The sequence below is a fragment of the Modestobacter sp. DSM 44400 genome (genome assembly GCF_900107175.1).
Taxonomy (GTDB): domain Bacteria; phylum Actinomycetota; class Actinomycetes; order Mycobacteriales; family Geodermatophilaceae; genus Modestobacter.
On sequence record NZ_FNOZ01000019.1, the window covers coordinates 1 to 55,069 of the forward strand.

Below are 55,069 nucleotides of genomic sequence, written 5' to 3' on the forward strand. Positions count from 1 at the left end.
CTGCTGGAGGCGCACCACAGTGGCGACACCGGCGCGTTCCGGCTGCTGGCGGACAAGGCGTACTCCCATCCCAGTACGCGGGCGCACCTGCGGGCGAAGAAGATCGCTCACACGATTCCCGAACGCAGCGACCAGATCGCACGCCGCAAGGCCAAGGGCTCGGCCGGTGGGCGACCACCGGCCTGCGATGCCGAGCTCTACAAGGACCGCAACACCGTCGAACGCGGGTTCGGCCGGCTCAAGCAGTGGCGCGCTATCGCCACCCGCTACGACAAATACGCCACCACCTACCTCGGCGGTGTCCTCCTCGGCTGCATGATCATCCATCACCGCGTCCGCAGTTAGCAGACACGCTCTAGTCGGAGGTATGCCAGTGGGGGAGTGCCAGGACGGCGTCCATGCGGCGGAGCTCGTCGCGGTGCAAGGCGCTGAGCCGGCTCAGGAGCTGCTCACCTGCAGCCGTCAGCAGAACCCGCACGGCGCGGGCGTCAATGGGGTCCGGAACCCGCTGGACCAGCCCTTCGGCCTCTGCCCGGTTGACCAGCTCCCCGACGCTGTGGTGGCGCAACTGCAGCCGATCGGCCAGTTCCCGGATCACCGCCCAGTCGCGCCCGGGAAAGCCCTTGAGCGCCAGCATGAGCTGGTACTGCTGAGGGGTGACGCCGCGGCCGCGCACCGTCTCCTCGCTGAATCGCAGGTACCGCCGGATGCCGAAGCGGAACCGGGCCAGGGCCTCGAAGTCCTCTTTGCTGAGAGGCGGCGAGTCGGCTGTCGACTCCGCGAGCACAGCGGGAGCAGCCAGGGACTGCGCGTCCTGTTGGCTGGCCACGCCGGCACTGTATCGTGTTACGATATTTTCTGTTGGAGGCTCCCCGCACGAGCCCGGAGCCAGGCCACCGTGGGGAGGCCGATCGTGCTCAGTGATCACGAACGACGGGTGCTGGACGAATTCGAGCGTCAGTTCGCCGCCCAGGCCCAGGAGTCCGGTGGACCGGGTCCCGTCTCCCGGCCGCCTCGACGCTGGAACAGCCATCAGCCCGCGGGCCGCGCCGTCGTCATGGTGGGCTGCCTTGCCGCCATCTTGCTCATCACCGGCGCGGCCAACGCCGCGCTCGCACTGATCGCCGCCGCTGCACTCGGATGGTCGTTGTGGCGCTTCTGGCCACAGTTGCACGATGACGGTGTGATCACCGTGTCGGAGAAGGTGCCCGACGGCCCCGCGCGCGCGGCGTCGAGGCCTCGGCCGGGCGGCGAGTGGCTGTCGCGGTACCTCAAGGGCATCTCCGAGGTGCAGTGATGGTGCTATACGTGCTGCTGGGGATCGTCGTCGTGGCGCTGTTCCTGCTGGGCTCCAGCGTCCGGGTCATCACGCAGTTCGAGCGCGGTGTCGTCTTCCGCTACGGCCGGGCGCTCCCGCAGCTCCGGGCTCCCGGGTTGACCGTGCTGCTGCCCGGGGCCGACCGGCTGCACAAGGTGAACATGCAGATCATCACCATGCCGGTGCCGGCCCAGGACGGCATCACCCGCGACAACGTCACCGTTCGGGTCGACGCCGTCGTCTACTACCGCGTCTTCGACCCGATGAAGGTGATCGTCGACGTGCAGAACTACGAGTCGGCCATCGGTCAAGTCGCTCAGGCGTCGCTGCGTTCGATCATCGGCAAGAGCGACCTCGACGACCTGTTGTCCAACCGGGAGCGGCTCAACCAGGGCCTGGAGCTGATGATCGACAGCCCCGCCGTCGACTGGGGCGTCCACATCGACCGGGTCGAGATCAAGGACGTCGCCCTGCCCGAGTCCATGAAGCGGTCGATGTCCCGGCAGGCCGAGGCCGAACGGGAACGGCGCTCCCGGGTCATCACTGCCGAGGGTGAGCTGCAGGCATCGGAAAAGCTGGCGCAGGCCGCCGCGGTGATGGCCGAGCATCCCGCCGCCCTTCAGCTCCGGCTGCTCCAGACCGTCGTGGAGGTCGCCTCGGAGAAGAACTCCACCCTGGTGCTGCCCTTTCCGGTCGAGCTGCTCCGGTTCCTCGAGCGGTCGACCCTCTCGGCACCAGTGCCATCCAGTGACCAGGCCGGCGGAACGGCGGCCAGTGCGGCCGCCGGCACGGTTCCGGACCGGGCACCCTCCCGAGTGTCGGGACCGGACGGCGTCTCGGCGTCATCGGCCTTGCCCGCGGCCGTCGTGGACGCCTCCAGCGATGCCCGGTCATGACCCGGAGCCAGGAGTGAGGACCCCGACCCGACGCCGTTCCTCGCCGACCGCTGCCCGACCGGAAGGTGGGCCCGGAACGAGCAGGCCATGGGGGTGATCAGGCTGGCGCGCGTCTACGACCCCCGCGGGGACGGCGATGAGCCCGCCTTCCTGGTGGAGCGGCTCTGGCCGCGCGGCATTCGACGCGATGCGCTGAACCTGACCGAGTGGCTCCCCGAGGTCGGCCCCAGTTCCGAGCTGCGGAAGTGGTTCGACCACCGGCCGGGGCGGTGGGCGGAGTTCCAGCGACGCTACGTCGCCGAACTCGACGAACACCCCGAGCGGTGGCGCCCGTTGAGCGAGGCCGCGGGCGCCGGGGACATCACGCTGCTGTACAGCTCCCGGGACGTCGAGCACAACAACGCAGTGGTGCTACGCGACTTCCTGATGCGTTCGGCGTGACGCAGGCGCAGTCCAGCCGTCGCCGGATCAGGCCCCGAGGAACGGCGGCGTGGCGCCCGATCAGGTGGGCCGCGCAGAGCGAGGGCGCGGACACAGCGCCCTGGGAACCCAGCACGGCCACGGCCACGGGGGTGAGGGCGCAGTCCCGTGGTGCCAGCTGTGCGCGTCCGGCGCGGGGCATGGAACCATGGCGTCGAGCCCGGCAGGCTCCCGGACGAGCGGTGCCGTACCCGGTGTGCGACAAGACGGCGCCTGGGGAGATCCGGATGTCGTGGCTCGTGCTGGTCCTGTCCGGCGTCCTCGAGGCGGTATGGGCCACGGCCCTGGACAAGTCCGAGGGGTTGAGTCGGCTGACTCCCTCGATCGTCTTCGTCGTCGGGCTCGCCCTGAGCATGGGCGGTCTCGCCTATGCGATGCGGGAGCTGCCCGTGGGGGCGTCCTATGCGGTCTGGGTGGGCATCGGCGCCGTCCTCACCGTCGCCTACGCGATGGCCACCGGCGCGGAGTCGATGTCCGCACTGAAGGTGCTGTTCCTCGCGGGGATCGTCGGTTGCGCCATCGGGCTGAAGGTCATCGGTTAGCTGGTCGGCTGTCACTGGTCATGCCGGTCACGTGCGCTGACCGCCCGCGCGAGGGGAGTGCCCACCGATCCGGCGGGTCAGCTCGGCGGCAGCCCTGATCAGGCGGAGCGCGAGCGGGTGGCGGTCGGCCGGGTCGAGGCCGTCGGACGGATAGGTCACGGCCACACCGGCGACCGGCAGCCCGGAGTGGTCGTAGACGGCCGTGGCCACGGACGCGAAGCCCGGCGTCACCTCGCCATCCTCGGTGGCATAGCCCGTCTGCCGGACCTGGGAGAGGATGCGCCGCAGCGCTGAGAGCGACGACGGCCCTCCGCCGTGCCGCTCCACGAAGGCGCCGGCGTCGGGAAAGAGGGCTCGGACGTGGGTGGCCGGCAGGTCGGCCAGCACCGCTCGGCCGCTCGCCGTGAGCTGCGCCGGTAGGCGCACCCCGACGTCGGTCACGAGCGAGGGTCGGCCGGGGGCACGCTCCTCGACGACGTAGAGGACCTCGCGGCCGTGCAGCACCGCCAGGTGTGCGGAGTGACCGACCGAATCGACGAGCCGGCCCAGCACGGGGCGGGCCAACCGGGCCAGCGGCTCCTGACGTAGGTAGGCCGTACCGAGCTCGAAGGCGCCGACCCCGAGACCGTACCGGCGCTCCTCGGGCAGGTGCACGACGAACCCGGCGGCCATCAGTTCGGTCAGCAGGTGGTACATCGTCGACCGCGGGAGGTCGAGGTCCCGTGCCAGCGCCGCCGCCGGCACGGGACCGGGTTGGCGTGCCATCGCCTGCAGGACCGCAAGTGCCTGTCGCGCTGCGGGAACTCCGCCACGGGTCTTTCGGCGGCCGTTATCCGCGCCACAGGCCATCGGGTCAGCCTAGGGTCCATGTCTGGCATACCGGACACCAGTGCTCCGAGACGTCTGTGCTCCCCGCCGTCCGCGGTGTGCGATGGGCACGTGAACGCAGATCAGATCCTCGTGGGCATCAGCCCGGTCCACCCGGACGACGTCGTGCGGGTCGCCCGCTCGGGCACCGGTGTCCGGCTTGCCGGCGATGCGCTGGCTGAGATCGCCCGGAGCCGGGAGGTCATCCACTCGCTGGCGAACGACGACCAACCGCACTACGGCGTGTCCACCGGCTTCGGCGCCCTGGCAACCAAGCACATCCCGGTACCGATGCGGGCGCAGCTCCAGCGGGGCCTGATCCGCTCGCATGCGGCCGGCAGCGGCCCCGAGGTGGAGCGCGAGGTCATCCGCGCGCTGATGCTGCTCCGGCTCTCCACCCTGGCCACCGGCCGTACCGGCGTGCGGGTCGCGACGGCGCAGGCCTACGCCGCGATGCTGGACGCCGGCCTGACCCCCGTCGTGCACGAGTACGGGTCGCTGGGGTGCTCGGGCGACCTCGCGCCGCTGGCCCACGTCGCCCTCGCGCTCATGGGCGAGGGCGAGGTGCGCGACGCCGGCGGGACGTTGCGGCCGGCTGCCGAGGCGCTGCGCGAGAAGGGGATCGAGCCGGTCGAGCTGGCCGAGAAGGAGGGGCTGGCGCTGGTCAACGGCACCGATGGCATGCTCGGGATGCTGGTGATCGCGCTGGCCGACCTCCGCCGGTTGCTGACCACGGCCGATGTGGCCGCCGCCATGAGCGTAGAGGCCCTGCTGGGCACCGACGCGGTGTTCGCCGAGGACCTCCAGGCGTTGCGCCCCCATCCGGGGCAGGCCGGCTCAGCCGCGAACCTGCGTATGCTGCTGGCCGGCAGCGGCGTCATGGCCAGCCACCGCGGCCCCGAGTGCACCCGCGTGCAGGACGCCTACTCGTTGCGCTGCGCACCGCAGGTGCACGGAGCTGCGCGGGACACCGTCGCCCACGCCGCCGCGGTCGCTGGTCGCGAGCTGGCCGCGGCCATCGACAACCCGGTGGTGACCGTCGACGGCCGGGTGGAGTCCAACGGCAACTTCCACGGCGCTCCGGTCGCCTACGTGCTGGACTTCCTGGCGATCGCCGCCGCCGACGTCGCCAGCATGAGCGAGCGGCGGACCGACCGGTTCCTCGACGTCTCCCGGAACCACGGCCTGACCCCGTTCCTGGCCCACGACCCCGGGGTGGACTCCGGCCACATGATCGCGCAGTACACCGCCGCCGGGATCGTCAGCGAGATGAAGCGCCTGGCGGTGCCGGCCAGCGTCGACTCCATCCCGTCCTCGGCCATGCAGGAGGACCACGTGTCCATGGGCTGGGCCGCAGCACGCAAGCTCCGCCGTGCGGTCGACGGCCTGACCCGGGTGCTGGCGATCGAGATCCTCACCGCCGCCCGGGCGCTGGACCTGCGTGCCCCGCTGCAGCCGGCGCCCGCCACCGCGGCCGTGCGGAACGCCGTCCGGGCGGCCGGCGTGGCCGGACCGGGCCCGGACCGCTACCTCGCCCCCGAGATCGAGGCCGTCGTCGACGCGGTCCGTACCGGCGCCGTCCTCACCGCCGCGCAGCACGCCGTTCCGGCGCCGCTGTCCTGACCCGACCACCTGTCGCGGCCTCCGACCGGCCGCGCCGGACAAGCCCACCCAGCCGAGGCAAGGAGAGACAGACATGGACGGAGCACGGCCGGTCCGCGCGAACCGCGGGACCACGCTGACGGCACGGAGCTGGCAGACCGAGGCCCCGCTGCGGATGCTGCAGAACAACCTCGACCCCGAGGTGGCCGAGCGGCCCGACGACTTCGTCGTCTACGGCGGCACCGGGCGGGCGGCCCGCGACTGGAACAGCTTCGACGCCATGGTGCGCACGCTGACCACGCTGGCGGACGACGAGACGATGCTCGTGCAGTCCGGGCGGCCGGTCGGGGTGATGCGCACCCACGAGTGGGCGCCCCGGGTGCTGATCGCCAACTCCAACCTGGTCGGGAACTGGGCGACCTGGCCGGAGTTCCGCCGGCTGGAGCAGCTGGGTCTGACCATGTACGGCCAGATGACCGCCGGGTCGTGGATCTACATCGGCACCCAGGGCATCCTGCAGGGCACCTACGAGACGTTCGCCGCGGTCGCCGCGAAGCGGTACGGGGGCACGCTGGCCGGCACGCTCACCCTCACCGGCGGCTGCGGCGGCATGGGCGGCGCTCAGCCGCTCGCCGTGACCCTCAACGGCGGCGTCTGCCTGGTGGTCGACGTCGACGGGAGCCGGCTGCGCCGCCGGGTCGGGCACCGCTACCTCGACGAGGTCGCTGACGACCTGGACGACGCGATCCGGCGGTGCCTGGCCGCCAAGCGGGATCGGCGGGCGCTGTCGGTGGGGCTGATCGGCAACGCCGCCACCGTCTTTCCGGAGCTGCTGCGCCGCGGCGTCGAGATCGACATCGTGACCGACCAGACCTCCGCGCACGACCCGCTGTCCTACCTGCCCGAAGACGTCGACCTGGGCGACTGGCACGACTACGCGGCGGCCAAGCCCGGGGAGTTCACCGACCGGGCCCGCGCCTCGATGGCCCGCCACGTGGAGGCCATGGTCGGTTTCCTGGACGCCGGCGCGGAGGTCTTCGACTACGGCAACTCCATCCGCGACGAGGCGCGTCAGGGTGGCTTCGAGCGGGCCTTCGCCTTTCCCGGCTTCGTGCCGGCCTACATCCGCCCGCTGTTCTGCGAGGGCAAGGGCCCGTTCCGGTGGGCCGCACTGTCCGGGGACCCCAAGGACATCGCGGCGACCGACCGCGCCGTCCTGGACCTGTTCCCCGACAACGACCACCTGCAGCGCTGGATCCGCGCCGCCCAGGACAAGGTCGCCTTCCAGGGCCTGCCGGCCCGGATCTGCTGGCTCGGGTACGGCGAGCGCGACGTCGCCGGGCTGCGCTTCAACGAAATGGTGGCCAGCGGGGAGATCAGCGCACCCATCGTGATCGGCCGCGACCACCTGGACGCCGGCTCGGTGGCCTCGCCGTACCGGGAGACCGAGGCGATGGCCGACGGCTCGGACGCGATCGCCGACTGGCCGCTGCTCAACGCCCTGGTCAACACGGCCTCCGGGGCCAGTTGGGTGTCGATCCACCACGGCGGGGGTGTGGGCATCGGACGGTCGACCCACGCCGGCCAGGTCAGCGTGGCCGACGGGACCGAACTGGCCGCGCAGAAGCTGGCGCGAGTGCTGACCAACGACCCCGGCATGGGCATCATCCGGCACGTCGATGCCGGCTACGAGCTCGCCGATCAGGTCGCGCGGGACCGCGTTCCGATGCACGAGGGAGGGGACGCCACGGCGTGAGCCGACCGCGGTCGGCCGCGACGCCCCCGGTCATCCCGACGGTTCCGCCGGCGTGGGGGAGCGGTCCTCGCCGGCAGCCACGCCGCCGCGCCACACCCGGGCGACGAGCGGGACCCCGGGTCGGTAGGACAGGTGCACGTGGGAGGGCGCGTCCAGCAGCACCACGTCGGCGCGGGCGCCCACCCCGAGGTGCCCGGCGTCGGAGCGCCGCAGTGCTCGCGCGCCGCCGAGGGTCGCCGCCCAGACCGCCTCGTCGGGGGTCATCCGCATCTCCCGGACCGCGACGGCGATGCAGAACGGCATGTTGGTCGTGAAGCTGGAACCCGGGTTGCAGTCGGCGGCCAGTGCCACGGTGACCCCGGCGTCCAGCAGGCGCCGCGCGTCGGGATAGGGCGCCCGGGTGGAGAACTCCGCCCCCGGCAGCAGGGTGGCGACCGTCCGGCTGGCCGCCAGCGCCTCGACGTCGCCGTCGGTGACGTGGGTGACGTGGTCGGCGGAGGCCGCGTCGAACTCCACGGCGATCTGCACGCCCGGGCCAGGCCCGAGCTGGTTGGCGTGGAGCCGGGGGACCAGCCCCCGGGCGACTCCGGCACGCAGGACGGCCCGGGTCTGGTCACCGTCGAAGGCGCCGCGTTCGCAGAAGACGTCGATCCACCTGGCCGTCGGCGCGCAGGCGTCCAGCATCGTGGAGCAGACCAGGTCGACGTAGTCGTCGGCGCGGTCGGCGTACTCGGGCGGAACGACGTGGGCGCCCAGGAAGGTGAGCTCGTCGGTGTGCGCCGCCGCGACCTCCAGGCTGCGCTGCTCGTCGGCGACGGTGAGGCCGTAGCCGGACTTGCACTCGATCGTCGTCGTGCCCGACCGCAGCGCCTCGGCCACGAGGACGGCGACCGTGCCACCGAGGTCCGTACGGGAGGCCGCCCGCGTCGCCGCGACCGTCGTCCGGATCCCGCCGGCCGTGTAGGGCTGCCCGGACATGCGCGCGGCGAACTCCGCCGTGCGGTCACCGGCGAAGGCCAGGTGGCCGTGGCTGTCGACGAAGCCGGGCAGGACGGCCCGGCCTCCGGCGTCCACCCGCTCGGTGGCGGCGCCCTCCGGGATGGATCTCCGTGGCCCGGCCCAGGCGACCACGCCGTCGGCGACGACCAGCGCGGCATCGGACAGGAGGCCCAGCGGCCCGTCTCCCAGCGACGGGTCGTTGGTGACCAGACTGCCGATGTTGTCGATCAGCAGGCCGGCCATGGCAGCACCGCCCTGATCGCCGAGGTCAGGTCCCCGGCGACATCGTCGACCAGCAGGTGGTGCCCTCGGGCAACGACCCGGCGGCCGCCCACCACGACGTCCTGGACGTCGGCCGCGCCCGCCGCGAACACCAGCGACTCCAGCAGCGTCGCCGGCTCGGCGCCGGCCAGGCGGACCGAACCCAGCCCGACGGTCACGAAGTCGGCCAGGGCGCCCACGGTCAGGCTCCCGGCCTCCGGCCAGCCCAGCGAGCGGTGGCCGTCGCTGGTCGCGGCCCGGAGCAGTTCGGCGGCTCCCCAGTGGCCGCGCCGCTCCGACGCCAGTCGCTCGTCGAGCTCCACGGCCCGGGTCTCCTCGAACAGGTCGATGACGGCGTTGCTGTCACTGCCCAGCGACAGCGGCGCACCGCCGTCGGCCAGCGTCCGGGCCGGCCCGATGCCGTCGGCCAGGTCCCGTTCGGTGGTCGGGCACATGCAGATGGTCGTCGCCGACTCGCCGAGCAGGCCGATGTCGCGGGACGTCAGGTGCGTCGCGTGCACCGCCGTGGACAGCGGCCCGAGCCCGCCGTGGTCGCCGATCAGCTGGGCGGGTGTGCAGCCGTGGGCGGCCAGGCAGGCCTCGTTCTCGGCGCGCTGCTCGGACAGGTGGAAGTGCAGCGGTGCCTGCCGCTCCTGTGCCCACTGCGTCACGGTCGTGAGCTGGTCGGCCTGCACCGCCCGTACCGAGTGGATGGCGGCGCCGATCCGCACATGGTCGTCGTCCGTCAGAGCCGAGACCCGGTCGGCCCACGCTGCGGCATCGCCGTCACCGAAGCGCAGCTGCGGGCCCTGCAGCTGCTCACCGATGCCGCCGGACAGGTAGCAGGCATCGAGCAGGGTGATCCGGATCCCCGCATCGCGGGCCGCGGCGAGCAGCGCCTCGCCGACGACATTGGCCCCGGCATGGGGCACGCCGCCGGGCCCGTGGTGCAGGTAGTGGAACTCCCCGACGCAGGTGATCCCGGCCAGCGCCATCTCGGCGTAGGTCGCGAGCGCCAATGCGTAGTAGGAGTCCGGCGTCAGGACGGCGGCCACGGTGTACATGTCCTCCCGCCAGGTCCAGAACGTCCCGCCGGACCGGTGCGTGCGCCCCCGCAACGCCCGGTGGAAGGCATGCGAATGGCTGTTCGCCATCCCCGGCAGGGTGAGCCCGGGCAGGTGCGTGGCGTCGGGCGGCCGCTCGACGCCGGTCCGGATGGCCGAGATCCGCTCGCCGGCGACCTCGATCAGCACATCGGCGTCGGCTTGGGCGCCCCCGAGCCAGGCGTGGTCGGTGAAGTACCGGATCATCGGCACGACAGATCCTCGAGCACCGCGGCCAGGGCGCGCACTCCCGCCACGCAGTCGACCGCAGAGGCGTACTCGGCGGGGCTGTGGCTGACGCCGGTCGGATTGCGCACGAACAACATCGCGGTCGGCACCCTGGCGGAGAGGATCCCGGCATCGTGTCCGGCGCCGGTGGGCAGTTCCGGGACACCGCCGAGGACCTCGTGGATGCGGTTCCGCAGTCGCGCGTCGAAGTCGACGACGGGGGAGTAGGACTCCCGGGTCACCTCGACCGTCGTGTCGGCGGAACTCGCGGCGCGTTGCGCTGTCGTAGTGATCGCGGCGACGAGGTCGGCCACGGTGGTCTCGTCGGGAGCGCGGCTGTCCAGCCACGCGTCGACCCTCGATGGGATGGCGTTGGTCCCGTTCGGCACCACGTGGACCTTGCCGACGGTCGCCACGGCGCCCGCCTGCTCGGCGAGTGCCCGGGCAGCCAGGACCGTCGAGGCGAACGGCAGCATGGGGTCCCGCCGGTCGACCAGCCGGGTGGCGCCGGCGTGGTTGGCCTCTCCCTCGAAGCGGAAGCGCCACCGGCCGTGCGGCCAGATGGCCGTGGCAACCCCGACCGCTGCGCCGAGGTGGACCAGTCGCTGCCCCTGCTCGACGTGCAGCTCGACGAAGTCGCCGATCCACGACAGCGCCTCGTCGTCCCGCCCCATCGTGGACGGGTCCGCACCGGCCCGCTGCATCGACTCGGCCAAAGTGTGGCCGTCGACGTCCCGCAGGCCCCGGGCGCGGTCCGGATCGAGCACCCCGGTGAGCAGCTGGCTGCCGATGCAGGCCACGCCGAAGCGGGCTCCTTCCTCGTCGCAGAAGTTGGTCACCGCTATCGGCCGGCCGGGCTCCACACCCCGGGCACGGAGCAGGTCCACGGCCAGGAACCCGGAGACCACCCCGAGAGGGCCGTCGTACACCCCGCCGTCGGGAACGCTGTCGAGATGGCTGCCGGTCACCAGGGCGCCGGTGGCCGGTGCCCCCCACCAGGCCCACTGGTTCCCGTTCCGGTCGCAGTGGTAGTCCATGCCCCGCTGCGACGCCTGTTCGGCGAACCAGGCCCGCAGCTCCAGGTCGACGGCCGTCCAGGCGAAACGCCGGTAACCGCCGGTCCGGCCGTTGCGGCCGATCCCGGCCAGGAACTCCCAGGTCCGCTGGAACTGGCCGTCCAAAGCGCCCTCGACCGAGGAGGGCGCGGCTGCCTGCCGCATCGACGGATGTCCAGGCGGGAAGAGCTGCTCTGTGTCCATGGGTCCATCGCACACCGTTCCTCTCCGCGGGCCCATACCTGCGAGGACACCGTCGTCTCGGATGTCAGACTGTGCGGCGCCGACGCGCCCGCCGAGGCGGCGGTGACGGTTGCTGACCCGACGCGCCCGGGACGCGCTGACCTGGCGTGCCCAGCTCGTCGGTGCCGGGCACTAACCTGGCCTGCGGTGGACGGCGAGGCGGAGGACCGGTGACGGCGACGGACGGTCGGGCAGGCGGGATGCCGCCCGGCGGACGGGCCGGCGCGGCGACGGCGGCGTCCCGCGACGACCTGGGCGACCGGGTGCTCACGCTGCCCAATGCGCTGTCGGTGCTGCGGCTGCTGGGCGTACCGGTGTTCCTCTGGCTGCTGCTGGGGCCGCACGCCGACGGCTGGGCGATCGTGGTGCTCGCCGTCGCCGGGTTCACCGACTGGGCCGACGGCAAGCTCGCCCGCGCCCTCGGCCAGTCCAGCCGGCTCGGCGCCCTGCTCGATCCAGCCGCCGACCGGCTGTACATCATTGCCACGCTGGTGGCCTTCGTGCTGCGCGACGTCGTCCCGCTGTGGGTGGTCGGGGTCCTCGTCGGCCGGGAGGTGGTGCTGGGGGGAACGCTGCTCGCGCTCCACCGGGCCGGCTGGCCGCCGCTGCAGGTGCACTACCTCGGCAAGGCCGCCACCTTCCTGTTGCTCTACGCCTTCCCGTTGTTGTTGCTGGCCGACGGCGAGAACCCGGTCGCCGCCGTCGCCCGGCCGATCGCCAACGCGCTCACCGTGTGGGGCGGCGTCCTCTACCTGCTGGCCGGCGTGCTCTACGTCGTCCAGGCGGTGGGGCTGATCCGGGGTGCCCGGTTCGCCGGCGGCGCCTCGTGAACGCACCGGCGACGGCGCCGGGCCGACCGCGCTCGCTGGGAGCCTCGCTGCTGGACCAGGTGCTCGCCGAGACGCTGGACCCGGCCTACGCCCAGGCCGCCGAGGCCCGGGCCGCCCGCGCCGCCGCCGACCCCGGGGCGGCGGCCCGCCGGTCCACCCGGCGGTTCCCCCGCGGCCAGGTGCTGGTGGCGCTGACTCTGGTGCTCGCCGGTTTCCTCAGCGCCGTCACCTACCGGGAGGCCGCGGCGGGCGCCCAGGGCCGGCAGCAGGTCCGCGAGGCGCTGATCGACGACATCAACCGGCAGTCCGCGGCCACCGACGAACTCGCCGACCAGTTGGAGGCGCTGACCGCCGACGTCACGCGCACCCGTGCCGAGGCGCTGACCGCCAGCGCGGTCGGCCAGCGCGCGCTGGGGCGCCTGCAGGTGGCCGAGCAGGGCGCCGGGCTGGTCGCGGTCTCCGGACCCGGCCTGGAGGTCACGGTCGGCAACGCGGCGCCGGACTCCGACTCCGACCCGGTGGGCGGCTCCCCGGCGGTCGCCGAGAGCGGCCTGGTGCAGGACAGCGACCTCCAGCTGGTGGTGAACGCGCTGTGGTCGGCCGGCGCCGAGGCGATCAGCATCAACGGCCAGCGGCTGGGTCCCACCACGACCATCCGGCAGGCCGGCGGCGCCGTCCTGGTCGACTTCCGGCCGGTCGCCAGCCCGTACCAGGTGCTGGCGGTGGGCGACCCCGACGACCTGGCCAACGGCTTCCTGAGCTCTCCGGAGGCGTCCTACGTGGTCGGGCTGCAGCAGGAGTACGGCCTGCAGTTCGACTTCGCCCGGGCCGACGACCTGTCGCTGCCCGCCGGGACCATCCCCGAGGTGCGCTGGGCCCAGCCACTGAACGGCCCGGCCGACCCGTCCTCCCCCCAGACCCCCACCGACGGAGACTGACGCGTGATCCCGATCATCGGCCTCGCCGTCGGCGTGCTGGCCGGTCTGCTGCTGGACCCCAGCGTTCCGCTGTGGCTGCAGCCCTACCTGCCCATCGCGGTGGTCGCGGCGCTGGACGCCGTTTTCGGTGGTGTGCGCGCCCGGTTCGACGGCATCTTCGACGCCAAGGTCTTCGTCGTGTCCTTCGTCTCCAACGTCGTCGTCGCCGCGCTCATCGTGTTCCTGGGCGACCAGCTCGGCGTCGGCGCGCAGCTGTCCACGGCGGTCGTGGTAGTGCTGGGCATCCGGATCTTCGCCAACGCTGCGGCCATCCGGCGGCACCTGTTCCGGGCATGACCGGGCGGGGACCTGACGCCGGGGGACCTGACGCCGGGGGACCTGACGTCGGGGGACCGGCGCCCGGGGAACCGGGACCGGCGGACCCGGCCGCGGTCGACCCGGTCGAGTCGGCTGACGTCCCCGCGGACGACGCACGGGAGGAGGGGGCGCGGAAGGAGAGGGCGCGGAAGGAGAGGGCGCCGGAGGAGAGCCCGCCGGTCGTCGCCGTCCGCCGCCACCGGGAGCCACTGGCCGCCGCGCTGATCGGCGTGCTCACCTTGTTGCTCGGTTTCGCCTTCGCCGTCCAGGTGCGCAGCACCGACGACGACCAGGCGCTGGCCGGCTCCCGGGAGGAGGACCTGATCCGCATCCTCGACGACCTCACCGGCCGTGAGGACCGGCTCCGGCTGCAGATCTCCGAACAGCGCAGCGCCCTCGCCCAGCTGAACGGCACGGGCGGCCAGTCGGCCGAGGCGCTGGACGAGGCGCGCCGGCGGGCGGAGACTCTCGGCATCCTCAACGGCACGCTGGCCGCCGAGGGCCCGGGCCTGGAGATGACCATCGGCGACCCGGCGGGGCGGGTGACCGCGGCGGTCGTGGTCAAGGTCCTGCAGGAGCTGCGCGCCGCCGGTGCGGAGACGATGCAGGTCGACGACGTCCGGGTGGGCGCCAGCACGGCGGTCACCGGCACACCCGGGGACCTGGAGCTCGACGGCCGGCCGGTGTCGGCCCCCTATGTCTTTCGGGTCATCGGCTCGCCGGAGACCATGGCCACCGCGATGAACATCCCGAACGGGGTCGCCCGTACGGTGCGGCTGCGCGACGGCACCATCGAAGTCGTCCAGTCCGACCACGTCGTCGTCGACGCGTTGCGGGTGCTCGAACGCCCTCAATACGCTGAGCCCACCGACGGCGACTGACCGTCCCACCCGCAGCACCCCTGATCCCCTGGAGACGCCGCATGGCCACGCCCGACGACCGTCGCTACACCGAGCAGCACGAGTGGGTACTGGTCCAGGGGTCCGACGGCGACGCGACGGTGGTGCGGATGGGCATCACCGACCACGCCCAGGACGCCCTGGGTGACATCGTGTTCGTGCAGCTCCCGGAGGTCGGCGAGGCGGTGACCGTCGGAAACCCCGTCGGCGAGGTCGAGTCGACCAAGTCCGTGTCGGACGTCTACAGCCCCGTCGCCGGGGTCGTCTCGGCGCGGAACGAGGCGCTTGAGGCCACCCCGGAGCTGGTGAACTCCGACCCCTACGGGGACGGCTGGCTGATCGAGGTCAGCGTGACCGGGAACGGCGGGGACCCCACCGCGGGACTGCTGGACGCCGCCGCGTACCAGGCCTTCGCCGACGGGTCGTGATCGACCACCGCCGCCGACGGCGCAGCCGGCGATCACTATGATCGCTTCCACGACCGAGGTCGCTCCGCTCCGTGCGGAGGGCCCCGGTGACACCCTGGACACCTGGTTGACCCTCGGGCCGACCGACTGGTTCCATGACCTCGGCCCGACCGCGACCCCGCGGTGGCCGACCCGCGACGGACCGCCCGGTCCGTTGTCCGCCGGCCGACCGCGGCCCGTACCACCGGCGCGCGGCGGTGCCGCCTGCCACCGGAGGAGACCGACGTGCACTGCACTCGATGTGGCCACCAGAACCCCGAGGGCAGTCGCTTCTGCGCGCAGTGCGGGGCGGCTCTGAGCCCGGAGCGCGTGGGCGAGTCGACCAGCGTGATCCCCAAGGTCGGTGGCGAGGACTCCAGCGAGCAGACCGAGATGGCCGAGTCCTCCGCCGACGCGCACGCCGGTGCCGTCGAGTCCCTTCCGGCGGGCTCGGCCCTGTTGGTGGTCAAGCGCGGGCCCAACGCCGGCAGCCGCTTCCTGCTCGACCAGGACGTCACCACCGCCGGCCGGCACCCCGACAGCGACATCTTCCTCGACGACGTGACCGTCAGCCGTCGGCACGTGGAGTTCCACCGCGAGGGCGGCGGCTTCACCGTGCACGACGTCGGGAGCCTCAACGGCACCTACGTCAACCGCGAGCCGGTCGACGTCGCCTCCCTCGCCGGCGGCGACGAGGTGCAGATCGGCAAGTTCCGGCTGGTCTACCTGACCGGTCCGCGGACCGGCGAGCCGGCCGCCGGGGCATGAGCCCGCTCTCGGCCTCGGTGCGGACCGGAATCGAGGGTTGAGGCAGGTGCCCCAGGCCAGCGGCAGCGCGGACCGGGACACCACCTCCGAGAATGCGCCACGCCTGACCATCGGCGAGGTGCTCGCCCGGCTGCGCGGGGAGTTCCCCGACGTCACGATCAGCAAGATCCGGTACCTCGAGGCCGAGGACCTGGTCCATCCGCAGCGGACGCCGTCGGGCTACCGGAAGTTCTCCGACGTCGACGTGTCCCGGCTGCGGTACGTGCTGGCCGCCCAGCGCGACCAGTACCTCCCGTTGCGGGTGATCAAGGAGCAGCTCGGGGCGCTGGACCGGGGTGAGACGCTGCCCGGGCTCCAGGCGGAGCACGCGCCACCGGGCGACGGTGTGGCCGTGGGCGGCGTCGTCGCCCTGCCCGACCTCGCTGACCTCCCGCCGACGGCGCCGCTGAATGCGGAGGAGTTCGCCGCCGCGGCCGGCCTGGACGACGTCCAGCTGGCCGACTGCGTGCAGTTCGGGCTGGTGGCACGGGACTCCGCGGGCCGGCACGAGATCAGTGACCTGCCGGTGGCCCGGGCGGTCGCCGGGCTCGCCCAACACGGCATCGAGCCCCGGCATCTGCGCGCCTACCGCACCGGCGCGGAACGCGAGGCTGCGCTGCTCGAGCAGTTGGTCGCTCCCGTGCTGCGGGCCCGTTCCGAGGAGGCGCGGGCCCGCGCCACCGAGCAGCTGGGCGAGCTCGCGGCCCTCTCGGTGCAGCTGCACACCGCACTGCTGGAGGCCCGGCTCCGCGACGTCCTGGGCTCCTGACGCTGGGCGTAACGTTGACTCAGGACGGGCGCGGGGAGACGGTCCGCCGTCCTCCCGCAGGGGGATCGCAGCGGAGGGAGCCAGCCGTGCAGGAGCTCAGAGTCGTGGGCGTCCGGGTCGAGCTGCCCGGCAACCAGCCCATCCTGCTGCTGAAGGAGGCCCAGGGGGAGCGCTACCTGCCGATCTGGATCGGTGCGGTGGAGGCCGCCGCCATCGCCTTCGAGCAACAGGGGGTCCGGCCGGCGCGGCCGATGACCCACGACCTGCTGCGCGAGGTGGTCACCGCCCTGGGGGCGAGCCTGCAGGCGGTGCACATCACCGAGATGCGCGACGGCATCTACATCGCCGAGCTGCTCTTCGGCAACGAGCGCACGGTCAGCGCGCGCCCGTCGGACGCCGTCGCCCTCGCCGTCCGCACCGGTGCCCCCATCTACGGCGCCGAGGCCCTGCTCGACGAGGTCGGGATCGAGATCCCCGACGAGCAGGAGGACGAGGTCGAGAAGTTTCGCGAGTTCCTGGACAACATCAGTCCGGAGGACTTCGGCGCGGGCTCCGGCTCCGCGGGGCGGCCTGACCCCGAGGGATGAGCCGGGCGGCGCTCGGCGCGCCTCGGTTGACCGGCCTCCCGACCCGGCCTACGGTCAGTCGAATCACCGCCGTGGAACTCATCTGTCCTGCGGCGCTGACCGTCGCCCGATCTCGGGCTCCGGTGTGGGACACGAGGAGGCGCGCCGACGTGAGGGAGCTTGCGAGCGAACGCAGGAGCACAGCAGCTCCGCGAACGCGGCCGACGAGCGCCAGCGAGGAGGTCTCGTGAGCGACGAGGACAACGGCGCGCAGGGTCAGCTGTTCCCCGACGCGGCAGTCGGCGTGCCCCGCTACGACGAGGTGGACACCGACCAGGTCGGGTACCGCGGGCCGACCGCATGTTCGGCCGCTGGTATCACCTATCGGCAGTTGGACTACTGGGCCCGTACCGGGTTGGTCGCACCTTCGGTGCGGACCGCCACCGGCTCGGGCACTCAGCGGCTCTACTCCTTCCGCGACATCCTGGTGCTCAAGGTCGTCAAGCGGCTGCTGGACACCGGCGTCTCGCTGCAGAACATCCGCAAGGCCGTGGACCACCTGCGCTCCCGCGGCGTCCGGGAGCTGGCCAACATCACCCTGCTCTCCGACGGCGCGACCGTCTACGAGTGCACCTCCGCCGAGGAGGTCGTCGACCTGCTGGCCGGTGGACAGGGCGTGTTCGGCATTGCCGTCTCCGGCGCGCTGCGGGAACTGGCCGGAGAACTGGCCGAGCTGCCGGCCGAGCGCCTGGACAGCAGTGGCAACGCAGTCGACGACGAACTGTCCGCGCGCCGCCGCCGGCGCGCGACTGCCTAGAGGAAGGACCCCTCTGCCCCCCACCGCTCGCAGGCTCGCAGCGGGACCCTGCAGAAGAACCAGACGTTCTTGGCGTGTCATCGGCCGCTGGTAGCGTCGACGCAATGGTCGACCGTTCGTCTGCGCCGGACGGGACGGCGATCCCGCCCCTGGCCGGATCGCTGCCGTCACTGTCCGCACTCTCGCCCGCCGGGTCGTTCGCCGCCCGGCACATCGGCCCCGGGCCCGACGACACGGCGGCCATGCTCGCCGCCGTCGGCCACGACTCGCTGGAGTCACTGGCCGACGCCTGTGTCCCGGAGAGCGTCCGGGACCGCACCCCGCTGGACCTGCCCGCGGCCCGCGACGAGGCCGCGGTGCTGCGCGACCTCCAGGAGCGCGCGTCGGCCAACGAGGTGTTCACCTCGATGATCGGCCTGGGCTACTCCGGCACGGTCACCCCGGCGGTCATCCAGCGGAACATCCTGGAGAACCCGGCCTGGTACACCGCCTACACGCCCTACCAGCCCGAAATCAGCCAGGGCCGGCTCGAGGCACTGATCAACTTCCAGACGATGGTCGCCGACCTCACCGGCCTGCCGGTGGCCGGCGCGTCCATGCTGGACGAGGCCACGGCCGCCGCCGAGGCGATGACCCTGGTGCGGCGGGCGGGGCGCGCCAAGCCCGACACGGTGTTCGTCGTCGACGCCGACACCCTCCCGCAGACCCTCGCCGTGCTGCAGACGCGTGCCGAGCCGCTCGGCATCGGGCTGCACGTCACCGACCTGTCCGCCGGCTGGCCGGCCGACCTCCCCGCGGCCGGCGCGTTCGGCGTGCTGCTGTCCTACCCGGGTGCCAGCGGCGCCGTCCGCGACCACCGGGCGCTGGTCACCGCCGCGCACGAGGCCGGTGCGGCCGTCGTGGTCGCCGCCGACCTGCTCGCCCTCACCCTGCTCGAGGCCCCCGGGGAGTGGGGTGCCGACGTCGCCTGCGGCACCACCCAGCGCTTCGGCGTCCCGATGGGATTCGGTGGCCCGCACGCCGGCTACCTGTCGGTCCGGGAGGGGCTGGCCCGGCAGCTACCCGGCCGCCTCGTCGGTGTCTCGGTCGACGCCGACGGCGACGTGGCCTACCGGCTGGCGCTGCAGACCCGCGAGCAGCACATCCGCCGGGAGAAGGCAACCAGCAACATCTGCACCGCCCAGGTACTGCTGGCTGTGATGGCCGGCGCCTACGCCGTCTACCACGGTCCCGAGGGGCTGGCAGCGATCGCCGCCCGGGTGCACCGCACCGCCGGCGCGCTGGCCGGCTGGCTGCGCGCCGGGGGAGTGGACGTGGTGCACGGGGAGTTCTTCGACACGGTGCTGGCCTCGGTACGCGGGCGGGCCGACGCGGTCGTCGCGGCCGCCGCCGACCGCCGGGTCAACCTGCGGCGGGTCGACGCCGACACCGTGGCGGTCGCCTGCGACGAGACCACGTCGATCGACACCCTGCGCCTGGTGGCCGAGGCGTTCGGCGTCCCGGCGGATGAGGCTGCGCTGGACGACGCCGGCGCCGACGCGCTGCCCGCCGGGCTGCGCCGGGCCACGCCGTTCCTCACCCACCCGGTCTTCTCCGCGCACCGGTCGGAGACCGCGATGCTGCGCTACCTGCGGAAGCTCTCGGACAAGGACCTCGCGCTCGACCGCACGATGATCCCGCTGGGCTCCTGCACCATGAAACTCAACGCCGCGGTGGAGATGGCCGCGATCACCTGGCCGGAGTTCGCCGACCTGCACCCCTTCGCGCCGGCCGGGCAGACCCGCGGCTACGCCCGGCTGATCGCCGAGCTGTGCGAGGGACTGGCCGAGATCACCGGCTACGCCGCGGTGAGCGTGCAGCCCAACGCCGGCTCCCAGGGTGAGTTCGCCGGGCTGCTGGCCATCCGGGGCTACCACCACTCCCGCGGCGACACCCAGCGCGACGTCTGCCTCATTCCGTCCTCGGCGCACGGCACCAACGCCGCCAGCGCCGTCATGGCCGGCATGCGGGTGGTCGTGGTGGCCTGCGACGAGGCCGGCAACGTCGACCTGGCCGACCTGCGGGCCAAGGTCGACCAGCACGCCGACCGGCTGGCCGCGATCATGATCACCTACCCCTCGACCCACGGGGTGTTCGAGACCGAGGTACGTGAGATCTGCGCGGCGGTGCACGACGCCGGCGGGCAGGTCTACGTCGACGGGGCGAACCTCAACGCGCTGGTCGGCCTGGCCCGGCCCGGGCGGTTCGGCTCCGACGTCAGCCATCTCAACCTGCACAAGACCTTCTGCATCCCGCACGGCGGCGGCGGCCCCGGCGTCGGGCCGATCGGCGTCCGGGAGCACCTCGTGCCGTTCCTGCCCGGCCACCCGCTGGTCGAGACCGGCGGTCAGGGTCCGGCGGTGTCCGCGGCGCCGTTCGGCTCGGCCGGCATCCTGCCGATCTCCTGGGCCTACCTGCGGCTGATGGGTCCCGACGGTCTGCTGAAGGCCACCGAGCACGCGATCCTGGCCGCGAACTACGTAGCCGCGCGACTGCGCGAGCACTACCCGGTCCTCTACGCCGGCGCCGACGGCCTGGTCGCGCACGAGTGCATCCTGGACATCCGGCCGCTGACCAAGGCCACCGGCGTGACCAACGACGACATCGCCAAGCGGCTGATCGACCTGGGCTTCCACGCGCCGACGATGAGCTTCCCGGTGGCCGGCACGCTGATGGTCGAGCCCACCGAGAGCGAGGACAAGGCCGAGCTGGACCGGTTCGTCGAGGCGATGGTGCACATCCGCGGCGAGATCGGGAAGGTCGGCTCCGGCGAGTACGACCGGGTGGACAACCCGCTGCGCAACGCCCCGCACACGCTGGCCATGGTCGCGGGGGAGTGGGGCCGACCCTATCCGCGCGAGGTCGCCGTCTACCCGGTGCCCGGGCTGGCCGGGCGGGGCTACCTGGCGCCGGTGCGCCGCATCGACGGCGCGTACGGCGACCGGAACCTGGTCTGCTCCTGCCCCCCCCGGAGGCGTTCGAGGAGCCGCACATGCCGCACCGCCCGGTCGCCACGGTGCCGGACCGCGCGCAGGGCGCGCCGGACGACCTCGGGACGACGGCCGACGTGGTGTCGGTCCAGGTGTGAGAGCCGCGCCCCGAAACTGAGTTGATCATCGGCGGATGGCTGCCCCCGGCGGCGTGTCGCCCAGCCACCCGCCGATGATCAACGGGACGCAGCGTGCACGACGGCTCCGCGACGGGGTCGTGCGCAGCGCTCAGGCGGTGGCGAGCTGCCAACGGCGGGTGAGGACGACCTGGCCGTCGGGGAGCAGCTCGCCGTCGTCGTCGAACAGGAGGACGCCGTTGCACAGCAGGGTCCACCCCTGCTCGGGGTGCCGGCTGATCGGGGCAGCCAGCACACGGTCGTCAGCGGCGGCGTCGGGGCAGGGCACTACGTGGGCACACATCGCGGTTCTCCTCGTCGTCCACCGGCTGGCACCGGGGGAGCGTCCGGGCCGCGTCCGTGCGGCCCGGTTGCGAGTGTGCGCGCCGGTCCCGACGTGGGGTACGGGCGAGACTCGACCAGGTCCCGCGTGCGGATCGTCACAACCCGCCAGTGACGCGCTGGTGGATCAGAGCTTCCGGAGCAGCACCCGACGAACCGAGTGGTCGGCGGCCTTCTGCAGCACCAGCCGGGCCCGGGACCGCGAGGGGGCGATGTTGCTGCGCAGGTTGGGCCCGTTCACCGAGGCCCAGATGCCGCGGGCGGTGGCGACGGCCTCCTCGTCGGTGAGTTCGGCAAAGCGGTGGAAGTAGGCGCCGCTGTCGGCGAAGGCGGTGCGCCGCAGCGCCAGGAAGCGTTCGACGTACCACTGCTGGACGTCGTGCTCGGTGGCGTCGACGTAGACGGAGAAGTCGAAGAAGTCCGAGAGGAACACCTCAGGCACCCGGCCGGCGCCGCCGCCGGCCTGTAGCACGTTGAGGCCCTCGAGGACCAGGACGTCGGGGGAGTCGATCACCTGGCGCTCCCCGGGCAGCACGTCGTAGTCCTGGTGGGAGTACAGCGGTGCGCTGACCTCTGCACGGCCGGACTTCACGTCGGCCAGGAAGCGCAGCAGCGCCCGCCGGTCGTAGCTCTCCGGAAAACCTTTGCGGGCCAGCATCCCCCGGGACCCCAGCACCGCGTTGGGCAGCAGGAAGCCGTCGGTGGTGACCAGGTCGACCCGGGGGGTGTCGGGGCCGGCGGCCAGCAGCGCCTGCAGCAGCCGGGCAGTGGTGCTCTTGCCGACAGCCACGCTGCCGGCCACCGCGATCACGAACGGGACCTTCTCGGTGCGCGCGCCGAGGAACTCCGTCTGCGCCGCCCACAACCGGCGGCTGGCCGCCACGTGCAGGGAAAGCAGCCGGGCCAGCGGCAGGTAGACGGTGGCCACCTCGTCCAGGTCGATCCGGTCGCCCAGCGTGGCCAGTCCGCGGAGGTCGGCGGCGTCCAGCGGCAGGGGTGAGGAGCCCGCCAGGGCCCGCCAGGACGCACGGTCGAAGGCGGTGAAGGGCGAGACCTGCGCTCGCGTCCCGACGGTCACGGCGCCCATCGTGCCGTCTGGGCACCGCGGGCCGTCCGCCCGGGTGCCACGGCCCCCCTCCCGGGTGGCCTGCGGTCGCAGCCGGCCCTGCCGGGCTCCGCCGGCGTCTAGGGTCAGCGACGTGCCGTCCCGTCCTGGGCTGCTCGACCAGATCGAGCGTTACTTCGCCGTTGCCCCGCTGCCGGACGCCCAGGTGCAGCAGGTGGGCCTGCTCGACGTCCCGATCGGCTCGCCGGAGTGGCCCTTTCCGGCCCGCCCGCGGCCCGGCCGGGAGGGCGAGGTAGCGCTGGCCGACGTCCGGACGGCGATGTCCCTGCAGGAGTCCGCCGGCCTGCCCGCCGCGATGGAGTGGCTGGGTGACCGCTGCCGTGGCCTCGCCGGGGTGGCCCGCAGCGCCGGGCTCGTGGTCGACGAGCTGCCGCTGCTGCTTGCCGCCGATCCCGTCGAGGTGCTGCTGCCGGCCGAGGTGCGGCTCTACCTCGTCGGCGCCGATGACCCCGAGCTCGTCCGCTACCAGCGGCTGGCCCAGCTCGCTTTCGCCACACCGGTCGGTGCCGCTGCCCCGGCCGGGCCCGTTGCCGGCCCGTCGGAACTGCCCTCGACCTCGGTGCTGCGCGAGCGGGTGGCCGCCGGCCGGACGGTGATGATGGTCGCCGTCGACGAGGGGCAGCCGGTCGCCGTGGGCTCGCACCAGCCGGTCGAGGTCGACGGGCAGGAGATCAGCGAGGTGGTCGGGGTGGCGACGCTGCCCCGGTTCCGCGGCCGCGGGCTGGGCGCCGGGCTGACCTCGGCCCTGGTCGAGCACGCCCGGCAGAGCGCGGACCTGGTCTTCCTCGCCGCCGGGGACGACGACGTCGCCCGGGTCTACGAGCGGGTCGGCTTCGCCCGGGTGGGCACCAGCTGCCTGGCGGAGCGCCCGGTCCGCTGAGCCGCGCGGGGCCGGCGCCGCTACTGCGGAGCCGGCCCCGCGACTCAACGGGTCACTCCACCTCGTAGGTGGCGACGATGGTGCCCCGGGCGAGCGTGTGGCTGAACAGGTTGAACCCCAGGTACGCCGGTGAGGCGTCGGCCGGGACGCCGAGGTCGTCGGTGTCCAGTGCGTGCACCACCATGAAATACCGGTGCGGGCCGTGCCCGGCCGGCGGTGCCGCGCCGACGAAGCCGGCGAACCCGGCGTCGTTGCGCAGCTGCACGGCACCCTCGGGCAGCCCGGCGTCGGCCGCGCCGCTGGGCAGCTCGGTGACCGAGGCCGGGATGCCAGCGACCGCCCAGTGCCAGAAGCCGCTGGTGGTCGGGGCGTCGGGGTCGTAGACGGTGACGGCGAAGCCGCGCGTCTCGGCAGGGAACTCCGACCAGGACAGCTGTGGGGAGCGGTCCTGACCGTCCAGCCCCATCTTGCCGCTGACGTGCGGCTGGTCCAGCGGCTCGCCGTGCCGGACGTCGGTGCTGGTCACGGTGAAGCTGGGCACCTGGGGCAGGAAGTCGTACGGGTCGGGCGTGGGTCGGCCGGCCATGCCGGGTCCTCCTCGGGTCGTCGGGTCCCCCCACGCGGTCGCCCGGGGGAGCAGCGGTCGCCGGGGAACGGCGCCGCGCCTGCCAGCGACCCTAGGCAGATCCGCGGTGTGCCGCCTGCTCGCCCCGGTCAGCCGACCGGACCACCGCGTGCCCATTGGCACGTACTACCGTTATCCCCAACAAGTTGCGTCGATTCGCCAACCCGCCGTACCCGGCAAACGGCGCCCTCCGGGCACCGCAGCAACGATCACACGGGGCCCTCCGGGGCCAGTCCACCCAACGTGTCCCCGAAGCCCGGTGCGAGACAGATGGTGCGGCATCAGCATCAGCTGCCTCCGTTCGGTCACCGGCCTGCCCGGTGTCACCCTTTCGCGTGCGACCTGGCGGGATTCGACAGGTCTGCGCGATCATCTCGCCGTAGCGTGGCGCGCGTGCTGGGACTCCCCGACGACATCCGTGCCTGCCTGTTCGACCTCGACGGGGTGCTCACCCAGACGGCGAAGGTCCACCAGGCGGCCTGGAAACGCACCTTCGACGAGTTCCTCCGCCGCCAGGACCCGGCGGCGGAGGAGTTCAGTAGCGCCGACTACAACGAGTACGTCGACGGCAAGCCACGCAAGGACGGCGTCCGCGACTTCCTGGCCGGCCGCCGCATCACCCTGCCCGAGGGCAGCGACGACGACCCGGCCGACGCGGCGACCGTCGCGGGAGTGGCGACCCGGAAGAACGAGCTGGTGCTCGCCGAACTCGAGGAGCACGGCGTCCAGGTGTACGAGGGGTCGATGCGCTACCTGCGCGCGGCGAAGGAGGCCGGGTTGTCGGCCGCGGTGGTCACCGCCTCGGCCAACGGCGCGCACGTCATCGAGGTGGCCGGCTTCGCCGACCTCGTCGACGCCCGGATCGACGGGCTGGTCGCCGCCCGCGACGGCCTGCGCGGCAAACCCGCCCCGGACACCTTCCTGGCGGGGGCGGAGGCGCTGGGCGTCGAGCCGGCGCAGGCCGCGGTGTTCGAGGACGCGCTGTCCGGGGTCGCCGCCGGGCGCGCCGGCCACTTCGGCTTCGTCGTCGGCGTCGACCGGGTCGGGCAGGCGGCCGGGCTGGCCGAGCGCGGCGCCGACGTCGTCGTCCAGGACCTGGACGAGCTGCTGGGGACGACCACATGACCGAGGGGCGCGCGCACTTCCCGATCGAGCCGTGGGCGTTGACCGAGATCGGCCTGGACATGGCCTCGCTCGCGGTCCACGAGTCCGTGTTCGCGCTGGCCAACGGACACATCGGGATGCGCGGCACGCTGGAGGAGGGCGAGCCGGTCGTGGTCGCCGGCACCTACCTCAACGGCTTCTTCGAGGAGCGCGTGCTGCCCTACGCCGAGGCCGGGTACGGATTCCCCGAGCAGGGCCAGACGGTGGTCAACGTGACCGACGGCAAGCTCATCCGCCTGCTGGTCGGCGACACCCCGCTCGATCTCGCCTACGGCGAGATCATCGACCACCGGCGCACGTTGGACCTGCGCGCCGGGGTGCTGCGCCGGACCACCGAGTGGCGCTCGCCCAACGGCCGCACGGTCCAGGTCACGAGCACCCGGCTGGTCTCCTTCACCCGGCGGTCGATCGCGGCGATCGAGTACTCGGTCGAGTGCACCGACGACGGCGGCGACCTCTACGTCGCCCTCCAGTCCGACCTGCTGGCCAACGCGCTGGTCGAGGGCACCGGTGCCGACGACGACCCGCGCGCGGCGGCGGCGTTGCGCAAGCCGCTGCAGTCAGAGATGGCGGTGGCCCGCGGTCGGCACGCCGTCCTGGTCCACCGGACCAGGCGCAGCAAGCTGCGGATGGCCGCCGGCATGGACCACTCGGTGGAGGTCCCCGACTCCTCGACCGAGGACATCGAGGCTTCCGGCGATCTGGCGCGCTACACCCTCGCCGCCCGGCTGCCGGCCGGCGGGAAGCTGCGGCTGGTGAAGTACCTGGCCTACGGCTGGTCCTCCCGCCGGTCCACCGAGGCGGTCCGGGACCAGGTCGAGGGGGCGCTGGCGACAGCGAAGCTGGCCGGCTGGGACCGGCTGGTGCGGGAGCAGCGGGAGCTGCTGGACGCCCACTGGGCGCAGTCCGACGTGCGCATCGACGGGGACGATGAGCTCCAGCAGGCGGTGCGGGTGGGCATCTTCCACGTGCTGCAGGCCGGGCTCCGGGCCGAGCGGCAGCCGATCCCGGCCAAGGGGCTGACCGGGCCCGGGTACGACGGGCACACCTTCTGGGACACCGAGACCTACGTCCTGCCGGTGCTCATCTACACCGCACCCGACGCCGCCCGGGACGCGCTGCGCTGGCGGCACTCCACCCTCGACCTCGCCCGGGAGCGCGCCCGGGTGCTGGGACACCGCGGCGCGGCGTTCCCCTGGCGGACGATCCGGGGAGAGGAGACCTCGGGCTATTGGCCGGCCGGGACGGCGGCGTTCCACATCAACGCCGACATCGCCGACGCGGTCAGTCGCTACTACCACGCCACCCTCGACGAGGCCTTCGACCGCGACTACGGCACCGAGCTGCTGGTGGAGACCGCCCGGCTGTTCACCGACCTCGGGCACTTCGATGTCGAGGACGGCTTCCGCATCGACGGGGTCACCGGGCCGGACGAGTACACCGCGGTCGTGGACAACAACGTCTACACGAACCTGATGGCCCAGCGGAACCTGCGCGAGGCGGCCGCCGCGGTGAAGCGCCAGCCGGACACGGCTGGGCGGCTCGACGTGACGGGGGAGGAGGTCGACCACTGGCTGCGCGCGGCCGACGCGATGCGGGTGCCCTTCGACACCCGGCTGGGTGTGCACATGCAGTCCGACGCGTTCACCCACCACGAGGAGTGGGACTTCGAGGGCACCCCGCCGGAGAAGTACCCGCTGCTGCTGCACTTCCCTTACTTCGAGATCTACCGCAAGCAGGTGATCAAGCAGGCCGACCTGGTGATGGCGCTGCACCTGTGCGGGGACTCCTTCACCCTCGAGGAGAAGATCGCCGACTTCGCCTACTACGAGGCCCGCACGGTGCGCGACTCCTCGCTGTCGGCGGCGCAGCAGGCGGTGGTGGCGGCCGAGACCGGCCACCTCCAGCTGGCCTACGACTACTGGGCCGAGGCGGCACTGACCGACCTGCAGAACCTGCACCAGAACTCCGGATACGGACTGCACATCGCCTCGCTGGCCGGCGGCTGGACGGTGGCGGTGGCCGGCTTCGGTGGGATGCGCGACCACGGCGCGCTGCGGTTCTCCCCGCGCCTGCCCGACCGGCTGACCCGGCTCGGCTTCCGGGTGGTCTACCAGGGGCGGGTCCTGCAGGTGACGATCACCGCCGACCAGGCCACCTACCAGGTGATGGACGGCGAACCGCTGGACATCCACCACCACGGACGTGCGGTGACCGTGGGCGACAGCGAGCGGGTGCTGGACATCCCGCCGGCGCCGGTTGTGCAACCGGTGCACCAGCCGGCGCACGCGGCACCCCGCCGGCGGACCCGACCAGCCAGCGACTGATCCTCAGCCGAGCAGCCAGCGGCCGCCGAGCAGCAGCGCGCCGCCGTCGACCAGCAGGAAGACCCCGACCCACAGCAGCCCGGGCAGTCGGGTCAGGCGGGCCAGCTGGTCGGCGTCGGAGTCCGGCGCGCCGCTCCGCCGGCGCCGCTTGGCCTGCAGCTCGAGCACCGTCTTGGGCGCGGCCAGCAGCAGGAACCAGGTCACCAGGTGGGCGAAGGCAGCCTGACCCTGCGCCGGCAGCCACCAGGTCGCGGCGAACACCAGCGCGGCGGTGACCAGCACCGACCACAGGCCGTACCAGTTGCGGATCTGGACCAGCAGCAGCGCCAGCAGACCGAGCAGCGCCCACAGCAGCCCCACCGCGTAGCCGGCCGCCAGCAGCGCCGCCGCTCCCAGTCCTAACAGACCGGGCCCGGTGTAGCCGGCGGCGCTCGTGAGCACCATGCCGGGGCCGGTGGGGCGGCCGGCGGACACGGTGAGACCGGAGGTGTCCGAGTGCAGCCGGATCCCGGCCAGCCGCCGCCCGGTGACCAGCGCGGCCAGGCCGTGGGCGCCCTCGTGGGCGATCGTTACCGCGTGCCGGGCATGCCGCCAGATCGACGGCACGAGCACCAGGACGGCGGCAGCGACAGCGGTGGCCACCAGCCAGCGGCCGGCAGTGGGGGAGAGGGGGCGCTCACCCGGTCCCAGAAGGTGCTGACGGCGTCCACGCGAGCATCGTCGCCAGTCGAGCTGTGCGCGCGGCCGACGCCACGCCGCCCGGGAGGTGAGGGGCGTGAGGCCACGGGTCATCGCCATGCCCGACGCCGGCCCGGCCGGCGCCTCTCAGCTCGGCTCGACCAGGCGGCGGTGCAGTTCGCTCGTGAGCACGTGGATCTCCCGCGTGAGCTGGGTGTTGGTCTTCAGCTCGGTCTCCTGCTCGACGAAGTCGTGGTCGGCCTTGATCTGTTGGAAGAGCGCCGCCCGGTTCTGGCCGATCATCACGAAGGTCGACAGGAAGATGGCCTCCAGCGACACCACCAGGGTCAGCGTCGGCCAGGGACTGGACTCGACGAACAGCATCCAGCCGGCGAAGACGGCGACGTGCAGGTAGACGAAGGCCATCGAACCGGCGAACGCGGTGATCGCGTCCGCGATCCGCAGCTGGATGTCGGCGGCGCGGTGCGCTCGCAGCTTGGTGACCACGGGGTGCTCGGGATGCGTGCGGGGCGGGGGAGCGGTCATGGTCTGTCCTCTGGCGATGGGCGCCCCGGTGCCGCATGTCGGTACGCGGTGAAGGGGCGGGTCGTGGCGATCCTCGCCGTCCTGCCTGAGAGTGACCGGGAAGGTCGTGCTCACCGCAGGGACCTGCGCCACCGGCCGGCTCGGAGCAGGTCGGCGTCGTGGGCCAGCAGGGCGACCTGCACCCGGTCGTCGGCCTCGAACTTGGTCAGCAGCCGGGAGACGTGCGCCTTGACGGTGGCCACGCTGAGGTACAGGGGCGCCGATCTGGGCGTTGGGCGGGCCCCGGCCGACGACGAGGGCGACCTCCCGTTCCCGGTCGCTGAGTCGGCCCATCAACGCGCGAGCTCGGGTCCGGGGCCCGGTCAGGGCCGGACCCAGGTCGGGACGTCGGTCGCGCTGTGGTTACTGCTGCCGCTGGTGATCGGCTGGATCCGCATCCAGCGCAGCGAGATCAGCTGAGCCGCTCGGCTCAGCCAGCCGCCAGGGTGGCCCGCGCGTGGAGCGCGGCCCAGCGCTGCACGTGGTCGAGCAGCTCGGCGGGGGAGCGGACGGTGAAGTCCGCGCCGGGAACCGACGAGCTGATGCGCACGCTGCCCAGCCTGGACGTCGAGCACCCGCTTCCCGAGGCGCCGTGGTTCGAGCCCGGCGCCACCTGGTCGGCCCGCCGGGCGTTCCTGCACATCGTCGCGGAGACCGCGCAGCACGCCGGCCGCATCGATGTTCTCCGGGAGACCATCGACGGCCAGAAGACGATGGGCTGAGCGCTCCCGCCGCATTGCCGGTACTTGCCTCCCCACCTCGCTTCCTGTACGTCTTCCTGTACGTCAGGCACAGAGGAGGCAACGGATGCGGACCATGAGCTACTCCGAGTCGCGCGCGAAGTACGCGCAGACGCTCGATGCGGTGATCGACGACCGAGAGGAGGTGGTCATCACCCGGGCCGGCCACGACCCGGTGGTGATGGTCGCGCTGGAGGACTACGAGTCACTCAAGGAGACCGCCTACCTGCTGCGCACTCCGGAGAACGCCCGGCGCCTGCTCGCCTCGATCGAACGGCTCGAGAGCGGGCAGGGATCCGAGCGACCGCTAGCGGAGTGAAGCCCGTCTGGGATGAGTCGGCGTGGGCCGACTACTTGTGGTGGCAGGCGCAGGACCGGCGGGTCCTCAAGCGGATCAACACGCTGATCCGGGATGTCGAACGCAACGGCAACGAGGGCATCGGCAAGCCCGAGGCGCTCAAGCACGGGTTCCACGGCTACTGGTCCCGGCGGATCACCGACGAACACCGGCTGGTCTACCGGGTCGTCGGGGACGAGATTCGGGTGGCGGCCTGCCGGTTCCACTACGGGAACTGACCGTGCGCCCGGACGCGCCGCCCCGGACCGGCCACACCGATCAGGGGCGGCGCGTCCGGCCTGATCGCGTCGAGTGCCCCGCCGAATGCCCCGCCGCAGGCGTTCGGCCGAGTTCCGCCACGAGCAGTTCGCCCAGTTGCGCGCTCCGCACATGCCGCCACTGAACGCCCTGGTCGACGAGTTGGGGGACGTGGAGGCGGGGCACTGGGCGCCGTACGTGGCGCCGATGTACGGGGGACGTCGGCACGACTCCTCAGCGTCCTGCGTGACCCCGGCCCGAAGACGAGCACCGACCACGGGGGGAGTGGCTTCCTCTGCATGGAAAACGACGACCCCACGGCCCAGCGAATCTCCGGGTTGTTCGCCTGCAAGCCGGGGTCCCGGCGTCGGATGTCGTCCCGTGGAACGCGTTCCCCTGGTACATCAACGCCGCACCACGCGCGGCACAACGAGAGGCCGGCGTGGCACCCCTGTGGCGGCTCGTCCCGCTGCTGCCGTGCCTGCGCGTCGTCATGCTGCACGGCGGGGCGGCCCACGACGGGTGGAAGCGGCTCGTACGACGCCACCCCGAGATCAGCGACCGGGACCTGACCGTCCTCACACCGAACGCCCGAGGAACGGCGAACTGACGCCCTCGTCGCGGTGGTCAGTCGATTCACCGACGCGGTGGAGCAACTCCAGCAGCGTCAGCGACGCAGTCATGGCTTGGCAGGTGGACGACGTCCCGCAGACGCCGATCCGATTCACTTGACATAATGTCGATTATCGGCGCACGACGAGATGGCCGAACGGGTCAACAACGCCGAACGCCGACGTCCACCCGCGCGGCGCACTGCACCGCGCACCCGCAGCGCACTGAGGCGCCGTACGCCCGGGCCGTGGTCCGGCCGCCGCCCCGCCGAGCTCGCCCACCGCCGACGCCGTCCCGAGATGTCGACCGACGCCCGTCACCCGTCACCCGTCCGCCGACGCCCGTCGGCCACCTGTGGAACTGCCTTGCCGGCCCGAGTGCGCCGACCCCCATCCAGCGACAGCGACACCAGCGTCAATACGTCACGGTGACGCAATCCCGCGTGCTCGCGGGCGGTTCGACGGGCGGCGGGCCGGCTTCGTTCGTAGGCTCTGCGCATGATGATCCGACGTTCGGCGGCTGCGCTGTTCACTGCGCTCGCGTTGGTCGGCGGTGGCGCCATGACGGCCTGCGCAGATCCGACGAACGCGACGACCGGCACGCCCAAGGACAATGCGGAGAACACGTCCGGCGACGACCCGGGCGGCGTCTCGCAGGGGAATCTCCCCGACATCAGCGACCCCGACCACAGCAGTGACCGCGAGACCGGCAACGGCAATCCCTGATCGCCGAGTGTCACCCTCCCCCGAGGTGGCGCTCCCCTGACCGTTGTTCCGTCACGTGACGGAACAACGGTGGATTGAGGGGAGGCTCAGCCGGCCGACCGGCCGGACAACCACAGCCGGTCCAGCCGGCCGGTCGAGCGCACCAGGTCGTCCAGTGAGCGCTCGAGTTCGGCCTTGGTCGGCTTTTCGGTGAGCAGCGTCTGGACGTCCTCGATGGCGCAGCGCAGCTGGTACAGACGGTCCTGCAGCCCGTCGAGCTCGGTCCGCGTCACCAGGACGACGTCCTCGCTGAGCCCGGCCTTCGCCGTGGCGGTGCGCTGCTCGTAAGCACGCTGCCGGCACGCCTGACCACAGTACAGACGTGGGCGGCCGACGGTCTCCTGCGCCGGCAGTACGCTGCGGCACCAGCCGCATCGTCGCTCCTCGGCCCGCGCCGCGGCCGAGGCTCGTCGCGTCCGGGACGCCGGCCGGACCGGCGCGCTGGTGTCTGCAGCCACGTCCTCGACGGTAGACGGCCAGGACCGGCGGCCGGCGACGGACACGCGGGTACTCCGGCGATGCGCCGGGCGGCCGGTCGGGACACCGCTGCCAGGAGCCGTGGCAACCGGCACTAGCGTGATCGTGTGCCGGGCTCGCGCTACGCCTTCCTCGACGGCCCGACACCGGTGGCGATGGCGCACCGCGGTGGTGCCATCGAGCACGTCGAGAACACGATGCCGGCCTTCGAGGCGTCGGTCGCGTTGGGCTACCGGTACCTGGAGACCGACGTCCGGGTGACCTCCGACGGGGTCCTGGTCGCCTTCCACGACCCCACGCTGGACCGGGTCACCGACCGCACGGGCCGGGTGGAGAACCTGCCGTGGCGGGAGGTGCAGACGGCGCTGATCGGTGGCCGGGATCCCGTCGTCCGGCTCGACGACCTGCTGGGCGCCTGGCCCGACATGCGGTTCAACCTGGACATCAAGGCCGCGGGCGTGCTGGCACTGCTGGTCTGCACCGTCCGCCGGATGGGGGTCGAGGACCGAATCTGCCTGGCCTCCTTCTCCGACGCCCGGGTCGCCGCCGCCCGGCGGGTCTTCGGCCCGGACGTGTGCACGTCGCTGGGGCCGCGTGGCGTGGCCGCGCTGCGGTTGTCCTCCTACTCCCCCCGGGCAGCCGGCCCGGTCCGCATCCAGGCCGGCTGCGCCCAGGTGCCCCTGCACCTGGGCGGCCGGCCACTGGTCGACGAGCGGTTTCTCGCTGCAGCACACGCCCGGAGCCTGCAGGTGCACGTCTGGACCGTCGACACCGAGCGGGAGGCCACCGAGCTGCTCGACCTGGGCGTCGACGGGCTGATGACCGACCGCCCCGGGATGCTGCGCGACGTGCTCAAGGACCGCGGCCAGTGGACGGGCGCATAACTGTGGGTGCCCGGCTGCGCAGCTGGCACCCTGCTCCCCCGTCGCTGCCCGTACACCTGCAGGAGGTGGTTGCCCCGGACGACCCCGAGTGGTTCGCCCGCGAACTCGCCATCGCCGCTGCCCCGCCGTGGTGGTTCTGGCGCTTCATGCTGCGGACCTGCGGCTGGCTCCCCAGCGTTTTCGGCCGCGTCCAGGTCACCGGCAGCATCCCCGAGCCGTGGCTGCGCGGTCCGCTGCTGCTGGCGGTCAACCACATCGGCGACTTCGACATGTTCGTCGTCGCCGTGGCGCTGCGCCGAGCCGGGGTCACGCCCCGGTTCCTGGCCACCGGCAGCATCGTCGCCGCGCCCGTGGTCGGCGCCCTGCTGGAGCGCGCGGGGGTGATCAGGGTGGTCCGGGGCACCGACGTCGCGGCCCACGCGCTGCGGGTGACCCGGGTGGCGCTCGCCGGCGGCGGTCACGTCGTCGCGTACCCCGAGGGCCGGGTCGGTCTGGCACCCGACGGCTGGCCCGAGCGCGGTCGCACCGGCCTGGCCCGGCTGGCGCTGGAGGCCGACGTCCCGGTGATCCCGGTCAGTCAATGGGGCGCGCACGAGGTCCTGCAATACGCCAACGACTGGGGCAAGCTGCGCACCGCGCTGGCTGCGCTCTGGCGCCAGCCGGCGCTCAAGGTGCACATCGGGCCGCCGGTGTACTGCGAGGACCTCCGGCCCGGCCGCGTGGGCGACGCCAACCGCGCCCGCGCCCGGATTGCCGCCGCCCTCACCCGCGGCCTCGTACCGCTGCGGGCCGGGGAGCCGCGGGACCGGATCGCCTTCGCCGACCCCACCCGCCCGACGACCGCGGTCGCCGCATTCCCCGGGGGCATCGTGCCGGACGACATCCCGTGACCGCGACGCCCGCCTGCTGGATCACCGCGCGGACGACTGACACCCTGCGCCGGTGAGCGATCTGGCGACCAACACCCCACCGGCGGAGGACCGGGCCCTGCGCCGGGAACGAGGTGGCTGGTACTCCTACGACTGGGCGATGTCGGTCTTCAACACCTCGGTCACCACGGTCTTCCTGGCCCCGTACCTGACCTCGATCGCCGAGCAGGCCGCCGACGCCTCCGACCGCATCCACCCACTGGGCATCGGGATGCCGCCGGGCAGCTTCTTCGGCTACGTGCTGTCGGTGTCGGTCGTGCTGCAGGTGTTCGTGCTGCCGATCACCGGTGCCGTCGCCGACCGCAGCGGCCGCAAGCGCCAGCTCCTGGCCGGATTCGCGCTGCTGGGTTCGCTGTGCACGATGGCCCTGTTCTTCGTTGCCGGCGAGCGGTATCTGCTGGGAGCGGCCCTGTTCGTCGTGGCGAACCTGTGCTTCGGCGCGGCGACGGTCGTGTACTACTCCTGGCTGCCCGACCTCGCCGGCCCCGACGAGCGGGACGCGGTCTCCAGCCGGGGCTGGGCGTTCGGCTACCTCGGCGGTGCCCTGCTGTTGGCCGCCAACCTGGCACTGTTCAGCCAGTACGAGTCCCTGGGCCTCAGCGAGGGCGAGGCGGTCCGCATCTGCCTGGCCTCGGCCGGCGTCTGGTGGGCCGGGTTCACCGTGGTCAGCGTCTCGCTGCTGCGCAACCGCCGGCCGCCCGCGGAAGCCCATGGCGCCGGGGCCAGGGGCGGTGCTCTCGCCGGAGGGTTCCGCCAGCTGGCCGGCACCCTGCGCGACCTGCGCGGCCACCGGCTCACGTTGTGGTTCCTCGGCGCCTACCTGCTGTTCAACGACGGCGTGCAGACCGTCATCGGCGTCTCCGCGCAGTACGGCGCCGAGGAGCTCGACCTCTCCCAGTCCACGCTGATCTCGGCGATCCTGCTGGTCCAGGTGGTCGCCTTCTTCGGTGCGGTCGCCCTGGGTCGGGTGGCCGGCGTCGTGGGCGCCAAGCGGACGGTCCTCTGGTCCCTGGTCGTGTGGACCGGCGTCCTGGTCATCGCCTACTTCGTGCAGGCCGGGGCCGCCCTGCAGTTCTACGGTCTCGCCGTCCTCATCGGCTTCGTGCTCGGCGGCACCCAGGCACTGTCCCGTTCGCTGTTCAGCCAGCTGATCCCGGTCGGCCGGGAGGCCGAGTACTTCGGTTTCTACGAGATCAGCGACCGGGGCACCAGCTGGCTGGGGCCCTTCCTGTTCGCCCTGACCTATCAGCTCACCGAGTCCTACCGGTACGCCATCTTCAGCCTGGTCTTCTTCTTCGTCGCGGGCGGCGTGCTGTTGGCGAAGTTGGACCTGCGCCGGGCGATCGTCGAGACCGGCAACGTCCCACCGGAGCGCCTGTGACCCCCCTCCCCCCATCGGCGACCGGAACCGGACCGGACAGCGTCCCGGTGGCCGGCGACCGACGCCGCCACCCGGCCCCGGCGTCGCTGGTGTTGTTCCACGGACCGATGAACTGCGGGAAGTCGACGCTGGCGCTGCAGGTGGACCACAACCAGAGCCGCCAGGGCCGGCGCGGCCTGCTGCTGACCCAGGGCGACCGGTCCGGGGTGCCGCAGATCAGCTCCCGGGTGGGGCTGCGCCGCGACGCGCTCGAGCTGTCCGACGCGACCGACGTCCGATTGCTGGTCCGGAAGCGATGGCGGCCGGGCACCGGGTCGACTACCTGATCGTCGACGAGGTGCAGTTCCTCACCGGCGCCCAGGTCGAACAGCTGGCCGAGCTGGTCGACGAGTCCCGCGTCGACGTCTACGCCTCAGGGCTGACCACCGACTTCCGCACCCGGCTGTTCCAGGCACCCAGCGGCTGTTCGAGTTCGCCGACGACGTGCAGCGCGTCCAGGTCCAGGTGCTGTGCTGGTGCGGGCTGCCCGGGCTGCTCAATGCGCGCGTGGTGGGCGTGCGCTGGTCCGCGAGGGCGCCGCGGTCGTCGTGGCCGACACCGCGCCGGCGGCGGTACCCACCCCCGGCAACGGCGGGGCTGTCGGCGTAAGGAGGAAGGGGTGCGGCACCAAGTGCTCTGCCGCCGGCACCACGCCCACCGGACCCGGCCAGCTCGCGCTGCGCTGACCGCTCCGGTCGGCGTCCGACCTCACCCGGAGGGGGTGGCCGGTAGCCCGCTTACCACTCCATGCGATGATGCGGAACTGACAACACGGAATCTTCATCGAAGACCTGTCGTTAGTCCCCATGACTTCCCTAGCCACGTGGCATGAGCACGCGGCTGCCCGGGTAGCCAAGACCACCGACGAAGCACGAGAGGACGGTGTGCCATGGGCGAGCGATCCCTACGAGGTAGCCGACTGGGCAGCGTGAGCTACGAGACCGAGCGCAACACCGCGCCGATCGAGCGGCAGTACGCCGAGTACAGGTGTACCCAGGGCCACCTGGTGACGGTGCCCTTCGCTGACGATGCCGAGCTCCCCGACACCTGGGAGTGCAAGTACGACGGTTCGGCCGCCAAGCTCGTGGGCGGTGCCGAGCCGGCGCCGAAGAAGGTCAAGCCCCCGCGCACCCACTGGGACATGCTGCTGGAACGTCGCTCCGTCGACGACCTCGAAGAGGTCCTCGCCGAGCGGCTCGAGGTGCTCCGCGGCCGGCGGACCCGCGCCAGCTGATCCTGGACCACCTGTACGAAGGCGCCACCCGCGACGCAGGACGGCCCCGGTGGAGACTCCCCCACCGGGGCCGTTCCATGTCCGGAACCGTTTCATGCCGGACCGGGCGACCGGTCCGGCGACCGGGCGTCAGCTGACGATCTCGCCCTCGATGACCCGCGGCGGCGCCGTCGGTGCGGCCGCCGCCCCGTGCGGAGCCGGGCCCACCGTGCCGGTGCGCGTCGAACGCACCCGGACCGGCCCGCGCAGCTGGACCGGGACGTGCCGCAGCAGGCCGCGGGCGATGAGCGCCCTCGGCAGCGCCCGGGTGAGCGGTAGCAGGCACAACAAGCCCAGGACGTCGCCGAGGAAGCCCGGCAGCACCATGAGCAGCCCACCCAACGCCACCAGCCCGGCGTCGCCGAGCGCGCGGCCGGGGGCCTGCCGGGTCTGTGCCCGCTCACCCAGGTCGGCCAGTGCCCGGGTGCCCTGCCGGGCGAGCAGGACGAAGCCCAGGGCGCTGGTGGCCAGGGTGAGCAGGATCGTCCAGCCGAAGCCGAGCTGGGAGACCACCAGCGCGAAGATGACGACCTCGGCCAGCGCCCCCAGCCCCAGCGCCGTCCGAAGTCGGGCCGGCGTCCGCGGGCCCTGGGTGAGGCCGGCCGCGACGTGGTGGGTCGACATGTGTTCTCCTCGTCCTCCGCGCCGGGCGGCCGGTGCGCCTCCTACCGGAGCACCTTCGCGCCACCCTCGTCGCGGACCCGTGCCGGCACCGGGTGGGACAGCCGACCGGGCAGCCGATCGGCCAGCCGGTCGCGCACGCCCCACCACGTCACACGCGCCAACGCCTCTCCAACGATCGACGAGCTCATCTTGCTCCGGCCGACCGCGCGTTCGGTGAAGGTGATCGGCACCTCCACCACCCGCGCGCCGGCGCGGTGGGCGCGCCAGGCCCAGTCGACCTGGAAGCAGTAGCCCTCGCTGGCCACCTCGTCGAAGGGCAGCCGGGCCAGCAGGTCCGCCCGGGCGGCGCGGTAGCCGCCGGTCGCGTCGGCCAGCGGCAGCCGCAGCGCCCAGCGGGTGTAGAGATTGCCGAACCGGGAGAGCGCCAGCCGGTAGGCCGGCCAGTCGCGCACCTTCCCGCCGGGCACGTACCGGGAGCCGAGCACCAGGTCGGCGTCCTCCAGCGCGGCCAGCAGCGACGGGAGCCGCTCGGGCGGGTGCGAGCCGTCGGCGTCCATCTCCACCACCACCGCGTAGCCGTGCTCGGCGGCCCAGCCGAAGCCGGCGACGTAGGCCGGGCCGAGCCCGCCCTTGCCGGGCCGGTGCAGCACGTGCACCCGCTCGTCGGCAGCCGCCCGGGCGTCGGCCAGCTCACCGGTGCCGTCGGGTGAGGCGTCGTCCACGACCAGCACGTGTGCCTCGGGCGCCGCGGCGTGCAGCCGGTCGAGCACGCCGCCCAGGCTGCCGATCTCCTCGTAGGTCGGGATGACCACCAGGACGCCCGCCGTGCCCGGGGGGGTCTCCGCCGGACCGGTGGTCATCGGGAGGACTGCCGGCGTCGCCCGGCCCGGACGGCGACCGCGCCGAGCGCGGCCACTCCCAGGGCGGTGAGCACCCACTCGGGCCAGCCGCCCAGTCGCTGCGCCACCGTCGACTGCTGGCGCTGCGCGATCGGCTCGACGAAGACGTCGGGTGTGAACAGCTGCGAACGCCGGGCCACCGACCCGTCCGGCGCGATGACCGCGCTGATCCCGCTGGTGGCCGAGACGACCACGGTACGGCCGAACTCCACCGCCCGCAGCCGGCTCATGGCCAGCTGCTGCTCGCTCTCGTCGGTGAACCCGAAGGTCGCGTTGTTCGTCTGCACGACGACCATGCCGGCCCCGGCGTCGACGACGTCGGCGACCAAGGAGTCGTAGGCGACCTCGAAGCAGATGACGTCGCCGATCCGGGCGCCGCCGATGTCCAGGGCCCCTACACCGCTGCCCTGGGTGAAGTCCCGGCGGACCAGGTCGACCTTGTCGCTGAAGAACCGGAAGAACGACCGGTACGGCACGTACTCGGCCAGCGGCACGGGGTGCCGCTTGACGTAGGTGTCACCGGGCCCGGTGACCGGGTCCCAGACGATGCCGGTGTTGGAGAGATACTGCCCCGGGCCCTCGACCACCGCGCCGACCAGCACGGGCGCCCCGATTGCCGCGGCTGCCCGGCTGATCACCCGGGCAGCGTCGTCGTTGCGGTAGGGATCGATGTCCGAGCTGTTCTCCGGCCAGATCACCAGATCGGGCTGAGCGGCGTCGCCCGCGTGGACCGACGCGGCCAGGCGGAGCGTCTCGTCCGCGTGGTTGTCCAGCACGGCGCGGCGCTGGGCGTTGAACTCCAGCCCGGCCCGCGGCACGTTCCCCTGGACGACGGCCACCGTGCGGGTCGGCCCACCCTCGGTCAGCGAGGGGCCGGCGAGCGGAAGCCAGGCGACCGCACCCAGTAGCGGCACGGCCAGCACCCCGGCGACGGCGAGGGCCGCCAACCGGGCGGGTGACCGGGAGAGTGCGTCCTCGGTGCGGCGCCTGGCCCAGGCGCGGCGCAGGGCCAGCGCGGCAGCGGCCAGCAGGGTGCCGGTGAGGGCGACGGCGAAGGTGACCAGCGGCGCACCGCCGTAGGCCGCGAAGGAGACGAAGGGGCCCTCGGCCTGACTGAAGGCAAGCCGGCCCCAGGGGAAGCCACCGAACGGCAGCCGGCTGCGCAGCGCCTCGTCGGACACCCACAGCGCCGCTGCCCACACCGGCCAGCCGGGCAGCCGGGAGGTGAGCGCCAGGGCACCGCCGAGCAGCGCCAGGTAGAGCGACTCGAAGATCCCCAGCGCGAGCCACGGGAAGGAGCCGACGTAGACCCCGGTCCAGGACAGCAGCGGCAGCAGGAACACCAGGCCGAGGACCAGCCCCAGCCAGAGTCCGCCGCGTAGCCGCCGGCCGTGCGTGGCCAGGCTGAGCGCCGCCGGGCCGAGGACAGCGAGCCCGCCCAGGTCGTGCCCGGGGAAGGAGAGGTAGAGCGCCAGGCCGCCGGCTGTGGCCAGCGCGGTGCGCCAGGGCACTGCCGGACGCCGGGACGAACCGCCGTCCGGGGGCGGAGCGGGTGCACCTGACGGTGAGGTCGAGGGTTGCACCGTGCCGGTCGTCGCCACTGCCGGCACCGCCGCCTTCCGCGCTGGCCCGGCCGTGCGCCGGGTCCTGAAGGACCCCGCGCCACACCGGGCGGGGCCTGGCCGCTGCCCGGGGGCAGCGGCCAGCCTCCAGCATCCCACCCCGGCCGGATCGCCTGGCGGGCTCCCGGCCGCACCCGCACCGTCGGACGGACCCTGCGTTCCTCGTCGCCGGCGAGGAGCCCCGCACCTTCGGGCCGGGTGGGCGGTCGCGGCTGCGACCGTTCCTCCCGTTGTCTGGTGGTGCGGGGATCCCACGCGGCTGGGAACGCGCTGAAGACGATAGGGACCTGGGCACGGCGAGGGAAGCACCGGGGGCTGCCGGTTCGTACCGTTACGCAACCGTTACAGCTGGTGTACCGAACGACCGTCGGCGCAGGTCAGGCCGGATCAGGCCCGGCGGGGACGACGAGGGCGGCCACTGCCTCTACCACCCGCAGCGGTGGGTTGAGCACCGTCGCCGCCGAGGCGCCGCGGTCGGGCTCGGCGCGGGCGACGACGTCGGCCCAGCAGCGCAGCTCCCGGCTGCGGCGACCGACCCGCACCACCTCGCAGGAGGCCTCGAGCACGTCACCGGCCTGCACCGGGGCGAGGAACCGGATTTCGGAGTAGCCGGCCAGCAACCCCTCGTCGCCGTCGGTGCGGATGGCCACTTCGGTGGCCACGTCGCCGAACAGGCCCAGCGTGTAGGCACCGTCGACCAGCGAGCCGCCGTAGTGGGCGTGCGCATAGGGCACGTACCGGCGGTGGGTGACGGTCAGCCCGAGCCGGGCGTCGGTCGGGGCGGGGTCGGTCATGCGGGGGCCTCCTGGGAGTCCGGGGACGGGACGAGGGCGTGCACGAGGTAGCTGGCGACCTCGCCGGGCGTCGTTCCCCGGCCGAAGACCTTGTCCACGCCGAGGTCGGCCGCCATCGCCGGGTCGAACCGGGGGCCGCCGACCACCAGCAGCGGCCGGGACTCCCCCATCGCCTCGCGGAAGGCACCGGCCAGCTCTCGGGTGTTGCGCAGGTGGGCGTCCTTCTGGGTGACCACCTGGGAGACCAGCACCGCGTCGGCCTTCGCCGTCCGGGCGGCGCGGACCAGTTCGGGCACGCTGACCTGGGCGCCGAGGTTGGCGACCTGCAGCTCCCGGTAGTACTCCAGGCCCTTCTCCCCCGCGAAGCCTTTGAGGTTGAGGATGGCGTCGATGCCGACGGTGTGGGCGTCGGTGCCGATGCAGGCGCCGAGCACCACCAGGCTGCGCCGCAGCCGGGTCTTCACCGCGGCATTGACCTCACTGGGCGACAGCAGCGGGTAGGGCCGCTCCTCGACGTGCACCTCGGCCAGGTCGACCAGGTGCTGGACGCTGCCATAGACGACGAAGAAGGTGAATGCGGTGCCGATCCCGGTGCTGTGCACCACCATCGCCGGCGAGATGCCCATCTTGGCGGCCAGTTGTAGCGCTGCGCCGTCGGCCTGCGGCCCGGGGGGCACCGGCAGCGTGAACGACGTCTGCACCATGCCGTCGCCGGTCGTGTCACCGTAGGGACGGATCACGGTCCCCTCAGACACCGGCCGGCTCCTTCGCCTCGGCCAGGAGCTCCAGCGCAGGGTCGTAATGGTCGGCGGCCTTGCGGAACACGCCGTCCAGGCCCTTGCCGCCGTCCGGGCGGCGCTTGGTGATGCCGAACGTGCCGTCGGCGATGGCCTGGATCAGGCCCTGCGGGTGGTCCGCGATCCGTTCCAGCAGCTGTAACGCCTCGGTTAGCACGGTGTGCGCGCGGGCGTCGATGAACCCGCCCGGCTGCGGGGCGAAGTCCTCGGCCAGGTTGCCGGCCGCATCCAGCACGTAGCGGACGTTGCGCAGCGCCAGGTCCCGGTCGGACAGCCACGGCGTGACGACGGCCTCGGTCATCATCCCCACCAGCAGGATGCCCTGGCCGGTGAGCGCCCCGGCCAGGTTGAAGAAGCCGTCGAGCAGGTAGCCGCGGAACACGTCGCCGGTCATGTGCTTGGTCGGCGGCATCCACTTCAGCGGGGCGTCGGGGAACAGTCCGCGGGCCAGCAGGGCGTGGGCGAGCTCCAGCCGGAAGGATTCCGGCCGGTCGGGGTCGATCTCGAAGGCGTGACCCAGGCCCAGCTGCCAGTCCTCGAGCCCCGCCTCGTGCGCGAGCCGTTCGTTGAGCAGCTGACTGACGGTGACGGTGTGCGCCTCGTCGACGGCGTCGGCGGTGGTGAGGTAGTTGTCTTCGCCGGTGTTGATGATGATGCCGGCCCGGGCGTGCACCATCCGGCTGAACCGCTGGTCGACGAAGGTGCGCTGCGGGTTGATGTCGCGGAAGAGGATCCCGTACATCGCGTCGTTGAGCATCATGTCCAGCCGCTCCAGCCCGGCCAGGACGGCGATCTCGGGCATGCACAGCCCGGAGGCGTAGTTGGTCAGCCGCACGTAGCGGCCCAGCTCCACGCCCACCTCGTCCAGCGCGGCCCGCATCAGCCGGAAATTCTCCCCCGTCGCGTACGTGCCGGCGTATCCGGTGCGGGTGGCGCCTTCGGGCACGTAGTCCAGCAGCGACTGGCCGGTGGAACGGATCACCGCGATCACGTCCGCCCCGGCGCGGGCGGCGGCCTGGGCCTGCGGGATGTCCTCGTAGATGTCGCCGGTGGCCACGATGAGGTAGATCCACGGACGGCGCGGCGGGTCGCCCAGGGTGGCCACCAGCTCCTCCCGGCGGGCCCGGTTGGCGTCGATCCGGGCGATGCCGGTGCCGACCGCGGCGCGCGCGACCTCGCGGGCCCGGTCGGCCTCGGCCCCGGTGGGCACGGTGAACCGGGCGGTGCCCGCGCCCACCTGCTCGGCGAGCGCGGACAGCGATGGCGCCGTCCCGTTCGCGAGCGCGTGCCAGACCGGCAGCGCGACCCCGGACTCCAGCCCGACCTGCTCGCGGACGGCGTCCACCACGCGGTTGACCCAGGGCACCTCGCCGTCGCCGAGCACCGGGTCGGTGCCGGTCAGACCGGCCAGCCGCAGCACGGCCCGCTCGACGGACACGGTGGTGTGCGCCTTCGCCAGGTCGACCACCGGCGCGGCAGCGCGCGTGGCGAGCTCCCGGGCGCGCGCGACAAGCACCGGGTCCAGCGTCAGGCCGCTCACGCCCGCCACCCGTTGGGCAGAAATGGCCATTTCTGCCCGTCCCAGCGGACGGCCCCGTTCGTGCTCGACGCAGAAATGGTCATTTCTGCGAAGTTGGTGCTCATCGCATCTCTCCGATCGGTTCGCCGGCGACCAGGAGGAGCCGGCAGGTGGGTCGGGCACGCCTCGCCAGGACAGCGGACAGCGTGTCGCTGGTTGCCCACAACGCCAAGGACGCCGGGGCGCCGAGCGCGAGCGGCCCGTCGGAGTGCTCGCGGCGGACGGCGTGCCAGCCGCCGTGACTCGCGGCGTCGAAGGCGTCGAAGGGCCGCAGGCCAGCGCCGGGGGTGCGGTGGTCGACCGCCGCGTACACCCCGCCCCACGGGTCCAGCGGGGTGACCGGGGCGTCGCTGCCGATGGCCACCGCGACCCCGCCGTCGACCAGGTCGGCGAGTGGGTTGCAGGAAACGGCGCGCTCGATGCCCAGCCGTTCGGCGTACATCCCCTCCGCTCCACCCCAGGCGGCGTCGAAGGCGGGCTGGACACTGGCCACCATCCCCCACCGGCGCATCTTCGCGATCGCGTCGTCGCCGACCATCTCCACGTGCTCCAGCCGGTGCCGGCAGGCCAGGACGGCGTCCCGGCCCAGCTCGTCGACGACGGCGCCGACCGCGGTGAGCACCTGGTCGACCGCGGCGTCGCCGATGCAGTGGAACCCGGCCTGCACCCCGGCGGCCGTGCAGGCGCGCAGGTGCTCGACCAGCGAACCGGTGTCGAAGCGCAGCGCCCCGGTGGTCTCCGGCCGGTCGGCGTAGGGGGTGTGCAGGGCAGCGGTGTGCGACCCGAACGCGCCGTCGCAGAACAGGTCGCCGCCGGCGCCGGCCAGCCCGAGGTCGCGGACGACGTCCAGGCCGCCGCGCTCGGACAGCTCGCCCCAGTACCCGAGCACCTGGGGGCCGGGCCCCAGGGTGGCGAGCTCGAGCAGGTCGGTGAGGTCCGCGAGGCTGGAGACCTCCGGGCCGGCCATCTCGTGCACGCTGCCGATGCCCAGCGCCGCGGCGGCGCGCAGGGTGGCCCGCTGGGCGGACCGCCGCTGGTCGGCCGGGACCGCCCCGTAGGCGGTCTGCCGGACGGCGTGGTGGGCGTCCAGCCGGAGCCGGCCGTCCGGGGCGTAGCCGGGCAGGTCGGCGATTCCGGGAACGCGGTCGAGCAGGCCGGTGGACACGGTGGCGGAGTGGACGTCGACCCGGGCCAGGTAGGCCGGCCGGTCGCCGACCACGGCGTCCAGGTCGGCCCGGGTCAGCCCGCGGCCCTCGGGCCAGTCCGTCTCGTCCCAGCCGGTGCCCAGCACCGTGCCGCTGGGACCGGCCGCGGCGTGGGCGGCGACCCGGGCGACCGCCGAGCGCAGGCTGTCCGCACCGTGCAGGTCCAGGCCGGTCAGCGCCAGCCCGGTGGCCGTGGCGTGCACGTGGGCGTCGACGAAGGCCGGGGTGAGCAGCGCGCCCTCGCCGTCCAGCACCCGGCCGGCCGCCGGGGCGTCCGCCGCGGGACCGGTCCAGGCGATCACACCGTCCAGCACGTGCACGGCCCGGCCGGGGGTGTCCCCCACCGTCACGTCGGTGAGCAGCAGGTCCAGGTCGATCAGACTCATCCGCGCACCCGGGGCTCGATGAGCGCCCGCACGCCGCGGGAGCGCCGGTACAGGTCCAGGGCCAGGGCGGCGTGCCCCGGCGTGTAGCCGTTGCCGACCAGCATGGTCACGTCCGACGCCATCCCCTCCGCACCCAGCGCCGCCGCCGAGAAGGAGGTGGCCATGGAGAAGAAGAGCACGGTGCCGCCGTCGGCCGTCGTCAGGACTGCGCCGTGCTCGGCGCCGGGCACGTCGACGCAGACGACGGTGACGTCGACGCACCGGCCAACGGCGGCCGCCACCGCGAGGGGGTCGGTGGCGTCGGCGACGACGACCTCGTCGGCCAACCCGGCCGAACGTAGCGCGTCGGCCTCCTGCCCGTTCCGGACGACGCCGATCAGGCGCCCGGCCCGGGCGTCGCGGGCGGCGGCCAGGCTGAGGCTGCCGGACTTCCCGGCCGCCCCCAGGACGGCGACCGACGGGCGGTGGCCGGCCCGACGGACGACCCGCTCGGTGGCGGCCGGCGCGCCGCAGACGTCCAGGACGGCGAGGGCGACCTCCTGCGGCAGGTCGTCGGGCAGCACCGCGGCGATGGAGCGGGCGAACAGCACCGCCGTCCCGGCTGCGGGGACCTGTTCGCTGCGGCCGTCCCAGCGGGCGAGCCCGTCGGTGATCCGCAGCGGCGTGAGGGTGAGGGAGACCAGGGTGGCGACCCGCTGCCCCGGCCGCAGACCCAGCGGCGAGTCCGGGCCCACCTCGTCGACGACGCCGATCAGCATCCCGCCGGAGCCGGTGACCGGGTTGTGCATCTTGCCCCGCGACTCGACGATCTCCAGCACCGCGGCGCGGACCCGGTCGCCGTCCCCGCCGTGCTCCTCGGTGAGCTGCCGGTAGGACGCCGCGTCGAGGTTGATCCGCTGCACGGCGATGCGCACCTCGTCCGGACCGATCGCCGGGTCGGCGTCGAGCCGCTGGGCCGCCTGGGGCAGCACGCCCGCCGGTTCGAGCACCCGGTGCACCCCGAGGCTGCGCTGCAACGTGCTGGTGGTCACCCGTCATCCCTTCGTGTGCGGCGCTCCCGACACGGGAGAACCTATCGTCAATCTGCTGATACTCCGCAGTTCTTCCCGTAAGGTCGCCGTGTCGCGACGGATGTCCGTCGTCGTCGAGCCGCCTGCGAGGAGTCCCGGTGCTGGAGCAGCCCTACGAGTACACCGCCCGCGCCCTGGTCGAGCCCGACTGGCGTCGGCTGCCCGGGTTCGCCGCGGTGACCGAGGAGCAGTGGCGCAGCGCCCAGTGGCAGCGGGTGAACTGCGTGAAGAACGTCCGACAGCTGCGGGGCGTCTACGGCGACCTGCTCGACGACTCCTTCTACGCCGACGTGGCGGCCGACCAGGCCGGCCGGGCCACCATGTCGCTGCTGCTGCCCCCGCAGATGCTGAACACGATGGTGCCCGACGCCGTCCCGACCGCCGCGGCGATGCTGGCCGACCCGGTGCGCCGCTACATGCTCACCGTCGCCTCCGACCGGCTGCCCGGCCCGGCGGCCAGCCATCCCTACGCCGCCCGCGACTCGCTGCACGAGCACGAGATGTGGGCCGTGGAGGGCCTGACCCACCGCTATCCCACCAAGGTGCTCGCCGAGCTGCTGTCGACCTGCCCGCAGTACTGCGGCCACTGCACCCGGATGGACCTGGTCGGCAACTCCACCCCGGCGGTGCCGAAGCTGAAGTTCGACCTCAAGCCGATCGACCGGCAGGCCGCGATGCTCGATTACCTGCGGGCCACCCCCGGCGTCCGGGACGTCGTGGTCTCCGGCGGCGACGTGGCCAACCTGCCCTTCAAGAACCTCGCCGCCTTCGTGCAGGGCCTGCTGGACGTCGAGTCGATCCGCGACATCCGGCTGGCCACCAAGGCGTTGATGGGCCTCCCCCAGCACTGGCTGCAGCCCGAGGTCCTCGACGGCATGGGCGCGCTGGCGCAGACCGCCCGGGCCCGCGGCGTCTCGCTCGCGGTGCACACCCACGTCAACGCCGCCCAGTCGGTCACCCCGCTGGTGGCCGATGCCGCCCGGGCCCTGCTGGCCGTCGGGGTGCGCGACGTCCGCAACCAGGGCGTGCTGTTGGAGGGCGTCAACGCCACCGCCGGCCAGCTGCTCGACCTCTGCTTCGCCCTCACCGACGGTGCCTCGATCACGCCCTACTACTTCTACATGTGCGACATGATCCCCAGCGCCGAGCACTGGCGGGTCTCGCTGGACCGTGCCCAGACGCTGCAGCACGACATCATGGGCTACCTGCCCGGCTTCGCCACCCCGCGGATCGTCTGCGACGTGCCCTACGTCGGCAAGCGCTGGGTGCACCAGGTCGCCGAGTACGACCGCGAGCGCGGCATCAGCTACTGGACCAAGAACTACCGGACCGGCATCGAGCGCACCGACGACGCCGCCCTGGACCGCCGCTACGTCTACTACGACCCGATCCACACCCTGCCGGCCGAGGGGCGCGCGTGGTGGGCCACCCACGGAAGCCCGGTGCTCGAGCCGGTCGGCTGATGTCCTCCACCGGACTCGCGCGGGAGTCGCCGTCCTCGGCCTTCAGCGTGCGTCCGGGAGCGTCCATGCGAGCTAGGTGGAGGAGACGGCGGGTCAGGTTTCCGAGCACCCGGACGGCGGTAGCCAGCACCGGTGGAACTGCTGTGCACCGACCGGCTGCGGCTGCGTGCCTGGACGGCGGAGCCCGGTGACCTGGACCGGCTGACCGACCTCTACGGCCGGGAGGAGGTCACCCGCTGGCTCGACGGTCCGCCGACCGTGCCCGCCGCCGAGCTGGTGCAGTGCTGGGCAGCGGTGCGCGCATTGGACCCGCTGCACGGCTGCTGGGCGATCGCCCCGCTGGACGGCGGCCCCCCGGCCGGGACGGTGCTGTTCAAGCCACTGCCCGACGGGGTCGGTGAGGTCGAGGTCGGCTGGCACCTGCACCGGACAGCTGGGGCCGCGGGTACGCCACGGAGGCAGCCCGCGCCGTCGTCGACCGTGGCTTCGATGCCGGGCTCCCGGAGGTCTGCGCCGTCGTCCGGCCGGGCAACGAGCCGTCGGTGGGGGTCTGCCGGCGGCTGGGCATGACCCCGCTGGGCCCGTTGGGCCGCTGGTACGACGTCGAGCTCGAGGCATTCCGGCTCACTGCACCGGGCTGAGCACGAGGAGGCAGGGATGGAGTGGCTCGCTGAGCCGGATGCCTGGCTGAGCCGGCTCATGTTCACCCGCGGGCTGGCGCTGGTCTACCTGATCGCCTTCGTCGCCGCGCTGCGCCAGTTCCGCCCGCTGATCGGCACGGACGGGCTCACGCCGGTGCCGCGGTACCTGGCCCGGACGACGTTCCGGAAAGCCCCCAGCGTGTTCCACTTCTACTGGTCGGACCGCTTCTTCGCCGGCTGCTGCTGGGCCGGCATCGTGCTGTCCGCCGCAGCACTGGTCGGGGTGGCCGACCGGTTGCCGCTGGCCGGCTGGATGGTGCTCTGGCTGGCCCTCTGGGCGCTGTACCTGTCGATCGTCAACGTCGGGCAGCTGTGGTACGGCTTCGGCTGGGAGACGCTGCTGTGCGAGGCCGGCTTCCTGGCCGTGTTCCTCGGCCCGGCGCACGTCGCGCCGCCGACGCTGGTCCTGTGGCTGCTGCGCTGGCTGCTCTTCCGGCTGGAGTTCGGCGCCGGGCTGATCAAGATGCGCGGCGACCGCTGCTGGCGGGACCTGACCTGCCTCGCCTACCACCACGAGACCCAGCCGATGCCCAACCCGGCCAGCTGGTGGTTCCACCGGCTCAGCCCCCGCCTGCACAAGGTGGAGACGCTGGCCAACCACGTCACGCAGCTCGTCGTCGTCTTCGGCCTGCTCGCTCCCCAGCCGGTGGCCGGCGTCGCCGCGCTGGTCATGGTGGTCACCCAGGGCTACCTGATCCTCAGCGGCAACTTCTCCTGGCTGAACCTGCTCACCCTGGTTCTCGCGCTGTCGGTCGTCGACGGCACCTGGTACGCCGCGGTGCTGCCGGTCGGCCCGTCCGCGCAGCTCTCCTCCCCCGCCTGGTTCGCCGGGGTCACCGTCGTCCTCACCGCCGTGGTGGTCGTGCTCAGCTGGTGGCCGGTCCGCAACATGCTGTCCCGGCACCAGCTGATGAACGCCAGCTTCACCCGGCTGCGGCTGGTGAACAGTTACGGCGCGTTCGGTTCGGTGACCCGGGTCCGCCGCGAAGTGGTCGTCGAGGCGACCGACGACCCCGACCCGGGGCCGGACACGGTATGGCGGGAGTACGAGTTCCGCGGCAAGCCCGGCGATCCGTACCGCCGTCCGCCGCAGGTCGCGCCCTACCACCTTCGCCTGGACTGGATGCTGTGGTTCGTCGGCATCTCCCCCGCCTACGGCCGGGGCTGGCTGGTGCCTTTCCTGGGCGAGCTGCTGGTCGCCGACCCGGCGATGCTGCGGCTGTTGCGCTCGGCGCCGTACGGCACGCAGCGGCCGGCGTTCGTGCGGGCGCGGCTGATGCGCTACCGCTTCACCACCCGCGCCGAGCGGCGGGCGACCGGCGCCTGGTGGCACCGGGACGAGGCGCGCGAGCTGGTCGCGCCGCTGTCGCTGGACCAGCTGGCCGGCCGGGACCGGTGAGCCTCAGCGGCCCCGACGGGGGCCGACCAGCGCCGCCAGGCGCTTCACCGGGTGCGGCCGCGGCACGTGGACGCGGTGACCGGCGGCGTGCTGGGAGTCGATCCGGGTGGCCTCCTCCGGCGTCGGGGCGGTGCCGCCCAGGTGCGCGGGCACCCACCAGCGGTCGTCGTCCCCGGCCGGCTGGTCGGCGTAGCTGCGCTGCGCCTCGGCGAGCAGGCCTTCCATGGCCGCGCGCGTGCGGCGCAGTACGACCTGCACCTTCTCCCCGGGCTCGGGCACGATCGGCTCCCCGATGAGCACGGTCACCGCGACGCCGCGACGCAGCACCACCTTGTGCCCCTTGGTGGCGATGCGGTGCCCGCCCCAGACCGCCGCGGGCAGGATCGGCACGCCGGCGTCCACGGCCATCCTGGCGGCGCCGGCCTTGAGGTCCTTGACGGTGAACGAGCTGCTGATGGTGGCCTCGGGGAAGACCCCGATGACCTGGCCGTCCTTGAGCGCCCGCACCGCCGCCTCGAACGCCGCGCTGCCGGCCTTGCGGTCGACCGGGATGTGCTGCATGGCCCGCATGAACGGCCCGGAGAACCAGTGGTGGAAGACCGAGGCCTTGGCCATGAACCGCACCAGCCGGTGCTGCGGCAGCGCGCCCAGCCCGAGGAAGGTGAAGTCCAGGAAGCTGACGTGGTTGCTGCACACGATCGCGCCGCCGGAGGCCGGCACGTGCTCCTGGCCGCGGACGTCGAAGCGGAACCGGAAGAGCGTGAAGACCAGCATCGCCAGCCGGACGACGATCCGGTACGGGCGGTCCCGGGGGTCCGGGTGCACTCCGAAGAGGTCCCGGCGCACGACGTCGTGCCAGGTCGCGATGAACATGAGCGGACCCTAACCGGCGCGCTGAACGGTGGCTTGCGCAACGACTTCCCGGCTCGATCGGAGGCTCACCGTGCTGTTCCTTGGGCTCGGGGACCACGTGCGCGCCGGGAGCTCCCCCGGTGTCGGCCGCCCCATCGTCAGCCGGCCCTCGGTGGCCCGCTCCGCCCGGTCGTGCTCGGCGACGGTCTCCCCCTCGCCGCGGCGCGGGGCAGCCTCCAGGGCTTCCGCACTCAGCGGCACCGGGGTGCCCGCAGGGTTAACGACGAGCAGCTTGTCCTCCACGACCGACCCACGGTCCGCAGGTCGGTCCTGTGGTGATCCTGACCGGGGTCCTGGTGGGTGCTGCTTGTCCGCGCCCGGAGGGCGCGTTGTCCTCATCGGGTAGGTGACCCAACAATGTTCGACATTTTGTTGGGCATAACGGTAACCTTCCGTCATGCAACGTGGGTGGCAGCCACCGCTGCCCGACATGCCGGCTCCGCCGGCCGACCGCGCCTGGGCTCGACTGGCCCCGCCGGAGGGCTACGAACCTCAGTGGCGCCGGCTGGTCGAGGCGGCCCTGGCGCAGGATCTGGGCCCCGACCAGCTGGCCGAGACCGGGATGACGCCGCTGGCCGCCGCCCGGAACTGGAAGCCGGCGACCGTCGCGCTCTACAGCAAAGTGGCTCGCTACGGCGGCGTCGGCCTGCCGCTGGCCCGCACCCCGGAGCCGGAGCCGCTGACCCTGGAGCTGCGGCCGCTCACCGAGGTGCGAGGTGAGGCCCCCGAGCACCTGCGTGCGGTGGCCTGGTGTGCCCTCGCGCTGGGCTGGCCGGCGACGGTCGGCCAGTTCCGCGCCCTCCGCCGCGACGAGGTGCACCCGACCACCCGGCGGCTGCTGGTGCACACCGACGACGGTGAGTGGTCGGTGCCCGGCGCGCTCACCGCCTGGCACGCGTGGGAGTCCGTCCGGGCCCGGTTCCCGGCCCTGGCGGCGAGCCCGTGGGTGTTGCCGGCGCTGCGCCGCGGGCCCGGCGTGGACAGCCGGGTCGGCGGGCAGCTGTCGACCCAGGCGCTGCAGGTGACCTTCGCCAAGCACGCCGTCCGGACGGCGCTGCACCTGCGGGCCACCGCATCCGCTCGCCGTCGCGAGGCCGTCGAGGGCCTCGCCGCCGACTACCTCACGTTGTCCTATGACTCCTACCGTCGGCTGGCGTTGGCTGCGGGCGCTCCCCCGGTGAGCCCCCGCGGCGCGGTGCGGGCGCTACGCAGCGTCAGCCGGGCGGCCCGGCTGGCCGGCTGAGGGAGGCGCTCGCGGTCAGCACAGCGACAGTTGCTCGGGGACGGGCGGACCGGGCGGGTCGGCCCCAGGCCGTCGAACGGGGAGGCTGCCGGCGGGGAACCCGGCCGACTCGTCGCCGGGCAGGCCGGTGTCCGGCGATGCGCTCCCCTCCCCCGCCGCGCCGACACCACGGGCCGAGCCGCCGCTCTGCCGGTCCAGCCCGTGCCGGGCCATGATCGGTGGCACTCGGCGGGCCAGCCAGCTCCGGTACTCCGCCGGCACGTAGGCGCCCCGCCCGTACAGCGTCTTGTAGCGGGACACCAGGGCCGGGTGCTCGCGAACCAGCCATGCGGTGAACCACTCCCGGGCGCCCGGGCGCAGGTGCAGGGGAAGCACCGTCACGCCGGTCGCTCCGGCCTCGGCGATCGCGCCGATGGCAGCCTCGAGATGGCCGAGGGAGTCGGTGAGCCCGGGCAGCACCGGGGCGAGGAACACTCCGCACGGCAGGCCCGCTCCGGTGATCGCCCGGACCAACTCGAGCCGGGCGTGCGGCGTGGGTGCGCCGGGCTCCAGGGCGGCGTGCAGGTCGTCGTCCCAGATGGCCATCGAGACGCCCATCCCGATCGGCACGTCGCGGGCCGCGGCGACCAGCAGCGGCAGGTCGCGGCGGGCGAGCGTGCCCTTGGTGAGGATGGAGAACGGCGTTCCGGAGCGGGCGAGGGCGTTGATGACCCCGGGCATCAGCCGGTACCGCCCCTCCGCGCGCTGGTAGGGGTCGGTGTTGGTGCCCAGTGCGACGTGCTCGCGCCGCCATGACGGGCGGGCCAGCTCGCGGCGGAGCACCTCGACGATGTTGGTCTTGACCACGATCTGCTGGTCGAAGTCGGCGCCGCTGTCGAGCTCGAGCCATTCGTGGGTGCTCCGGGCGAAGCAGTACACACACGCATGGCTGCAGCCCCGGAACGTGTTGATGGTATGGCCGAACGGCATGGCCGAGCCTTTCGGGACCGCGTTGAGCGCGCTCTTGCAGCGCACCTCGTGCAGCGTCAGCCCCGGGAACTCCGGCACCTGCAGGCTGCGCAGCAGCCCCCGGACGTCGGGTAGGCCGGGCAGGGTCGACGGCTCGTCGAGGTCCAGCCGTTGCGCATCCCACCGCATGCCTCCATCCGAACACACGTTCGATCGGATGTCGACCGCCCGGGTACGCCAGGTCAGAGCGGGGGCCGGTTCTCGTAGTACGTCGAGAGGACCACGGTGGTGCGGGTCGTCACGTTGGCCGCGGCCCGGATGGCGGCCAGCAGCGCCTCCAAAGCGTCGGGCGAGGCGACCCGGATTTTGAGGATGTAGCTCTCCACCCCGGCCACCGAGTGGCAGGCCTCGATGGCGCTCAGGTGGGCCAGCCGGGACGGCGCGTCGTCGGGCTGGGCCACGTCGATCGGGGTGATCGACACGAACGCGGTCAGCGGCAGCCCGACCGCCTTCGCGTCGACCGTGGCGGCGTACCCGGTGATCAGGCCGCGCTGCTCGAGCCGGCGGACCCGCTGGTGCACCGCCGACACCGACAGGCCCACCCGGTCGGCGAGCTCGGTGTAGCTGGCGCGACCGTCCCGGGCCAGCGCGCTCAGCAGGGCCCGGTCGACGTCGGCGGCCGGCGGCGGGCCGCCACCGGACGGCGGCTCAGCCGGGGAGTTCGACGAGCTCACGCGGCCCCCCGTTGAGGTTCCGGACACCATCATCGGTGCAGACCACGATGTCCTCGATCCGGGCGCCGCAGCGGCCGGCCAGGTAGATGCCGGGCTCGACCGAGAAGGCCATCCCGGGCTCCAGCGGCAGGTCATTACCGGCCACGACGTAGGGCGCCTCGTGGGTGTCGAGCCCGATGCCATGACCGGTGCGGTGGATGAAGTGCTCGCCCCAGCCGCCCTCGATGATCACGTCGCGGGCCACCGCGTCGATCTGCTCGCAGGTGACCCCCGGGCGCACCGCGGCAGTGGCCGCCTCCTGCGCCTGCTGCAGCACCGCGTACCACTCCGCGACATCGGGGGCGGCAGCACCGCCGACGACGTAGGTGCGGGTGCAGTCGGAGCGGTAGCCGGTCGCGGTCTCTCCGCCGATGTCGACGACCACCAGGTCACCGGCCTGCACGACCCGGTCGGACAGCTCGTGGTGCGGGCTGGCGCCGTTCGGCCCGGAGCCGACGATGGTGAAGTCGACGGACACGTGCCCCTCGGCCAGGATCGCCGCCGCGATGTCGGCGCCCACCTCGGCCTCGGTGCGCCCGACCCGCAGCCAGCCGGCCATGGCGGCGTGCACCCGGTCGATGGCCGCGCCGGCCAGCGCCAGCTCCTCGACCTCGGCCGGGGTCTTGACCATGCGCAGCCGGTCGATGACCGGGCTCGCCAGCTCGAGTGCTGCGCCGGGCATCGCCCGCTGCACGCCCAGCGCGTGCTCGGCCCACGTCCGGTTGCCCACCGCGATCCGGGTCGGCCTGGCGCCCAGGCGCGCGGTCACCGCCTCGGCCAGCCGGGCGAAGGCGTCGTCGGTCTCGTCCCAGGCCAGCACCTCCAGGCCGAGCGCGCCGGCTGGGGAGGCCTCGACCATGGGCACTTCGAGCCGGGGCACCACCAGCAGCGGTTCCCCGCGACGCGGGACGGCCAGCGCGGTCAGCCGCTCCATCGCGTGCGCCGAGTAGCCGCACAGGTAGCGCAGGTCGGAGCCCGGCGTGACCACCAGCAGGTCGACGCCGAGCTCGTCGGCGACCGCCCGGGCGGCGTGCACGCGATCGATCGACACCAGGAGCGAGGAGGAAGGGGCTGCGACCACGTCGGCAGACTAACCACGGGAGCCGACGAGTCGGGGCGTCGTCACCGACTCGTCACCAAGCCGGCCCGTTACCTTCCTCGCGTGACCACGATGCTCCTCGACGCGGCGAGCCTGTATTTCCGGGCCTTCTACGGGGTGCCGACCAGCGTGACCTCCCCCGACGGGCGGCCGGTCAACGCCGTCCGCGGCTTCCTGGACATGACCGCCCGGCTGATCGGCGCCCACTCCCCCGAGCGGCTGGTCGCGTGCTGGGACGACGACTGGCGGCCGGCCTTCCGGGTCGCGGCGCTGCCCTCCTACAAGGCGCACCGCGTCGCGGCCGAGGGCGGCGAGGAGGTGCCCGACGAGCTCGGCCCGCAGGTGCCGGTGCTCGTCGACGTGCTCGCGGCGGCGGGGCTGGCCCGGGTCGGGGCGCCCGGCTACGAGGCCGACGACGTCATCGGCACGCTGGCCACCCGGGCCCGCGGGCCGGTCGACGTGGTCACCGGCGACCGGGACCTCTTCCAGCTGGTGGACGACGCCCGCGGCGTGCGCATCCTCTACACCGCCCGCGGCGGCATCAACGACCTGGACGTCGTGGACGAGTCCGCAGTGGCCGAGAAGTACGGCATCCCCGGGCGCGCCTACGCCGACTTCGCGGTGCTGCGGGGCGACCCCAGCGACGGGCTGCCCGGGGTGTCCGGCGTGGGCGCCAAGACCGCGGCCGCGCTGATCAACGCCTTCGGGTCGCTGGCCGCCATCCGCGAGGCCGCTGCCCGCACCGCCGTCCCGACGGCCCCGCTGACCGCCGCGGTGCTCAAGAAGCTGCACGCGGCCGGCGACTACCTCGACGCCGCCCCCGCGGTCGTCGCGGTCGTCACCACGATCGACCTGCCCCCGGTGGACGGCGCTCTGCCCCGCAGCCCCGCGGACCCCGACGCGCTGGCCGCCCTGGCCGAGGCGCACGGGCTGCAGAACTCCGTGCGCCGGCTGGGCGCGACCCTGGGCTGGGCGCCGGACGTGCTGGGATGAGCGGTCAGCCCGCCGACCACGTGTAGGCGGCATCGTCGCCGGTGATCGTGATGGTGATCGTCACCGGGTCGCCGTCGGCGGTGGTCCCCGAGCACTGGTAGGTACGCCCCGGCTCGACGGTCATCTGGTCGTCGCAGCGCAGCGCGACCGGGACACTGTTCCGCTCCTCGAACTGGCCGGCGACGTCGCGCTCCACCGCCCCGGGGTCGAGGGCCTT

General features: G+C 73.2%; 61 protein-coding genes, 1 pseudogene and 1 riboswitch (1 of these 63 cut by a window edge). Of the genes and pseudogenes, 37 read left to right on the forward strand and 25 right to left on the reverse strand.

Translation table 11 applies throughout. The annotated features are described in order from the left end of the window. A partial coding sequence (locus tag BLW04_RS13075; protein ID WP_139306745.1) for a transposase occupies positions 1–345 on the forward strand: 345 nt, incomplete at its 5' end. A 10-nt stretch (positions 346–355) separates the two neighbouring features. Here BLW04_RS13075 and BLW04_RS13080 read toward each other — a convergent pair. Then, positions 356–829, reverse strand: a complete 474-nt coding sequence (locus BLW04_RS13080; RefSeq protein ID WP_254781480.1) for a MarR family winged helix-turn-helix transcriptional regulator — start codon at positions 827–829, stop codon at positions 356–358. Positions 830–913: 84 nt separating this feature from the next. Between BLW04_RS13080 and BLW04_RS13085 the strand changes: the two genes are divergently transcribed. The 4 genes from BLW04_RS13085 to BLW04_RS13100 all read left to right on the forward strand — a co-directional run bounded on the left by BLW04_RS13085 (position 914) and on the right by BLW04_RS13100 (position 3,236). Beyond that, complete coding sequence (locus BLW04_RS13085; RefSeq protein ID WP_139306838.1) at positions 914–1,297, forward strand: DUF3040 domain-containing protein; 384 nt, start codon at positions 914–916, stop codon at positions 1,295–1,297. Then, positions 1,297–2,214 (forward strand): slipin family protein, encoded by a 918-nt coding sequence (locus tag BLW04_RS13090; RefSeq protein ID WP_091541619.1) that lies wholly within the window; start codon positions 1,297–1,299, stop codon positions 2,212–2,214. Before BLW04_RS13085 ends, BLW04_RS13090 begins: the two co-directional genes overlap by 1 nt. A gap of 87 nt (positions 2,215–2,301) precedes the next feature. Continuing rightward, entirely contained in the window at positions 2,302–2,655 is a 354-nt protein-coding gene (locus BLW04_RS13095) for a DUF488 domain-containing protein (RefSeq protein ID WP_091541622.1), read from the forward strand. Positions 2,656–2,847: 192 nt separating this feature from the next. Continuing rightward, a riboswitch (guanidine-III (ykkC-III) riboswitch) is annotated at positions 2,848–2,910 on the forward strand. A gap of 11 nt (positions 2,911–2,921) precedes the next feature. After that, positions 2,922–3,236: a DMT family transporter gene (locus tag BLW04_RS13100; protein WP_091541856.1), complete on the forward strand. Its 315-nt coding sequence runs from the start codon at positions 2,922–2,924 to the stop codon at positions 3,234–3,236. A 27-nt stretch (positions 3,237–3,263) separates the two neighbouring features. Here BLW04_RS13100 and BLW04_RS13105 read toward each other — a convergent pair whose 3' ends face one another. Further along, positions 3,264–4,085, reverse strand: coding sequence for an IclR family transcriptional regulator (locus BLW04_RS13105; RefSeq protein WP_091541625.1), 822 nt, complete (start codon positions 4,083–4,085; stop codon positions 3,264–3,266). A 90-nt stretch (positions 4,086–4,175) separates the two neighbouring features. Here BLW04_RS13105 and hutH point away from each other — a divergent pair, with 90 nt between their 5' ends. After that, positions 4,176–5,726, forward strand: coding sequence for a histidine ammonia-lyase (gene hutH / locus BLW04_RS13110; RefSeq protein WP_254781484.1), 1,551 nt, complete (start codon positions 4,176–4,178; stop codon positions 5,724–5,726). Between the two features lie 73 nt (positions 5,727–5,799). Beyond that, a complete protein-coding gene (hutU, locus tag BLW04_RS13115; RefSeq protein WP_091541632.1) occupies positions 5,800–7,461 on the forward strand; it encodes a urocanate hydratase in 1,662 nt (553 codons plus the stop codon). Positions 7,462–7,491: 30 nt separating this feature from the next. Here the strand turns inward: hutU and hutI are convergent, their stop codons facing one another. From hutI to BLW04_RS13130, 3 genes are read right to left on the reverse strand one after another with little or no spacing between them, the layout of a single operon-like run. Next, positions 7,492–8,703 carry an imidazolonepropionase gene (hutI, locus tag BLW04_RS13120; protein ID WP_091541635.1) on the reverse strand — a complete coding sequence of 404 codons (1,212 nt, stop codon included), beginning with the start codon at positions 8,701–8,703 and terminating at the stop codon, positions 7,492–7,494. After that, on the reverse strand, positions 8,688–10,031 hold the full coding sequence (locus BLW04_RS13125; protein WP_175484043.1) for a formimidoylglutamate deiminase: 1,344 nt from the start codon (positions 10,029–10,031) through the stop codon (positions 8,688–8,690). The genes hutI and BLW04_RS13125 overlap by 16 nt, the downstream gene beginning before the upstream one ends. Further along, complete coding sequence (locus tag BLW04_RS13130) at positions 10,028–11,311, reverse strand: allantoate amidohydrolase (protein ID WP_217631027.1); 1,284 nt, start codon at positions 11,309–11,311, stop codon at positions 10,028–10,030. Before BLW04_RS13130 ends, BLW04_RS13125 begins: the two co-directional genes overlap by 4 nt. A 209-nt stretch (positions 11,312–11,520) precedes the next feature. Here BLW04_RS13130 and BLW04_RS13135 point away from each other — a divergent pair, with 209 nt between their 5' ends. From BLW04_RS13135 to gcvP, 10 genes are all read left to right on the forward strand, one after another. Continuing rightward, a complete protein-coding gene (locus tag BLW04_RS13135) occupies positions 11,521–12,180 on the forward strand; it encodes a CDP-alcohol phosphatidyltransferase family protein (RefSeq protein ID WP_254781486.1) in 660 nt (219 codons plus the stop codon). Then, positions 12,177–13,118 (forward strand): DUF881 domain-containing protein, encoded by a 942-nt coding sequence (locus BLW04_RS13140; RefSeq protein ID WP_091541649.1) that lies wholly within the window; start codon positions 12,177–12,179, stop codon positions 13,116–13,118. The genes BLW04_RS13135 and BLW04_RS13140 overlap by 4 nt, the downstream gene beginning before the upstream one ends. A gap of 3 nt (positions 13,119–13,121) precedes the next feature. Further along, positions 13,122–13,454 carry a small basic family protein gene (locus BLW04_RS13145; RefSeq protein ID WP_091541653.1) on the forward strand — a complete coding sequence of 111 codons (333 nt, stop codon included), beginning with the start codon at positions 13,122–13,124 and terminating at the stop codon, positions 13,452–13,454. After that, a complete protein-coding gene (locus BLW04_RS13150) occupies positions 13,451–14,356 on the forward strand; it encodes a DUF881 domain-containing protein (protein ID WP_091541656.1) in 906 nt (301 codons plus the stop codon). The genes BLW04_RS13145 and BLW04_RS13150 overlap by 4 nt, the downstream gene beginning before the upstream one ends. A gap of 41 nt (positions 14,357–14,397) precedes the next feature. Further along, positions 14,398–14,802 (forward strand): glycine cleavage system protein GcvH, encoded by a 405-nt coding sequence (gene gcvH, locus BLW04_RS13155; protein ID WP_091541660.1) that lies wholly within the window; start codon positions 14,398–14,400, stop codon positions 14,800–14,802. Positions 14,803–15,066: 264 nt separating this feature from the next. Then, on the forward strand, positions 15,067–15,588 hold the full coding sequence (locus BLW04_RS13160; protein ID WP_175484036.1) for an oxoglutarate dehydrogenase inhibitor Odhl: 522 nt from the start codon (positions 15,067–15,069) through the stop codon (positions 15,586–15,588). A 46-nt stretch (positions 15,589–15,634) separates the two neighbouring features. Next, entirely contained in the window at positions 15,635–16,396 is a 762-nt protein-coding gene (locus BLW04_RS13165) for a transcriptional regulator FtsR (protein WP_254781488.1), read from the forward strand. Positions 16,397–16,482: 86 nt separating this feature from the next. Beyond that, positions 16,483–16,983, forward strand: a complete 501-nt coding sequence (locus tag BLW04_RS13170; protein WP_091541666.1) for a bifunctional nuclease family protein — start codon at positions 16,483–16,485, stop codon at positions 16,981–16,983. A gap of 259 nt (positions 16,984–17,242) precedes the next feature. Next, the gene (locus BLW04_RS13175) at positions 17,243–17,779 is read left to right on the forward strand and encodes a MerR family transcriptional regulator (RefSeq protein ID WP_254781513.1); all 537 of its coding nucleotides are present in this window, start codon (positions 17,243–17,245) and stop codon (positions 17,777–17,779) included. A 104-nt stretch (positions 17,780–17,883) separates the two neighbouring features. Then, entirely contained in the window at positions 17,884–20,931 is a 3,048-nt protein-coding gene (gcvP, locus tag BLW04_RS13180; RefSeq protein WP_091541672.1) for an aminomethyl-transferring glycine dehydrogenase, read from the forward strand. 105 nt (positions 20,932–21,036) lie between these two features. Here gcvP and BLW04_RS13185 read toward each other — a convergent pair whose 3' ends face one another. Together BLW04_RS13185 and coaA are read right to left on the reverse strand one after the other, a co-directional pair. Then, positions 21,037–21,228 (reverse strand): DUF5999 family protein, encoded by a 192-nt coding sequence (locus BLW04_RS13185; RefSeq protein ID WP_091541675.1) that lies wholly within the window; start codon positions 21,226–21,228, stop codon positions 21,037–21,039. 165 nt (positions 21,229–21,393) lie between these two features. Next, on the reverse strand, positions 21,394–22,353 hold the full coding sequence (gene coaA / locus BLW04_RS13190) for a type I pantothenate kinase (RefSeq protein ID WP_091541679.1): 960 nt from the start codon (positions 22,351–22,353) through the stop codon (positions 21,394–21,396). A gap of 112 nt (positions 22,354–22,465) precedes the next feature. On the opposite strand from coaA, the gene BLW04_RS13195 reads away from it, so the two are divergent. Next, the gene (locus BLW04_RS13195; RefSeq protein WP_091541682.1) at positions 22,466–23,272 is read left to right on the forward strand and encodes a GNAT family N-acetyltransferase; all 807 of its coding nucleotides are present in this window, start codon (positions 22,466–22,468) and stop codon (positions 23,270–23,272) included. 52 nt (positions 23,273–23,324) lie between these two features. On the opposite strand, the gene BLW04_RS13200 is transcribed toward BLW04_RS13195, so the two are convergent. Next, positions 23,325–23,858 (reverse strand): YbhB/YbcL family Raf kinase inhibitor-like protein, encoded by a 534-nt coding sequence (locus tag BLW04_RS13200; RefSeq protein WP_091541685.1) that lies wholly within the window; start codon positions 23,856–23,858, stop codon positions 23,325–23,327. A gap of 432 nt (positions 23,859–24,290) precedes the next feature. Here BLW04_RS13200 and BLW04_RS13205 point away from each other — a divergent pair, with 432 nt between their 5' ends. Further along, complete coding sequence (locus BLW04_RS13205) at positions 24,291–25,022, forward strand: HAD family hydrolase (protein WP_091541688.1); 732 nt, start codon at positions 24,291–24,293, stop codon at positions 25,020–25,022. Beyond that, positions 25,019–27,388 carry a glycoside hydrolase family 65 protein gene (locus BLW04_RS13210; RefSeq protein WP_091541690.1) on the forward strand — a complete coding sequence of 790 codons (2,370 nt, stop codon included), beginning with the start codon at positions 25,019–25,021 and terminating at the stop codon, positions 27,386–27,388. The genes BLW04_RS13205 and BLW04_RS13210 overlap by 4 nt, the downstream gene beginning before the upstream one ends. A gap of 3 nt (positions 27,389–27,391) precedes the next feature. Here BLW04_RS13210 and BLW04_RS13215 read toward each other — a convergent pair whose 3' ends face one another. The 3 genes from BLW04_RS13215 to BLW04_RS29165 form a co-directional block, all read right to left on the reverse strand. Further along, complete coding sequence (locus BLW04_RS13215) at positions 27,392–28,030, reverse strand: M50 family metallopeptidase (protein ID WP_254781490.1); 639 nt, start codon at positions 28,028–28,030, stop codon at positions 27,392–27,394. A gap of 183 nt (positions 28,031–28,213) precedes the next feature. Further along, complete coding sequence (locus tag BLW04_RS13220) at positions 28,214–28,612, reverse strand: DUF1003 domain-containing protein (protein WP_091541695.1); 399 nt, start codon at positions 28,610–28,612, stop codon at positions 28,214–28,216. 110 nt (positions 28,613–28,722) lie between these two features. After that, entirely contained in the window at positions 28,723–28,854 is a 132-nt protein-coding gene (locus BLW04_RS29165; RefSeq protein WP_217631028.1) for a helix-turn-helix domain-containing protein, read from the reverse strand. On the opposite strand from BLW04_RS29165, the gene BLW04_RS27570 reads away from it, so the two are divergent. The 6 genes from BLW04_RS27570 to BLW04_RS13245 all read left to right on the forward strand — a co-directional run bounded on the left by BLW04_RS27570 (position 28,847) and on the right by BLW04_RS13245 (position 31,323). Beyond that, complete coding sequence (locus tag BLW04_RS27570; protein ID WP_217631029.1) at positions 28,847–29,071, forward strand: hypothetical protein; 225 nt, start codon at positions 28,847–28,849, stop codon at positions 29,069–29,071. The genes BLW04_RS29165 and BLW04_RS27570 overlap by 8 nt on opposite strands. A gap of 122 nt (positions 29,072–29,193) precedes the next feature. Continuing rightward, positions 29,194–29,373 carry a mycothiol transferase gene (locus BLW04_RS13230; protein ID WP_254781492.1) on the forward strand — a complete coding sequence of 60 codons (180 nt, stop codon included), beginning with the start codon at positions 29,194–29,196 and terminating at the stop codon, positions 29,371–29,373. An 85-nt stretch (positions 29,374–29,458) separates the two neighbouring features. Further along, complete coding sequence (locus BLW04_RS13235; protein WP_091541703.1) at positions 29,459–29,710, forward strand: type II toxin-antitoxin system Phd/YefM family antitoxin; 252 nt, start codon at positions 29,459–29,461, stop codon at positions 29,708–29,710. Beyond that, entirely contained in the window at positions 29,707–29,967 is a 261-nt protein-coding gene (locus BLW04_RS13240; RefSeq protein ID WP_091541707.1) for a Txe/YoeB family addiction module toxin, read from the forward strand. The genes BLW04_RS13235 and BLW04_RS13240 overlap by 4 nt, the downstream gene beginning before the upstream one ends. Before the next feature lie 461 nt (positions 29,968–30,428). Beyond that, positions 30,429–30,596, forward strand: coding sequence for a uracil-DNA glycosylase family protein (locus BLW04_RS26735; RefSeq protein ID WP_175484037.1), 168 nt, complete (start codon positions 30,429–30,431; stop codon positions 30,594–30,596). 499 nt (positions 30,597–31,095) lie between these two features. Continuing rightward, the gene (locus tag BLW04_RS13245; RefSeq protein ID WP_091541710.1) at positions 31,096–31,323 is read left to right on the forward strand and encodes a hypothetical protein; all 228 of its coding nucleotides are present in this window, start codon (positions 31,096–31,098) and stop codon (positions 31,321–31,323) included. 86 nt (positions 31,324–31,409) lie between these two features. On the opposite strand, the gene BLW04_RS13250 is transcribed toward BLW04_RS13245, so the two are convergent. Then, positions 31,410–31,820, reverse strand: a complete 411-nt coding sequence (locus BLW04_RS13250; RefSeq protein WP_254781494.1) for a hypothetical protein — start codon at positions 31,818–31,820, stop codon at positions 31,410–31,412. Positions 31,821–31,946: 126 nt separating this feature from the next. Here BLW04_RS13250 and BLW04_RS13255 point away from each other — a divergent pair, with 126 nt between their 5' ends. From BLW04_RS13255 to BLW04_RS13275, 6 genes are read left to right on the forward strand one after another with little or no spacing between them, the layout of a single operon-like run. Further along, the gene (locus tag BLW04_RS13255; protein WP_175484038.1) at positions 31,947–32,723 is read left to right on the forward strand and encodes a glycerophosphodiester phosphodiesterase; all 777 of its coding nucleotides are present in this window, start codon (positions 31,947–31,949) and stop codon (positions 32,721–32,723) included. Next, on the forward strand, positions 32,708–33,613 hold the full coding sequence (locus BLW04_RS13260) for a lysophospholipid acyltransferase family protein (RefSeq protein ID WP_254781496.1): 906 nt from the start codon (positions 32,708–32,710) through the stop codon (positions 33,611–33,613). Before BLW04_RS13255 ends, BLW04_RS13260 begins: the two co-directional genes overlap by 16 nt. A gap of 52 nt (positions 33,614–33,665) precedes the next feature. Further along, a complete protein-coding gene (locus BLW04_RS13265; RefSeq protein ID WP_254781498.1) occupies positions 33,666–35,033 on the forward strand; it encodes an MFS transporter in 1,368 nt (455 codons plus the stop codon). Further along, on the forward strand, positions 35,030–35,359 hold the full coding sequence (locus tag BLW04_RS28415; RefSeq protein WP_254781500.1) for a thymidine kinase: 330 nt from the start codon (positions 35,030–35,032) through the stop codon (positions 35,357–35,359). The genes BLW04_RS13265 and BLW04_RS28415 overlap by 4 nt, the downstream gene beginning before the upstream one ends. Next, complete coding sequence (locus tag BLW04_RS28420; RefSeq protein WP_254781502.1) at positions 35,329–35,904, forward strand: thymidine kinase; 576 nt, start codon at positions 35,329–35,331, stop codon at positions 35,902–35,904. Before BLW04_RS28415 ends, BLW04_RS28420 begins: the two co-directional genes overlap by 31 nt. A gap of 57 nt (positions 35,905–35,961) precedes the next feature. After that, positions 35,962–36,306: an RNA polymerase-binding protein RbpA gene (locus tag BLW04_RS13275; protein ID WP_091541713.1), complete on the forward strand. Its 345-nt coding sequence runs from the start codon at positions 35,962–35,964 to the stop codon at positions 36,304–36,306. Between the two features lie 129 nt (positions 36,307–36,435). Here the strand turns inward: BLW04_RS13275 and BLW04_RS13280 are convergent, their stop codons facing one another. The 8 genes from BLW04_RS13280 to BLW04_RS13315 form a co-directional block, all read right to left on the reverse strand. Then, on the reverse strand, positions 36,436–36,969 hold the full coding sequence (locus tag BLW04_RS13280; protein ID WP_091541716.1) for an FxsA family protein: 534 nt from the start codon (positions 36,967–36,969) through the stop codon (positions 36,436–36,438). 41 nt (positions 36,970–37,010) lie between these two features. Then, positions 37,011–37,829 (reverse strand): polyprenol monophosphomannose synthase, encoded by an 819-nt coding sequence (locus BLW04_RS13285; protein WP_091541719.1) that lies wholly within the window; start codon positions 37,827–37,829, stop codon positions 37,011–37,013. After that, a complete protein-coding gene (gene lnt, locus BLW04_RS13290; protein WP_254781504.1) occupies positions 37,826–39,379 on the reverse strand; it encodes an apolipoprotein N-acyltransferase in 1,554 nt (517 codons plus the stop codon). Before lnt ends, BLW04_RS13285 begins: the two co-directional genes overlap by 4 nt. Before the next feature lie 488 nt (positions 39,380–39,867). After that, positions 39,868–40,284 (reverse strand): 3-aminobutyryl-CoA ammonia lyase, encoded by a 417-nt coding sequence (locus BLW04_RS13295; RefSeq protein WP_091541725.1) that lies wholly within the window; start codon positions 40,282–40,284, stop codon positions 39,868–39,870. Beyond that, complete coding sequence (locus BLW04_RS13300; RefSeq protein ID WP_091541728.1) at positions 40,281–41,039, reverse strand: lysine 5,6-aminomutase subunit beta; 759 nt, start codon at positions 41,037–41,039, stop codon at positions 40,281–40,283. Before BLW04_RS13300 ends, BLW04_RS13295 begins: the two co-directional genes overlap by 4 nt. Continuing rightward, complete coding sequence (locus tag BLW04_RS13305; RefSeq protein ID WP_091541731.1) at positions 41,032–42,621, reverse strand: lysine 5,6-aminomutase subunit alpha; 1,590 nt, start codon at positions 42,619–42,621, stop codon at positions 41,032–41,034. The genes BLW04_RS13300 and BLW04_RS13305 overlap by 8 nt, the downstream gene beginning before the upstream one ends. Before the next feature lie 100 nt (positions 42,622–42,721). After that, entirely contained in the window at positions 42,722–44,251 is a 1,530-nt protein-coding gene (locus BLW04_RS13310) for an amidohydrolase (protein ID WP_091541735.1), read from the reverse strand. Next, entirely contained in the window at positions 44,248–45,282 is a 1,035-nt protein-coding gene (locus tag BLW04_RS13315) for an L-erythro-3,5-diaminohexanoate dehydrogenase (protein WP_254781505.1), read from the reverse strand. The genes BLW04_RS13310 and BLW04_RS13315 overlap by 4 nt, the downstream gene beginning before the upstream one ends. 137 nt (positions 45,283–45,419) lie before the next feature. Here BLW04_RS13315 and BLW04_RS13320 point away from each other — a divergent pair, with 137 nt between their 5' ends. The 3 genes and pseudogenes from BLW04_RS13320 (at position 45,420) to BLW04_RS13330 (ending at position 48,884) form a co-directional block, all read left to right on the forward strand. Next, positions 45,420–46,784, forward strand: a complete 1,365-nt coding sequence (locus BLW04_RS13320) for a KamA family radical SAM protein (RefSeq protein ID WP_091541739.1) — start codon at positions 45,420–45,422, stop codon at positions 46,782–46,784. A 132-nt stretch (positions 46,785–46,916) separates the two neighbouring features. Beyond that, positions 46,917–47,425: pseudogene (locus BLW04_RS13325) on the forward strand (GNAT family N-acetyltransferase). A 16-nt stretch (positions 47,426–47,441) separates the two neighbouring features. Then, the gene (locus BLW04_RS13330) at positions 47,442–48,884 is read left to right on the forward strand and encodes a lipase maturation factor family protein (RefSeq protein WP_091541742.1); all 1,443 of its coding nucleotides are present in this window, start codon (positions 47,442–47,444) and stop codon (positions 48,882–48,884) included. Between the two features lie 3 nt (positions 48,885–48,887). Here BLW04_RS13330 and BLW04_RS13335 read toward each other — a convergent pair whose 3' ends face one another. After that, positions 48,888–49,757, reverse strand: coding sequence for a lysophospholipid acyltransferase family protein (locus tag BLW04_RS13335; RefSeq protein WP_091541745.1), 870 nt, complete (start codon positions 49,755–49,757; stop codon positions 48,888–48,890). 436 nt (positions 49,758–50,193) lie between these two features. On the opposite strand from BLW04_RS13335, the gene BLW04_RS13345 reads away from it, so the two are divergent. After that, positions 50,194–51,039 (forward strand): hypothetical protein, encoded by an 846-nt coding sequence (locus tag BLW04_RS13345; protein ID WP_091541754.1) that lies wholly within the window; start codon positions 50,194–50,196, stop codon positions 51,037–51,039. 15 nt (positions 51,040–51,054) lie between these two features. Here BLW04_RS13345 and BLW04_RS13350 read toward each other — a convergent pair whose 3' ends face one another. Genes BLW04_RS13350 through BLW04_RS13360 form a run of 3 tightly spaced genes read right to left on the reverse strand, consistent with a single transcriptional unit; the run spans position 51,055 to position 53,841 of the window. After that, positions 51,055–52,176 carry an Rv2578c family radical SAM protein gene (locus BLW04_RS13350; RefSeq protein WP_091541758.1) on the reverse strand — a complete coding sequence of 374 codons (1,122 nt, stop codon included), beginning with the start codon at positions 52,174–52,176 and terminating at the stop codon, positions 51,055–51,057. Between the two features lie 53 nt (positions 52,177–52,229). Next, positions 52,230–52,721, reverse strand: a complete 492-nt coding sequence (locus tag BLW04_RS13355; RefSeq protein WP_254781507.1) for an Lrp/AsnC family transcriptional regulator — start codon at positions 52,719–52,721, stop codon at positions 52,230–52,232. Continuing rightward, positions 52,696–53,841 (reverse strand): M24 family metallopeptidase, encoded by a 1,146-nt coding sequence (locus BLW04_RS13360; RefSeq protein ID WP_254781509.1) that lies wholly within the window; start codon positions 53,839–53,841, stop codon positions 52,696–52,698. The genes BLW04_RS13355 and BLW04_RS13360 overlap by 26 nt, the downstream gene beginning before the upstream one ends. Before the next feature lie 90 nt (positions 53,842–53,931). Between BLW04_RS13360 and BLW04_RS13365 the strand changes: the two genes are divergently transcribed. Then, positions 53,932–54,852 carry a 5'-3' exonuclease gene (locus BLW04_RS13365; protein ID WP_091541881.1) on the forward strand — a complete coding sequence of 307 codons (921 nt, stop codon included), beginning with the start codon at positions 53,932–53,934 and terminating at the stop codon, positions 54,850–54,852. Positions 54,853–54,856: 4 nt separating this feature from the next. Here the strand turns inward: BLW04_RS13365 and BLW04_RS13370 are convergent, their stop codons facing one another. Next, positions 54,857–55,069: the 3' portion of a DUF4333 domain-containing protein gene (locus BLW04_RS13370; RefSeq protein WP_091541768.1), read on the reverse strand. 498 nt of this gene lie beyond the right edge of the window; 213 of the gene's 711 nt are visible here — the last part of the coding sequence; its start codon lies beyond the right edge, outside the window; the stop codon is at positions 54,857–54,859.

Bases quoted from the DNA above. Each gene is read 5' to 3' on its own strand.
- BLW04_RS13220 (WP_091541695.1), bottom strand. From the start codon at position 28,612: ATGACCGCTCCCCCGCCCCGCACGCATCCCGAGCACCCCGTGGTCACC.
- BLW04_RS13295 (WP_091541725.1), bottom strand. From the start codon at position 40,284: ATGACCGACCCCGCCCCGACCGACGCCCGGCTCGGGCTGACCGTCACC.
- BLW04_RS13095 (WP_091541622.1), top strand. From the start codon at position 2,302: ATGGGGGTGATCAGGCTGGCGCGCGTCTACGACCCCCGCGGGGACGGC.
- BLW04_RS13330 (WP_091541742.1), top strand. From the start codon at position 47,442: ATGGAGTGGCTCGCTGAGCCGGATGCCTGGCTGAGCCGGCTCATGTTC.
- BLW04_RS13200 (WP_091541685.1), bottom strand. From the start codon at position 23,858: ATGGCCGGCCGACCCACGCCCGACCCGTACGACTTCCTGCCCCAGGTG.
- BLW04_RS13235 (WP_091541703.1), top strand. From the start codon at position 29,459: ATGCGGACCATGAGCTACTCCGAGTCGCGCGCGAAGTACGCGCAGACG.
- BLW04_RS13230 (WP_254781492.1), top strand. From the start codon at position 29,194: ATGCGCACGCTGCCCAGCCTGGACGTCGAGCACCCGCTTCCCGAGGCG.
- BLW04_RS13090 (WP_091541619.1), top strand. From the start codon at position 1,297: ATGGTGCTATACGTGCTGCTGGGGATCGTCGTCGTGGCGCTGTTCCTG.
- hutI (WP_091541635.1), bottom strand. From the start codon at position 8,703: ATGGCCGGCCTGCTGATCGACAACATCGGCAGTCTGGTCACCAACGAC.
- BLW04_RS13345 (WP_091541754.1), top strand. From the start codon at position 50,194: ATGCAACGTGGGTGGCAGCCACCGCTGCCCGACATGCCGGCTCCGCCG.
- BLW04_RS13130 (WP_217631027.1), bottom strand. From the start codon at position 11,311: ATGGACACAGAGCAGCTCTTCCCGCCTGGACATCCGTCGATGCGGCAG.
- BLW04_RS13335 (WP_091541745.1), bottom strand. From the start codon at position 49,757: ATGTTCATCGCGACCTGGCACGACGTCGTGCGCCGGGACCTCTTCGGA.
- BLW04_RS13210 (WP_091541690.1), top strand. From the start codon at position 25,019: ATGACCGAGGGGCGCGCGCACTTCCCGATCGAGCCGTGGGCGTTGACC.
- BLW04_RS13350 (WP_091541758.1), bottom strand. From the start codon at position 52,176: ATGCGGTGGGATGCGCAACGGCTGGACCTCGACGAGCCGTCGACCCTG.
- BLW04_RS13105 (WP_091541625.1), bottom strand. From the start codon at position 4,085: ATGGCCTGTGGCGCGGATAACGGCCGCCGAAAGACCCGTGGCGGAGTT.
- BLW04_RS13185 (WP_091541675.1), bottom strand. From the start codon at position 21,228: ATGTGTGCCCACGTAGTGCCCTGCCCCGACGCCGCCGCTGACGACCGT.
- BLW04_RS13280 (WP_091541716.1), bottom strand. From the start codon at position 36,969: ATGTCGACCCACCACGTCGCGGCCGGCCTCACCCAGGGCCCGCGGACG.
- BLW04_RS13310 (WP_091541735.1), bottom strand. From the start codon at position 44,251: ATGAGTCTGATCGACCTGGACCTGCTGCTCACCGACGTGACGGTGGGG.
- hutU (WP_091541632.1), top strand. From the start codon at position 5,800: ATGGACGGAGCACGGCCGGTCCGCGCGAACCGCGGGACCACGCTGACG.
- BLW04_RS28420 (WP_254781502.1), top strand. From the start codon at position 35,329: ATGGCGGCCGGGCACCGGGTCGACTACCTGATCGTCGACGAGGTGCAG.
- BLW04_RS13150 (WP_091541656.1), top strand. From the start codon at position 13,451: ATGACCGGGCGGGGACCTGACGCCGGGGGACCTGACGCCGGGGGACCT.
- BLW04_RS13285 (WP_091541719.1), bottom strand. From the start codon at position 37,829: ATGACCACCGGTCCGGCGGAGACCCCCCCGGGCACGGCGGGCGTCCTG.
- gcvH (WP_091541660.1), top strand. From the start codon at position 14,398: ATGGCCACGCCCGACGACCGTCGCTACACCGAGCAGCACGAGTGGGTA.
- BLW04_RS13100 (WP_091541856.1), top strand. From the start codon at position 2,922: ATGTCGTGGCTCGTGCTGGTCCTGTCCGGCGTCCTCGAGGCGGTATGG.
- gcvP (WP_091541672.1), top strand. From the start codon at position 17,884: ATGGTCGACCGTTCGTCTGCGCCGGACGGGACGGCGATCCCGCCCCTG.
- BLW04_RS13245 (WP_091541710.1), top strand. From the start codon at position 31,096: ATGATGATCCGACGTTCGGCGGCTGCGCTGTTCACTGCGCTCGCGTTG.
- coaA (WP_091541679.1), bottom strand. From the start codon at position 22,353: ATGGGCGCCGTGACCGTCGGGACGCGAGCGCAGGTCTCGCCCTTCACC.
- BLW04_RS13125 (WP_175484043.1), bottom strand. From the start codon at position 10,031: ATGATCCGGTACTTCACCGACCACGCCTGGCTCGGGGGCGCCCAAGCC.
- BLW04_RS13275 (WP_091541713.1), top strand. From the start codon at position 35,962: ATGGGCGAGCGATCCCTACGAGGTAGCCGACTGGGCAGCGTGAGCTAC.
- BLW04_RS13365 (WP_091541881.1), top strand. From the start codon at position 53,932: ATGCTCCTCGACGCGGCGAGCCTGTATTTCCGGGCCTTCTACGGGGTG.